The organism is Aeromonas sp. S15(2024) (genome assembly GCF_041402265.1).
Classification (GTDB): Bacteria; Pseudomonadota; Gammaproteobacteria; order Enterobacterales; family Aeromonadaceae; genus Aeromonas; species Aeromonas dhakensis.
Genome location: NZ_JBGLQY010000001.1, coordinates 228575 through 284064, shown reverse-complemented (window position 1 = coordinate 284064; position 55490 = coordinate 228575). Strand labels below are relative to the sequence as shown.

Here is a 55490-nt window from a genome sequence, read left to right as displayed (position 1 = left end):
GATGTCGCCATCATCGGTGCTGGTGGTGGTGGCCTGCGTGCCGCAATCGCCATAGCGGAAGCTCACCCGGAGCTGGAGATCGCCCTGATCTCCAAGGTCTACCCGATGCGCAGCCACACAGTGGCCGCAGAGGGCGGCGCCGCCGGTGTCGTCCGTGATGATGACTCCCTCGAAAACCACTTCAACGACACCGTCTCCGGTGGCGACTGGTTGTGTGAGCAGGACGTGGTCGACTACTTCGTCAACAACGCCACCAACGAGATGATCCAGCTGGAGCACTGGGGTTGCCCCTGGAGCCGCAAGCCGGACGGCAAGGCCAACGTGCGCCGCTTCGGCGGGATGAAGATCCCCCGCACCTGGTTCGCGGCAGACAAATCCGGTTTCCACATTCTGCACACCCTGTTCCAGACCTCCATCAAGTACCCGAGCATCAAGCGCTTCGACGAGCACTTCTGCATGGATCTCATCGTGGAAGATGGTCGCGTCCAGGGCGTACTGACCTTTGACATCCAGAACGGCATCACCCGCTTCATCCAGGCCAAATCCGTCATTCTGGCCACCGGTGGCGCCGGCCGTGTCTATCGCTACAACACCAACGGCGGCATCGTCACCGGTGACGGCATGGCGCTGGCCTACCGCCACGGCGTACCGCTGCGCGACATGGAGTTCGTCCAGTATCACCCGACCGGTCTGCCGGGCACCGGCATCCTGATGACCGAAGGTTGTCGTGGTGAGGGTGGCATCCTGCTCAACAAGGATGGCTACCGCTACCTGCAAGACTACGGCCTGGGCCCGGAAACCCCGGTCGGCCAGCCGAAGAACAAGCACATGGAGCTGGGTCCCCGTGACCGCCTCTCCCAGGCCTTCTGGCAGGAGCAGCAGAAAGGCCGCGTGATCCAGGGCCCGATGGGCGACGTGGTTCACCTCGACCTGCGCCACCTTGGCGAAAAGTACCTGAAGGAGCGTCTGCCGTTTATCTGCGAACTGGCCAAGGCCTACGTGGGTGTGGATCCGGTCAAGGAGCCGATCCCGGTACGTCCGACTGCCCACTACACCATGGGCGGCATCGAGACCAACGGCGCATGCGCCACCCGCCTGCCGGGCCTCTATGCCCTGGGCGAGTGTGCCTCCGTCGGTCTGCACGGCGCCAACCGTCTGGGTTCCAACTCCCTGTCCGAGATCGTGGTGTTCGGCAAGGTGGCCGGTGAGCACGCCGGTGAATTTGCCAAGACCCAGTCTCACGGCAACACCCAGGCGCTGGCCGCCAAGGCCGAGGCACTGATCAAGCAGCACCTCTCCCTGCTCGACATCGACGGCACCGAAAACCCGGCGGATATCCGCAACGAACTGGGCATGTCCATGGAAGCCGGGGTCGGTATCTACCGTACCGAAGAGCTGATGCAGGGCACCATCGACAAGATCAACGAGCTGAAAGCCCGTTACAAGAAGATCAAGATCAACGACAAGTCCTCCGTCTTCAACACCGATCTGCTGTACGCCATCGAGTTGGGCTACATGCTGGACGTGGCCGAAGCCATGGCGCACTCCGCCATCAACCGGAAAGAGTCCCGCGGTTCCCACCAGCGTCTGGACGGTTACGAGGAGCGCGATGACGTCAACTTCCTCAAGCACACTCTCTCCTTCTACAACGGCGAAGGGGCCCCGACCATCGACTATTCCGATGTGAAGATCACTAAATCCCAACCGGCCAAGCGCGTGTACGGTTCCGAGGGTGAGAAACAAGACGAGGCTAAGAAGAATGGCTGAGATGATCGAAATTGAAATCCTGCGCTACCGTCCCGAGCAGGATAACGAGCCCTGGATGCAGACCTTCCAGGTGCCCTACCTCAAAGAGATGTCCCTGCTGGATGCGCTGCAATACATCAAGGATCATCTGGACTCTACCCTGAGCTTCCGCTGGTCCTGCCGGATGGCGATCTGCGGCTCCTGCGGCATGATGGTCAACGGCATTCCGAAACTCGGTTGCAAGACCTTCCTGCGCGACTACCTGCCGGGCAAGATGACTATCGAGCCGCTCAACAACTTCCCGATCGAGCGCGATCTGGTGGTCGACATGTCCGACTTCATCGAGAAGCTGGAGAGCATCAAGCCCTACATCATCCCGTCTGAGCCGCGCAACCTGTGCGATGGCGAGTACACCCAGACCCCGGCTGACATGGCGAAGTATCACCAGTTCTCCATGTGCATCAACTGCGGTCTGTGCTACGCGGCCTGCCCGCAGTATGGCATCAACAAGAAGTTCACCGGTCCGGCGGCCCTGGCACTGGCCTACCGCTACAACGCCGACAACCGCGACAGCGCGTCCAAAGAGCGGATGAAGATCATCAGCCAGGACGAGGGCGTCTGGGGTTGCACCTTCGTGGGCTACTGCTCCGAAGTGTGCCCGAAAGGCGTGGATCCGGCGGCGGCCATCCAGCTTGGCAAGGTCGAGAGCGCCAAGGACTACATGATCGCCATGTTCAAGCCAGATTGAGAGCAGGAATGAGACCATGAACAACACCAATAGCAAACGTAAGCCTTACGTCCGCGAAATGAAGAAAGACTGGTGGCTGAAGAATGCCTTCTACACCGGTTACATGATCCGCGAAGGCACCAGCATCTTCGTCTCCATCTACGCCGTCGTGCTGATGTGGGGTCTGTTGCGGCTGGTACAGGGTCAGGAGGCGTTCAACGGCTGGCTGGAATCCCTGCAGAGCCCGATCGCCATCCTGTTCCATGTCATCGCCCTGGCAGCCTGCCTGTTCCACGCCAAGACCTGGTTCGCACTGGCCCCGAAAGCCATGCGCATCTTCCGTGGCGAAGACCTGGTGCCGGAGAAGCCGATCGTCATCGCCCAGTATGTGGCGCTGGCGGTGGTATCCCTGCTTGTCCTGATCATCGTGGCCTGAGGAGAAAACAATGAGACGTTCTGACGAGCCTGGTTATTGGTGTCTGTTTGGTACCGGGCTCTCATTCAGAAACGTTGGCCACGATCACTCAATCATGATTTGAGGAAAAAATATGAGACGTTCTGACGAGCCTATATATTGGGGTCTGTTTGGTGCCGGCGGCATGGTCGTTGCCATGCTGCTGCCGGTCATTGTCCTCATCACAGGTCTGCTGGTGCCCATGGGCATCATGGACGTGGAGACCATGAGCTACGAGCGCGTGCTGGAATTCGCCAGCTCCTGGTGGGGTGCCTGCATCCTGCTGGCCATCATCGCCCTGCCCATCTGGCACGGCATGCACCGCATCTACCACGGCCTGCATGACTTGGGGATCCACACCACCAAGCTGCACCACTATGTGTTCTATGGCTTCGCCTTCCTGGTGTCCGCCATCACCCTGGGTTTGCTGATGGTGCTGGTGTTCCAGTAAGCACATCCAGACTGCATGACAAACCGGGCCAAGTGCCCGGTTTTTTTATGACCATCTTCCGCGGCTCATCTCCATCCGGCAGCTGGCCTGCGCACTCGTTCGGCATCCTTCACCAGAGCCTCGGTGCCGGCTCACGACCGTTTTCCGCGTAGTAGAGCGACGGTAGAAACTGCGCCAGATAGCTGAATTCGCTGTAGCAGTGGCGCATCAGATTGAAGCCTATCTCGTCCGGCACCTCGTCAAGCGGATTGGTGCAGGCCTTGCCCAGCAGGAAGCGGCTGCGCAGCACACAGCCGTATGGGGTATCGCGCGCCAGGTGCAACATCTCGCCATCCAGCGGCGCCCCGTTCTCATCCAGCACTACCTCATCGCCAAAGCCGATACGGGCGCAGATGGCGGCAGAGAGAGCCTGTGTCTCCCGCGCCTCCTGCAGCGGCTGCGGGGCGAACACCTCTTCGGCGCTGTGGAACTTGAGGCGAGCCGCCACCGGCGGCAGCTCGGCAAGCCACTCCACCGCCGCTATGCTGGCTCCCACATAACGCTCACCTCTCTTCCAGTGATGATCCCAGCCCCGGTGTTCGACGTGGTCGTGGGGGTGCCACCACCGGATGTGCTGGGTCGTCTCGAAGAAGGTGAACCACCAATCCAGCATGCGCCCCTTGCAGCCGTGCAGATCGGTGCGGATGGCGACCGTCAGCAGGCCCTCGGTGCTGCGGGTCAGGCCCATTTCCAGGCGCAGCGGCTGCGGCCTTAGCAACTCATTGATGTCATTGACGCCCCAGGGGGCAAGCAAGGCGGAAGTATTCATGATGAGACTCCGATAAATTTAGGAAACGAAAGTCGTTTCCTAAATTACGCTATGCCTGTATGCTGAGTCTGTCAATGCTTTCCAGGAGCCCATCATGTCGCACCAAACCGATCAAGAGACACGCTCACGGGGCCGGCCGCTCACCCCGGAAGCGGATCTGCGTGGCGCCCTCTCCGAGGCAACGCTGACCTTGCTGCTCAAGGGAGGATACGGCGCCACGACCGTTGATGCGGTGGCCAAACAGGCGGGGGTCGCCAAGAAGACCCTCTACCGCTTTGCCGCCAACCGCGACGAACTGGTGGCGCAGGCGGTGCGCAGCTGGACCGATGCCTTTCAACCCGCATTCGAGCAGGATGCCACTCACCCAGGCGCCCTGGGGGAGATGCTGGAGCAGGGCTTGCAGGCCATTGCAGATCAGGTGCTGAGTGCTCAGGCGGTGGGCATGTTCCGGCTGCTGCAGCATGAGTTCACGGGGCGCGATACCCTGTTGATGGCCTATCAGGAGAACGGTATTGCGCGCGGCAGGGCGACGCTGGCGGCGTGGTTGCAGCGCCAGCAGCAACTGGGCTGGTTGCGCGAGCTTGATTCAGCCCAGACCAGCGATCTGCTGCTGGCGATGACCATGGCGGAGCCGCTGCGCCAGATGGCGCTCGGCTTGCTGGCGCCGGGCAGCGATATCCGCGCGCGCATCGCCGCCGCCGTTGCTCTGGTCCTGCCCGGCCTGGTACGAGGGTAAAGCCCCCTCGGCCAGGAGGCCGCGTCACGGCAAAGGGCGAGATGACATCAGAACGCGAAACCTGCCGAGAAGTTGCCGCCCCAGTCAGCGCCATCACAGCCATAAAAAACCGGGCATCAGGCCCGGTTTTTTATGGTCATCACTCCATCGGCGGCAAAAAACGGCGCATCACCTCGTCGCTGTAACCGCTGTCCTGAAACTCGATCAGCAACTGGTTGAGGCGGGTCACCAGCTCATAGGAGCGCGGCGAGCCCTTGCTCACCAGCAGATAGAAGCCCTTGCGGCTGGGCAGGGCGAGGTGGAGCAGGCCGCTCTCGCTCTGGTAGATGCCAAGGCCGATACCGCTCATCAGGGGTTCAATCTCGCTGGGCAAAAAGTCGCAGCGATCGCGCCCCAGCATGTCCAGCGCCTGCTGCAACTGCTTGAGCCGGCGCGGCTCCTGCGCCAGCCCGTAGGGGGCATAGTTGTAGCCGAGCACCCCGCACACCCGTGAGCGATTGACCGTCTGCAGATCGGGCGCCTCGGGGAAGCGCCGCTTGAGGTAGAAAAATCCGAGGTGGGTGTAGTAAAGCGGCACGCTGTAGAAAGCATATTCCGCCCGCTCCGGCTTGTAACTGGCATCCCAGGTCAGCTCGCACAAGCGGTTCTGGCGATAGTCGGCCAGCTCCTGCTGCACCCTTGCCCAGGGCAGATAGCGGATCTTGTAGGACAAACCGAGCCGCTTCAGGGCCTCGAGCACCTGGGTTGTGGCAGAGCCGGTGAGACGGCCGGTATCGGGCACGCCATCCTTGCGCTCCCAGTAGGTGAAGGGGGCCCACTCGTTGCCCTCCCCCAGGCAGATCTGCACCTCGGGCTGGGCCGCCTCCACCAGCCCGGTCAGGCCCCATCCCAGCAGCAACAACATGGCTCGCGTCATCGTCTCCCTCCTTCGCCTCCCTTGCAGCTTAGTGCAGACGGGGGTAATGCTCCCCGTCAGGGTGCCCCCTCCTGCCACAGGGCCAGCAGGGGCGCGGGGATGGCGCCGTAGCGCAAGGTCGGAGTCTGGTGCCAGTCGGCCAGCCGCTGCAGCGCCTTGGCCAGATCCTGCGCCAGGGTCCGGGTCACCCTGACCCCCGCCTCCAGATAGAGGCTCTTTATCTCGAAGATCCCCTGCTGGCGATGGGCCTTGGCGTCCATCCTGCCCACCAGCTTGCCGCGATGCAGCAGCGGCAGCACGAAGTAGCCGTACTGGCGCTTGGGCGCCGGGGTGTAGCACTCGATGCGATAGTCGAACTGGAACAGCTCGCTGGCCCGCTTGCGATCCCACACCAGTGGGTCAAACGGCGACAGCGCCGTGGTGTGGCTGGCCTTGAGGGTGCCAGCCTGGGCCCGGGCCAGCTCGTCCGCCAGCGAGGCGTGCACGAAGGCGCCGTGCTGCCCCCCCTCCACCCGCACCGGCAGCAGCTCCCCTTCGTCCGCCAGCTGATGGAGCAGGGCGTCGTATTTGCCGCGTCGCAACCGATAGTAGTCGGCCACCCAGCCGGTCTTGACCAGCCCCAGCGCCCGGCAACTGGCTCGCACCATGTCCCTTTGCGCCTGTTCCGGGCTCGGCAGATCCCGCGCGTCGCGCCACTCGGGCATCACCCGCTCGGCCAGATCGTAAACCCGCTGGAAGTTGCGCCGCTCGCGCACCATCAGCTGGCCTGCGGTGAACAGCACCTCCAGATGGCGCTTCTCCGGCTTCCAGTCCCACCAGCCATTGCCCTTGCCCCCCTTGCGTTCAAAATCGGCCGCCCGCACCGGGCCATGCTGGCGAATGCGCTCGATGATCTCGCCAATCTCCTGTTGATGGGTGGCAAGCCAGTTGGCCGAAAATTTCCAGCCCATGGCGGCGGGATCCAGCATGCGATGACGCAGCAGGCGGTAATCCTCCCGCGGCACGAAGCAGGCCTCGTGAGCCCAGTATTCGAAGATATCGCCATCGGCCAGCAACTGCTCCAGCCAGCCTGGTTCGTACTGCCCCAGCCGGCTGAACAGCACCAGGTAAGGGCTGCGGGCCACCACCGAGATGGTGTCTATCTGCAGCAGCGCCATGCGGCGGATGGTGGCCAGCAGATCGGCCGGTTTCGCCTTGCCGCGGCGCGGCGTCAGCAGCCCCTGGGCCGCCAGTTGCAGATGACGGGCATCCTGCAGTGAAAGATGGGGAATCGACATGACGAACCACTCCTTGGTGTCGGGATACGGGCGGCTTGCGGCGCCTGGGACTCAATGCAGGGAAACAGGCAAGAGGACCCGCCAATCAGGCCCTCAGCATGCCCAAGCCGCCACCAAATGAAAATGCCCCGTTCAGGGTTTGGTGATGACCGCCACATCCGCGTGAGGAAACTCGACCTGTGCCTGCCAGCGGGTCGCCAGGGTGCGAAAGGAGGCCTCGGCAAAGAAGACGATGTGGGTCGGATCGTGGCGGTAGCGCCACTGCCGGAAGCGCTCGTCCCCCAGCACCCGCTGGGTCTGCAGCACCAGCAGACCGCCGGGCTTGAGGCAGCCCCACAGCGTCTCCAGCACGGCGCGCGGCTCGGCGATGTGCTCGATCACCTCGGTGCTGGTGATGAAGTCATACTGCCGCGTCAGCAACTCGGGCTCGTCGGCATAGAACTTGTCGTAGCCCGCCATCTGGTAGCCCGCCTCCCGCCCCATGGCGATGAGCGCCGGGCCCGGGCCGCAGCCAAAATCGAGGCCGCTGGCTGGCGGGGGCAAGCGGCGCAGCACCTCGCCGAAGGCACGCAGCAAAAAGGCGCGATAGCGGGGGTCATCCACCTGGTTGTCGTGGCCGTCATAGACCGCCTTCTCGCGCGCGGGATCCAGGTGCTCGGCCGCATCCAGCCAGACCAGCTCGCAGGCCCGACAGCGATGGTAGAGCTTGCCGGCCACCGGCAGCTCATAGGCATCGGTGGCGCAGCAGAGCGGGCAGGATAAGGGGGTCATGGCATCTCCTCTCGAAAGCGGGGCGGTCAAACGTGGCCGCAGCTTGCCTGCCAGGCTGGCGGCTGACAAGGTTTTTGTCCGCACGCCCCGCAATCGGGTCACAGCTTTACCTCTCTTTTCAACCAGTTGCATCTATGTGAAACAGATTTTTTACCTCTTAAGGGTTTCTTAAGTTTGCCCCTTTAGTCTGGTGATAATCGACAAGAAGGAGCCATCCATGACCACAGACATTCAAGCCCCCTATCGGCTGACGCTGGCCGATACCCCGCAACAGGTCATGGCACTGCAGGGCTACATCCAGGCGGCCTACAGCCAGGAGTTCAACGCCCGCATTCCCCATTTTCTGCCCTGCCTGCTCGGCCTCTACCGAGCTGACGGCCTGCTGGTCGGCGCCTGCGGTCTCAAGCTGGCCGGCAGCGAGCGCCTCTATCTGGAACAGTATCTGGAACAACCCATCGAGGCCGCCATTGAAACCCGGCTCGGCGCCCCCGCCCGGCGAGATCGCATCGTCGAGGTGGGCAACCTCGCCTGCAGCGAGCCCGGCAACGCCCGCCTGATGTTTGCGGCGCTCTGCCGTCTGCTGTGCGACAACGATCTCGATTATGTTGTGTTCACCGGCACCGCCAAGCTGCGCAACAGCTTCCACCGCCTTCACCTCACCCCGGTGGAGCTGGCCCCCGCCCAGGCCGACAAGGTGGGTGACGACGCCAGCGCATGGGGCGCCTATTACCACTGCCAGCCCAAGGTGATGGTCGGCGACCTCGGCCTCGGACGGCAAGCGCTGGTACAGGGCAGCCTGCTGCTCTCCCTGCTGGCCCCCATGCCCTCCCTGTTCAACTGCCCGCATCGGAGCGCCTTATGATGCTGTTTGACCAAATCGCCTACTTCGCCCGCCAGACGCCCCACAGCCCGGCCCTCGCCAACAGCCAGCACAGCCTCAGCTACGAGGCGCTGTGGCAGCAGTTGCCAGCGCTGGCCGACCGCCTGCAGATGGCCGGGATCAGCCGACTGGCACTGCAGCTGGACAACGGCCTGCCCTGGGCGCTCATCGATCTCGCCTGCGCCATGGCCGGTATCGTGGTGATCCCGATCCCCCACTTCTTCAGCCTGGAGCAGCAGGAGTGGCTATTGGAGAGCAGCGGCGCCGACGCCCTGATCGGCCCTCACCATCCGGGCTGGCAGGCCAGCGATCCGCTGACGCTCGCGGTCGGCGAGCTGCCGTTGTGGCGCCGTACCCCTGCCCGGCTGCCGCCCCTGCCGGCCGGCACCGCCAAGATCACCTATACCTCCGGCACCACAGGCCAGCCCAAGGGGGTCTGCCTGTCGCTGGCCCAGATGATGGCGGTCTGCAGCTCGCTGGCCGAACGGGTCGCCCCGGCCAAGGTTGAAAAACACCTGACCCTGCTGCCGCTCACCACCCTGCTGGAAAACCTCACCGGTCTCTACGTGCCGCTGCTCACCGGTGCCTGCAGCCGCATTCCTTCGCTGGCAGAGCTCGGCTTTGCCGGCTCCAGCAAGCTGGACCCGGCCACCCTGGCACAGGCCCTGCTGCGCTGGCCCACCCACAGCCTGGTGCTGGTGCCCGAACTGCTGCGCCTGCTGCTGGCCCTGTGCAGCGCCAACCCGGCGCTGGCCGAACAGCTGGCCGCCCTGCGCTTCGTCGCGGTGGGGGGCGGCAAGGTCTCGCCCGAGCTCATCAGCCGGGCCCGCAAGCTGGGGCTGCCAGTCTACGAGGGGTACGGCCTGTCGGAGTGCGGCTCCGTCGTGGCGCTCAACGGCCCCGACGGACACAGCCTGGGCAGCGTCGGCCAGCCACTGCCCCACTGCCGGGTATCGATCGCCGCCGACGGCGAGATCCTGGTGGAGGGAGCCGCCATGCTCGGCTATCTGGGCAGCGATGAAGCGGTACCAGCGCTGGTCGCCACCGGCGATCTGGGCCATCTGGATGCCGAGGGTTACCTGCACATCACCGGGCGCAAGAAGAACGTCCAGATCACCGCCTTCGGCCGCAACTTCTCCCCCGAATGGGTCGAGGCGGAAGCCCAGCTCTGTCCGGCCATCGCCCGCATCGTGATCTTCGGCGACGGCCAGCCGGCCAACGTCGCCCTGATCCAGCCGCAGCCCGGCACCGACGCCCTGCTGGCCCAACAGATCGAGCAGCTCAACCATCGCCTGCCCGACTATGCCCGCATCCATCACTGGCTGCCGGTGGCGCTGGATCAACATCCGGAGCTGCTGACCGCCAACGGCCGCCCCCGTCGCGAACGGATTTATCACCACTTTTCCCGGCAGATCAGCCAATGCCTTACAGGAGAGACCTCATGAGCTTCTATCAGACTCTGCAACAAGCCACTGCCAGTGAGCGCGAGCATCTGTTCAACGCCCCCATCATAGAGGCATGCCGTAAGGGGGAGATCTCCCGCGACACCTATCTGCGTTTCCTCTCCCAGGCCTTCTATCACGTGCGCCACACGGTGCCGCTCTTGATGGCCACCGGCGGCAAGCTGGGCCAGGAGTATGAGTGGGTGCGCGGCGCCATCAAGGAGTACATCGACGAGGAGTACGGCCATCAGGAGTGGATCCTGAGCGACATCCGCGCCTGCGGCGGCGATGCCGAGGCGGTGCGCCACGGCCAGCCCGAGTTGCCCATCGAGCTGATGGTGGCCTTTCTCTATGACCAGGTGCAACGCGGCAACCCCATGAGCTTCTTCGGCATGGTACAGGTGCTGGAGGGCACCAGCGTCGCCATCGCCCTGACCGTGGCCGATCAGCTCAAGGCGGGTCTCGGCCTGCCGCCTCAGGCCATGAGCTACCTGAGCTCCCACGGCGCGCTGGATCAGGAGCACCTCAAGTTCTTCGAGTCCCTGATGAACCGGGTAGAAGCCCCGGCCGATCAGGCAGCCATCATTCACTCGGCCAGGGTGGTCTACCGCCTCTACGCCGACATGCTCTATCAACTGACGGAAAACCAGACATCATGAAGCTTGAAGGAAAACTCGTGCTGCTCACGGGCGCCAGCGGCGGGATCGGCGAAGCGCTGGCCCAGGAGCTGGCGGCCCAGGGGGCGCGCCTGTTGCTGCACGGACGCAGGGCCAGTGCGCTGGAGCGGCTTCGCAAGGAGCTGCCGCACCCGGAGCGCCACCAGACGATGATCGCCGATCTGGGCTCGCCCCAGGAGCGGGCCAAACTGCTGCAGCACCCGGCGCTGGACGAGGGGCTGGACGTGCTGATCAACAACGCCGGCTGCAACCAGTTTGCCTGGCTGGAGGATCAGAGCAGCGAGCAGGTCGAGCGCCAGCTGCTGCTCAACGTCGAGGCGCCGATCCAGCTCACCCGTATGCTGCTGCCCCGCCTGCGCAAGCCGGCGGTGATCATGAACATCGGCTCCAGCTTCGGCGCCATCGGCTATGCCGGCTACAGCGTCTACTGCGCCAGCAAGTTCGCCCTGCGCGGCTTTAGCGAGGCGCTCGGCCGCGAGCTGGAGGGGACTGGCATCCAGGTGCTGCACTTTGCCCCCCGAGCCACCCGTACCCGCCTCAACTCGGAGGCGGCCTACGAGATGAATGCCGAGCTCGGCACCCACACCGACAGCCCGCAGGACGTGGCCGAGGAGGCCGTCATCGCCCTGTGCAACGAAACCCGCCGCAGCTGGCTCGGCTGGCCGGAGAAGCTGTTCGTGCGCCTCAACGGCCTGCTGCCCGGCCTGGTCGACCGGGCGCTGGCCAGGCAAAAACCCATCATAGAGCGCTATGCCCGCCACCCGGCGCCCGCTGCCGGCACGTCGGGGCACGCCACCTCCGTCATGACAGAGAAGGAACGTTAAGATGAAGCACGCCACTTTCCGCCCCCGTTTCACCCACGGCGCCCTCCTGCTGCTCATGCTGGGCTCGGGGATGGCCCAGGCCGCCGACGCCCTGCCCGCCATCCAGCAGCAGTGGGCGGTCTGTCAGTATCAACAGACCGGCAAGGCCAAGGAGAGCTGCCTCGAACAGCTGAGCAGCGAGGCCGATCAGGCCAGCGCCAAGGAGGCCTTTCGCACCGATCTGCTGATCTGGTCGGCCATCGTCAAGAGCACCTGGGCCGGCGCCAAAGGCGGGCTGGGTGCGCTCGGTCTGGTCAAGGAGGCCAAGGCCAAGCTGGAGATCGCCCTCCGGCAGGACCCCAAGGCACTGGACGGCTCCGCCTACACCAGCCTGGGCTCGCTCTACTATCAGGTGCCGGGCTGGCCGGTGGGCTTTGGCGATGACGAGAAGGCCGAACAGCTGCTCAAGCAGGCGCTGGCCATCAACCCGACCGGCATCGACCCCAACTTCTTCTACGGCGACTTCCTGCTGGATCAGGGCCGCAAGGCCGAGGCCAAGAGCTATCTGGAGAAGGCGCTGAGCGCCCCGCCCCGGCCGGGTCGCGAGCTGGCGGATCAGGGGCGACGCATCGAGATCCGCGACCGCCTCGACAAGCTGTAAATCCGTTCGGGATCAGCGGGCTATTTAAACTCTGCCCACCAGCTTGCATACTGGTGGGCAGCGTCTTTTGAGGGGAATAACAATGCGGATCCTGTTGGTGGAAGATGATGTGATGCTGGGTGACGGCATGGTGGATGCCCTGCGCAGCAGCGGCTACACGGTGGACTGGCTGCAGCAGGGGCTGCCCGCCCTGTCGGTGCTCAAGAGCGAGGAGTTTGCCGCGCTCATTCTGGATCTCAACCTGCCAGATATCGACGGCATCAGCCTGCTGCGCAAGCTGCGCCGGGAAGGCCAGACGCTGCCGGTGCTGATCCTCACCGCCCGCGACGCCCTGGACGACCGGGTGCTGGGACTGGATGCGGGCTCCGACGACTACATGGTCAAGCCGTTCGCCCTGCAGGAGCTCAACGCCCGCCTGCGCGCCCTGGTGCGCCGCAGCAAGGGCCAGGCCCAGGCGGTGCTCGAGTACGGCGAGCTGCAGCTCTATCCCGAGTCCCAGCAGGTCACCTATCGGGGCGAGCCGGTCAAGCTCACCCCCCACGAATACAAGCTGCTGCAGGAGCTCATCACCCAGAGCGGCCGGGTACTGAGCAAGGATCAGCTGCAACAGAGCCTCTACGGCTGGGACGAAGGGGCCGAGAGCAACGCGGTGGAGGTGCACATCCACCACCTGCGCAAGAAGTTCTACAGCGACCTCATCCGCAATATCCGCGGGGTCGGCTACATCATTCCCCAGCTTGAGCAGGCCCAGCGCCGGGACGGCCGGGCATGACGCGTCCCCGCTCCATCCGCCGCTTTCTGCTCTCCGGCATCCTGGCGCTGGTCAGCGCCAGCCTGGCCGTCAGCGCCCTCATCGGCTATCTGGAAGCGAGCCACGAAATGGAGGAGCTGTTCGATGCAAGGCTCGCCCAGTCGGCCCGCATCACCAACCAGCTGCTCGGCCGCTATCTGGAACAAAACGGCGAGCTGCCCGCCAACGGCACCGTCTATCAGGAGTGGGAGCAGAGCAACCCGGAGCCGTGGCAGAAAGACAAGAGCTTCAACCTGCGGGGGGAAGACAGAGAGCTCACCCCCTTTGGTCACGAGTTCGAGCGCAACCTCTACTTCCAGCTGCTGAGCGAGCAGGGCGGCATACTGCTGCGCTCCCCCAGCGCCCCCGGCCAGCCCCTCGGCGCGCTGGCCCCCGGCTTCAACAGCGTCACCAAGGACAACCACGAGTGGCGCACCTTCACCCTCTACAACCAGGATGCGCAGACCTGGCTCATCGTGGCGGAGCGGGACGATGAGCGCAGCGAGCTGGCCAGCAAGATGGCCACCCTGACCATGCTGCCGCTGCTCATCACCCTGCCCTTCCTGCTTGGCCTGTTGTGGTGGCTCATCTCCCGCGGGCTGGCGCCGCTGCGCCAGCTGGCCCAGGCCATCGGTGAGCGCCACCCGGCCAACCTGAGCCCGCTCAACCTGAAGATCCGGGCTCAGGAGCTGACCCCGCTCACCAACGAGATCAACCGGCTGATGCACGCCCTTGCCGATACCATAGAGCGGGAGAAGCAGTTCACCAACGAGGCGGCCCACGAGCTGCGCACCCCGCTGGCGGTGCTGCGCATCCACAGCGAGAACGCGCTGGCCGCCGAGGATGCCGAGAGCCGTCAGCACTCCCTGCAGAAGATGCTGCTGGCGCTCGATCGCAGCGATCGGCTGCTGCGCCAGCTGCTGACCCAGGCCCGCATCGACAACCAGCAGGGGCTGGAGCTGAGCGAGCTCAACCTGAACCAGCTGCTGCAGGGCACCCTGGCCACCCTGGCCCCCATCGCCCTGAAAAAAGATCAGCAATTGTCGCTGGAGGGTACCGAGCAGCTGACGGTGATGGGGCAGGCCACCCTGCTGGAGCTGATGTTCAGCAACCTCATCGACAACGCACTGCGCTACACCCAGGCCCAGGGCGAGATCGTGGTCGAGGCGTGCCAGGAGGGGCACAGGGTCAGGGTCGACATTCGCGACAACGGCCCCGGCATTCCCACCGCCGCCCTGTCGCGCCTGTGCGAGCGCTTCTTTCGGGTCAATCCCCAGCAGGGGGACGGAGTCGGCCTCGGCATGGCCATCGTCTCGCGCATCGCCCAGCTGCACGGCGCCGATCTCGACATCCACAACCGGCCAGAAGGGGGGCTGGAGGTGAGCGTGCTGCTGCCCTCTCGCACCCCATCCCCGCCATGACCCGGAAACGACAACGCCTCCCATCGGAGGCGTTGTTCACACTGGTTGATTACGCAGAAGCAGCCAGGCTGCAGTCGGCAACTCAAGCAAGCAGCTTGTCCAAACCGGCCGTCACGGCCTCCATCCGGTGGCCACCGGAATGTTCTATGACATACCGCTTGCCCACCTGAGCAGAGGCATCCAGCCCGAAAATCCCGTGCTCAACCTTCTGGCTCAGCGGATCGCCACTGGTATTGATATGGGTTACGTTGGCTTGATCAAGCTTGTGGGCGAGGCGATCCCGTAGCCCAACATGCAACCCCATGCTGTTAAAGGCCGTAACCTTCAACCCGTGTTTGATACCGGCATATTGCGCCAGACCACCTCCCAGAGAGTGACCCTGTACCTCGACCTTGCCACCATGCTGCTGGGCAAACGCCTTGACCAGACGGTCTGCATCCTGAAACGCGCTGTCCTTGATCCCGAGTGCCGCACCGGCATCGCTCTTCAGCGTCCCCGGTCGTTTGGTTGGCTGAGTACCAACAAACGAGAGCACCACGGTATCGTCACGCTTGTAGACAGCGACCTTGAGCGCAGACCAGGCATCCCCAGCCAGGATGAAGGGGTCGTTTTCACCCTTTTTCGCAACAACATGAAGGGCCAGCGCACTCCCGCTACCACCGGTTCCATCTTCACGCCGCGCCAGGATAGAAGGCGGTATGTCCGCCAGCGTAGCGTGATGATAACCAGCCGGCATCTCCCGATAGCTGCTGGAACAACTGACTCTTGCCAGCTGGGCGGCATCCATGACGGCACGAGCCCCTTCGGCAGTGAGTGGTTCCTGCTCCGACTTGGCTACGAAGGCAGGCTTGAGCACCTCTTTGGCTGCACTCAACGCCTGCTGTGACCCTTGCTGCAGTCGCTCCGACACGCCCAGGGGCAAATGGGAAGCCCCTTTCATCACGGCACCAGCCAGTCCCAATGAAGAGGAGGCAACCAGACGGGCGGCCGACTCACCCAGATTTTTCACCCCGGCAGCGCCAGCGGTCACAACGCCACTGGCGACACTGCTGATGCCCCCAGTGATATTGGCCAAACCCTTGATGAGGGCGCCTGTCCAGTAACGAGCCTTGCCTTTGGCGCTCTGGGCATGAGAGTCATGACCACCCTGAATGGCAATGCCAATCTTGCGAGCCGGAGCACTGAGGGTCAGCCATTTGAGCGAGGTATTCAATACCTTGCCTGGCTGCACACGGGAACCGAACCCGAGGCTGGTATAGTGAGACGCCAGATTGTGGTGCACCTTGCTCTGACGAGACGAGGTCTGTACCTCGCCATGAGCATGAGAAGTAACTGTGGTGGTATGCAGGGGCTGCCCAATGTTTTGGATAGACATATTCTGTTCCTGATTAATACGAGCGGACACCCGTCAACATGGAATGATGACGCCGGACAACGGGGATGGACGCGAGGGACTCTCCTGCTGCGCGAGCACGCTCTGCAACTGCCCCAGCAACGTAACGCCGAGATCGAGAAATTCGCCCAGGGTCTGCATGAACAGAGCGCTATCAAGCATTTCGATGAGAGAAGAAAAAGTCAGCACCAGGTGGTTACTGCGACTGTCCAGGCTGATCTGGCTGCCCCCGGTGACAAGGCCAAACATGTTCAGTTCGAGGGCTGCCCGAGTCAGGGTCAACTGGCCGTTGGTATCTTCCGGTAGGCGCAACAACGGGATATAGAGGTAACACGCTTGCAGCTCATCGTTGTCTGGCACCTCGACCAGACACTCGCCATCCTGGCCGAACGGCACACGGCAGTGGCCATCACTTCCCAGGCTCAAGGCAACGCCCTGCTGCTCACCTGCGAGCGATAGCCATTCAGATACGGTTTGTTGGTAGGCTTTCACTATGCTCCACTCCATGCTCCATCCCTTGCGGGCGAATGGGCTCGCCCGCATCGAGGGTATGGTGCAAATGCTACCGCTGGCAGAGACAGTGTGATTTAGCTGTGAAACGCCGTTTTTTAGATCCGCGCCGAAATTGCTCTAGCGGCAGCTCGGCTGCACCGTGAAGGTGCGGCTCGAATCCACTGCGCCGAGATCCGCCAGCAGGCGGCGTCCCAGCAGCACCGGATAGATCATCTTGCTGCGATCCCGCAGGGTAAACCACTCCTCATAGACCTTGTCGCCCAGGCAGATGGACATGGTGACCGTGGGGCGCTGCTCCATGCCGCCGGCGCCACGCACCGTCACCATGTGCTCCACCGGCCGCTCCAGGGTCTGGCTCACCTGCCGGTCGGTATTGGCATCGGTCACCTGCAGGGTAAAGCGCACCCAGGGCTTGCCGTCACGCTTGAAGTGGCGCAGATCCCGCGCATCGAGCGAGGAGGTGAGCGCCCCGGTATCCAGCTTCATCTTCACCGCCACCCCGCTCGGCATGATGAGCCCCTTCTCAATCCAGCCATAGATGGTGGGCGCCGGCGCGGCGATGGCCGGCAGGGCGAACCCGGCCAGCAGCAGCGGTATCATTCGCAATCGGATCATGTCTACTCCTTGTCAGGACGGGGCCGACACAGGCCCGAGCCGCCCAGAGTGGGGATGGAAGGCGCCGCTGTCAACCGCAGAAAAACACGGCAGACCAGTGAGTGACGAGTGACCGGATGCGGTGCGTCAGCAGCCTGCGGTGACGGAGCAGAACAGAGTCATCAGAAGCTGACCTGGCAGGCAAGGAGGGAGGCAAGATTGGCGTTGGATGAAACCCGAGGCTGTGCTCAGGTTGTGACGCCAAAGGCTACCACAAGGCTTCGCGAATTATCAGTCTTGTTCCGGAGGGATTTTTGCCTACACTGTTGTAAACCGGAGGCCCTGAAAACCACCGGTTTTTTTGTGCCTGCCGAAAAGTTGCCACTGCAAAGTGACCTATCAAACAAGGCTCAATAAGGAATTCGTAATGCGTATCGAAGAAGACTTGAAGCTCGGTTTCAAGGATGTCCTGTTCCGCCCCAAGCGCTCTACTCTCAAGAGCCGTTCCCAAGTCAGCCTGACCCGCCAGTTCACCTTCAAGCATACCCAGACCCAATGGCAGGGCGTGCCCGTCATCGCCGCCAACATGGATACCGTCGGCAGCTTCGCCATGGCGCGTACCCTGGCCGGCTTCGAGATGATGACCGCAGTACACAAGCACTACAGCCTTGCGCAGTGGCAAACCTTCGTGAGCGAAACCGACCCGGCGCTGCTGGGCCATGTGATGGTCTCCACCGGCACCTCCGAGGATGACTTCAACAAGACCCGCCAGATCCTCGCCATGTCCGAGGCGCTGCGCTTCATCTGCGTGGACGTGGCAAACGGCTACTCCCAGCACTTCGTCGAATTCGTGCGCAAGATCCGCGAGGCCTGCCCCAACCACGTCATCCTGGCGGGCAACGTGGTGACCGGCGAGATGGTGGAGGAGCTGATCCTCTCCGGCGCCGACATCGTCAAGGTGGGCATAGGCCCGGGTTCGGTCTGTACCACCCGGGTCAAGACCGGCGTCGGCTACCCGCAGCTCTCCGCCATCATAGAGTGTGCCGATGCGGCCCACGGTCTGGGCGGCCAGATCGTCGGTGACGGCGGCTGCACCTGCCCGGGGGATGTGGCGAAGGCGTTTGGCGGCGGCGCCGACTTCGTGATGCTGGGCGGCATGCTGGCGGCCCACGAGGAGTGCGGTGGCGAGATCGTCGATGTAGATGGCGAACCCTTCATGAAGTTCTACGGCATGAGCTCGTCCAGCGCCATGGACAAGCACGCCGGCGGCGTCGCCGAGTACCGCGCCTCCGAGGGCAAGACGGTGCTGCTGCCCTACCGCGGCCCGGTGGAGAACACGGTGCGCGACATCCTGGGCGGCGTGCGTTCCACCTGCACTTATGTGGGTGCCAGCCAGCTGAAAGAACTCACCAAGCGCACCACCTTTATCCGGGTGCGCGAGCAAGAGAACAATGTCTACGGCAAGGAGTAACTCGCCGCAGCCACCGTCATGCGCTGACGGTTAGAAGCCAGCCAACCGGTGTGCTACCCTGCGCACCGGTTTTTTGCATCTGGAACCCCGCGACATGACAAGCCCGCTTCCCCCGTTTGACTGGGACATCTTCTGCTGCGTAGTGGACAACTTCGGTGACATCGGTGTCACCTGGCGGCTGGCCCGCCAGTTGAAACAGGAAGGAGCGCTCCCGGCGCAGGAGAGTGAGGTTCAGGTGCGGCTCTGGGTGGACGATCTGGCGAGCTTCGCCCGCATCTGCCCTGGGCTCGACCCGGCGCAGGAGAGCCAGTGGGTCGACGGCATCCATATCCAGCACTGGCACGAGACCCTGCCGGCGGACACCATCCCGGCCCGGGTGGTGATCGAGGCGTTCGCCTGTGAACTGCCCGCCCCCTTCGTCGCGCAGATGGCGAGCCAGCCCAGGCCCCCCTGCTGGCTCAACCTCGAATACCTCTCGGCCGAGAGCTGGGTCGAGGATTGCCATGGCCTCGCCTCCCCCCAGCGTCTCGAGAGCCAGAGCCTCGGCAGCCTGAGTCTCAACAAATACTTCTTCTTCCCAGGCTTCACCGCCAGAACCGGCGGCCTCTTGTGCGAGCGCGGTCTCATCGTCGAGCGCGAGCGCTGGCAACAGGATGAAGCGGGACTGAACGCCTACTGGGCGAGCCTGGGCCTGCCCCCCAAACAGGAGCTCGAGCTGCGGGTCAGCCTCTTTACCTACGAGAGCGCCGCCCTGACCAGCCTGGTCGAGAGCTGGTGCCAGGGCGCCACGCCCGTCACCCTGCTGCTGCCGCTCGGGCGCTCCCTCAACGACGTGCTCACCGGCGCCGGGCTGGCAGATGCCGTTCCCACGGCCCGGGCGGGGGATCTGCTGCGCGTGGGCAACCTCACCATCAAGCTGCTGCCGATGACCGATCAGGCCGGCTACGATCGGCTGCTGTGGAGCTGCGATCTCAACCTGGTGCGCGGCGAAGACTCCTTCGTGCGGGCCCAGTGGGCTGCCCACCCCTTCCTCTGGCATATCTACCCGCAGGAAGAGCAGGCGCACATGGTCAAGCTGGACGGCTTTCTCGACCACTATCTGGCAGAGCTGCCCACCGCCACCGGCCAGTGGCTGCGCGGTTTCAGCCATGCCCTCAATCAGGGGGAAAATACCCGCGAATGGTGGGCCCAATGGCCGGATCACGCCGCGATATGGCAGCAACATGGGCGACACTGGTCACATAAGCTGCTCCAGGACGGGGATCTCGTCACGAGGTTGGTGAAATTTTTAGAAAGCCGTATATAATCTGGCAGTTTTTATCCGTCCGTTTCACGAACAGGAATTTTTTACATGAAAACCGCACAGGAAATCCGCGCTGGTAACGTAGTCATGATCGGCACCGAGCCGATGGTGGTCCAGAAGGCTGAATTCAACAAATCCGGCCGTAACTCCGCCGTGGTCAAAATGAAGCTGAAAGGCCTGCTGAACGGCAGCGCCACCGAGACCGTCTTCAAGGCCGACGACAAGCTGGACGTTGTTCAGCTGGAACGTAAAGAGTGCACCTACTCCTACTACTCCGACCCGCTGTACGTATTCATGGATACCGAATACAACCAGTACGACGTCGAGAAAGACAACCTGGGTGACGCGCTGAACTACCTGGTAGACGGCATGGAAGATCTGTGTGAAGTGACTTTCTACAACGAGAAAGCCATCTCCGTAGAGCTGCCGACCACCATCGTGCGCGAAGTTGAGTACACCGAGCCGGCTGCCCGTGGCGACACCTCCGGTAAAGTGACCAAGCCTGCCCGTCTGAAGGGCACCACCTACGAGCTGGCCGTTGCCGCCTTCGTAGAGATCGGTGACAAGATCGAAATCGATACCCGCACCGGTGAGTTCAAGCGTCGCGTCAACTAAGTTGACCCCTTGGATCAGTGGTAAAAAAGCGAGCCGTCGGCTCGCTTTTTTTATGGGCGCATCGGCCCCCTGGCTGTATTCGCGGCGCAAACATGGCTAAATGGGGCATGCTGGCTTTTGCCATCCCTCGGAGCGCCCCATGACATCCCTGCACAAAGCGCTGTTGTTGCTGTTGACCCTGCTACTGCTGCTCCTCTCCGGCTGGCAACCCTATGACAGGGCGACCTGGCTGATGGAGGTCGCGCCCGTGCTCATCGCCATGCCGCTGCTTGTCCTGACGCACCGCTCTTTTCCGCTCACCAGCCTGCTCTATCTGTGCATCACCCTGCACGCCATGGTGCTGATGCTGGGCGGTGCCTACACCTATGCCCGCGTCCCGCTCGGGTTCGAACTGCAGCAGTGGCTCGAGCTCGGTCGCAACCCCTATGACAAGATTGGCCACTTCTTCCAGGGCTTCGTGCCCGCCCTGGTGTGCCGGGAGATCCTGCTGCGCGAAGGCTATGTGCAGGGCCGGCGCATGCTGGCGTTTCTGGTGGTCTGCGTGGTGCTCGCCATCAGCGCCACCTACGAGTTCATCGAGTGGGGGGCAGCCCTCGCGCTTGGCCAGGGGGCGGATGAGTTTCTCGGCACCCAGGGCGACCCCTGGGATACCCAGTCCGACATGTTCTTCGCCCTGATTGGCGCCGTCAGCGCCCTGCTGCTTCTTTCCCCCCTGCACGACCGCCAGCTGGCCGGGCTGGCAAGCCCTAAGCGGACGTCACGCTAGCACTGCCACTTCCCCCTTCAGAAAACCGGCCTGGTGCCGCTAACCCGAATAACCGGGGGAGCGCACTATGGCCAGACTGTTCTTATCACTGCTGTTACTGACCCTGCTGGCAAGCAACCCCTTGCAGGCCAGCGAGGGCACACCGCTCACGCCCCTCGACTACTGGCAGAACAGCGACTGGCAGGGGCTGCCCAACAGCACCCAGATCGACAAGCAGACGGTGCTGTTTGCCAAGCACGACAGCGACAGCTATGTGGGGCTCGCCATCCTCTTGCCCGACTGGCAGCGCAGCGGCCAGCTGTGGCAGCTGACCCGGGCCCTCGGCCGGCTCGGCTTCGACACCCTGCTGCTGCTCCCCTCGCCCCAGCAAACCGAACTGGACCCCGCCGCCGAGAAGAAACAGCAGGCCATCGACGACTTTCGCAAGCAGTTCGCCACCCGCATCAGCAAGCTGGGGGACGCCAAGCTGCAGGAGGGGGGCTTCAAGCTGATACTGGCGCAAGGCACCGGCGCCGCCTGGGCCACCAACCTCATCGCCAGCGAACAGCTGCCGGCCCCCGATGCGCTGGTGCTGCTCGACGGCTTCTTCCCCGACCAGCAGAGCAACCAGATCTTCGCCAAGGAGATCGCCCAGGCCACCATGCCGACCCTCGACCTCTATCAGGAGGATGGCGGACGTTGGCCGCTGCTGGCCGCCGAGGCGCGCAGAAGCGAGAGCCGCCGCAGCCACAAGCTCAACTACCGCCCCTACGCCCTGCTGGAGCTGGATGAAACGCCGACCCGGATCCAGGGCTGGCTCACCCACCTCGGCTGGCTCTGACCCCAAAAATGCCGCCTGTCTCACATCCGGCGCGATTGCCAAGGCCTTGAGGTGCAGCAAACTGGCCCTCGGTCGCCGATGTTTGGCATCATGGACGCCTCAACGGCAGGAGGCTTCATGCAGCAAATTGTGTTTCTCGACAGCGATACCCTGGATACCGGCATAACCCTGCGCCACCCCGACTTTCCCCACCACTGGCAGAGCTACCCGAGCACGGCCCCCGAGCAGGTGGTGGCGCGGCTCAAAGACGCCAGCATCGCCATCATCAACAAGGTGCGCATCGGCGCCGCCGAGCTGGCCCAGCTGCCGGAGCTCAGACTCATCGCGCTGGCGGCCACCGGCAGCGACAACGTGGATCTGGAGGCGTGCCGCGCCGCCAACGTCGGGGTATGCAACATCCGCAACTACTCGGGCCCTTCGGTGCCGGAGCACGCCATGGCGCTGATGCTGGCCCTGGCGCGCAACCTCTTCTGCTGGCGCCAGTCGCTGCTGGAGGGGCGCTGGCAACAAAGCGGCCAGTTCTGCTTCTTCGATCACCACATCACGGATCTGCACGGCAAGCGGCTCGGCATCATCGGCAAGGGTACCCTCGGTCAGGCCCTTGGCGAGCGGGCCAGGGGGATCGGCATGGAGGTGCGTTACGCCCAGAGCCAGGTCGGCGCCAGCCACGACGAGGATCGACTGCCGCTGGACGAGCTGTTGCAAAGCGCGGACGTCATCAGCCTGCACTGCCCGCTCACCCCCTATACCCGCAACCTCATCGGCGAGCGGGAGCTGGGGCTGATGAAGCCGGGTGCCCTGCTGATCAACGTCGGCCGCGGCGGTCTGGTGGACGAGGAGGCCCTGCTGCGAGCGCTGGCCAACGGTCGCCTCGGCGGCGCCGGTTTCGACGTGGCGAGCGTCGAGCCGCCGCCCCCCGACCACCCCTTGATGAAGGCGCTGCAGTACCCCCACTTCATCCTCACCCCTCACGTGGCCTGGGCCAGCGAGGAGTCGATGCAGCGCCTCGCCGATCAGCTCATCGACAACATCAACGCCTTCGCCGAGGGGCGCCGCCAGCACCGGCTGGTGTGAACCCTCTGGCGACCAAAACGAGAGAGGGGCCCATCGGCCCCTCTCTCAATGCTGGCGGCGATCAATCATCGTCGTGCCATCTGTGTTTCTTGTGCTTCTTGTGTTTCTTGTAGTGCCTGTGGTCATCGTCGTAGTAGCGATCGTTGCTCTTGTGGCCATCCCCGGTCTTGGCCCCGATGGCAGAGCCGCTGGCCCCGCCAACGCCGGCCCCGATCAGTTGACCCGTGCTGCCGCCCACGCTCTTGCCGATGGCGGCCCCGCCCAGCGCCCCGACGGCCCCGCCCAGCGCCGCTTCATTCTTGTTGCCCTTGTTGGCCGTGGCCGCGCCGCCGGCCGCTCCGCCCAGTGCAGCACCCACCAGGGCGCCGGTGTCACCGCCCAGCTCCTTGCCGATCATGGTGCCGGCCACGCCGCCCGCACCGCCGCCCAGGATGGTGTTGAGGGTCTCCGACGCCTGCGCCGCACCGCTGGCCAGCAGCAGTGAGCCCAACAGGGCCAGGGCACGCATGCCGTGCTTGTTCATCTCCATGGGGTACTCCTGTCAAACCTGATTAATTTCCCCGAACTATACGATTCCCGGCAAAGGGCGCCACTGTCGCAGCAGAGCGACACCGCCTCCCGCGCCGCCTTCGATGTCGGTCAATTAGCTCATAAGATATTGAATATAAATACGTAAATGACATCAGATGGAAATTGGACAGCGAACGGTGCTGGGGCCCACCGAGCGGCAGCGGTCGCTTAGCCGTTATCCATATGACAGGATCTGTCAGCATCTCCGTCCGGCCGGGGCCACTGCGTCAGCGACCAGCCGTCGCGCCCCAGCCGTTTGCTCCGGTAGAGGCACTCGTCGGCCCGCTCGAACAGCAGGGCCCCGTCCTCCGGGCAGTGGGCGCCGCCCACGCTCAGGGTCACCGCCTCGTGAAACTCGCGCCAGCGCTGGTTGCGCACCCTGGTCAGCAACCGGGTCAGCCCCGCCTCCAGCTCGCTGCGCGGCCAGGGCAGCAGGGCGGCAAATTCGTCCCCCCCGATCCTAAAGACACCGCCGCTGCCAAGCTCGGTCACCAGCAGCTCGGCCACCCGGCAGAGCACGCCATCCCCCACCACATGCCCCCAGCTGTCGTTGATGCGCTTGAAGTGATCCACGTCGAACAGCAGCAGCCAGTGGGGTGTCGCGCGCTCTTCCAGCTCGGCGCGACGCTGGGTGAAGGCCCGCCGGTTCATGATGCCGGTGAGGGGATCGTGCAGCAGCGCATCCTGCCCCTGCAGAAAACTCGCCCGCACCTGATCTATCTCGCTGAGGCTGTCGTGTACGAACCAGGTCTTCAGCCGGCCGGGTCTCCTGGCCTGGGTCGGATCCCGCACTATGCCGGTCAGCGAGCCCGCCACCAGCGCCTGCTCCTGATTGAACACCCGCACCAGAAAGTTGATGCTGCAAAACCAGATGGCAAACAACAGGAGCAGTGGCAGCGCCACCATCAGCAGGGCTTCTTCAAGGTCGTCATGAAACAGCCTTGGCGGCAGATAGATGTTGAGATCCCAGTCGATATCCTCCAGCTCACGGCGCAGATGGCTGCCGTGCCAGATCACCGCCAGCCCCTTGTCCGCACCCCCCGGCTCGGCCGCTGACGGCTGATAGAGCCCCATGTTGCTGCCCACCACCAGCTTTCCGTCCTCCCGCGCACTGATGTAGATGGCTGCCCGGTTGCTGCCCATGGCCCGCTGCAACGCCTGTTCGATGGTGTTGAAGGACATGTCGACCATCAGCAGGCCGAGCAGTTGATCGTCCAGCCCCTTTACCCGCTTGATGAGGGTCAGGATCGGCTTCTGGGTGTCGAACACCGGATAGGGGCCGAGCCAGACGAGATCTGCCCCCGGCATCGACAATGCCCGATACCAGGGCCGGCTGGCGGCACGATACTCGACCGGCTGCTGCCAGGCCGGGTAGCTGCTGAGGCGATCCGTCTGCGGGTGATAGAAGTAGATGTAGTGGCTGTCCCGTTTTATCTGGTGGGCGATGGCCCAGAGCGGGTTGTCGGCCGGCTCGCCGCGGGCGATGGCGGCCTTGTCCAGCGACGCCTCCAGCACGGCGATCTGACGCTGGTTGGCCAGCACCAGCTCGTGGATCAGGGCTGCTTCGAGGGAGGAGAGCATGTGACCGTAGCCGGTCACAGTCTTGTCGATGCTGCGCAGATAGCTGGCCATCGCCAGGGTGAGGGTGACCACCAGCACCAGGGCCCCCAGCAAGAGGGTAAACGAGGTCAACAGATAATAACGCCGACTAACCAACCACTGGATCATCAACACTCCGCAGCAAAAACTGGAATGCGAGAATTTTATGGTGCTCAAACGGAATTATTCATTGATTGATATCAGCCGGATTTCGGCTAAATGACAAAAAACACATAAACGTGACGCCGCTCTCCCGCGTCACGAAGAGGCATATCAACAAAAAGTAAAAACAGTGACCACTGTGCGTTGACGGCTAACCCGCAAGAGGGTGTTATAGTCTACAACTCGAGCAATCGGAGCCGGATGGCCTTGCCAAGGATCACCGAAGACGATTCCCCGTCAAACAAAGGAGATGTTATGAGCAGTCCGTTTATCGAACAGATCAAAGTACGTCGTACCATCTATGCCCTGGGTGACCAGGTTTCCCATACGCCGGAGCAGCTGACCGCCCTCATCCAGGACGCTATCAAGCACAGTCCCTCCTCGTTCAACTCCCAGAGCTCCCGCGCCGTCATCCTGTTTGGTGCCCAGCATCACAAACTGTGGGACATCGTCAAGGCTGAGCTGAAGAAGATAGTGCCGCCGGAAGCCTACGCCCAGAGCGAAGCCAAGGTGAATGGCAGCTTCCGCGCAGGTGTCGGCACAGTGCTCTTCTTCGAAGACACCGACGTCATCAAGGATCTGCAGCAAAAATTCGCCCTCTACGCCGACAACTTCCCCATCTGGTCGGAACATGCCACCGGCATCGCCCAGTTTGCGGTCTGGACCACCCTGGCCCAGGAGAAGATCGGCGCCTCCCTGCAGCACTACAACCCGCTCATCGACGAGGCGGTGCGCAAGGAGTGGAACCTGCCCGCCAGCTGGCTGCTGCGCGCCCAGATGCCCTTTGGCAGCATCCAGCAACCGGCCGGTGACAAGACCTTCATGGACGACGCCGTGCGTTTTCGCGTGTTCAAGTAATAGTCCCGTCGCCAGTCAGGCCCCCGCTCGCGGGGGCTTTTTGTTGTCAGGTGAGCAGCGTCAGCTGCAGACCCTCAGCCTCCACCACCACGCTCACCTGGCGCCAGTCCTGGATCAGGGCGCTGATGCCGGGACTGAGCCGCTGCCTGCCCCCCACCTGTACCACGCGGCAACCCGCCCGCAGGGCGCTGCTGATGCCGGCGGGCGCATCTTCAAACACCAGGCAATCGGCGGCGGCCAGCCCCAGGTGCTCTGCCGCCAACAGATAGGGTTCGGGATCCGGCTTGCCGTGTTCTACATCCTCGGCCCCCACCAGCAGAACGGGCAGCGGCAGACCGGCGCTGCGCAATCGATGCCTGGCCACCCGCTGACTGGCGGAGGTCACCACTGCCCAGCGCTCGACGGGCAGACTTGCCAGCAGGGGCCGGGCGCCGGCGAGGGCCTCGGCCTGGCCAGTGTGATGGATCTCGAGATCGTCGAGCAGGGCCACCTCCTGCGCCAGGTCGAGCTGCGGAGCCAGGGTGCGGATCACCTCCCGCGAGCGCACCCCGTGGCACATGGTCAACACGGGCTCGGGATCCAGCCGGTGGCGGCGACACCAGAGCCGCCACACCGTCTCCACCTCGCCGGTAGAGTGCACCAGGGTGCCATCCATGTCCAACAGCAGGGCGCGGGCCCGCAGCGTGAGCATGCTCATGAAACGGCTCCGGCCACGGCGGGTTCGGCCCCGGCCAGGATCTCGCCGAAGGCCCGCCGCTGGGCAGCCTGCTCATAACAGGCCAGCGCCTGCTCGGCATTGCTCGCCCAGACTTGCAGCGGACCCACCGCAAAGCCCTGCTGCAACAGGCTGGTCAGCAGCTCCCCCGTCTCCGGTGCAGCCAGCGGCTGGGCCAGCACCAGATCTCCCTTGATCAAAAACAGATAGCGTTCGGCAGGCATGAATGACTCCTTGTTAGCAAGCTGACGGGGCCGACAGGGCCCGCTTCAGGTCTATTAGAACAAGGCAGTTAGATAATTTATAATCACAAAATGGCCACTTTCGATAACCAAACAGAATGAAATTCGATTTGAGACAGTTGCAGGCCTTCGTGACCCTGGCGGAGACCGCCAACTACCGGGAGGCCGCCAACCGCCTGTTCATCACCCAGCCGGCGCTCACCAAGCAGATCCAGGGGCTGGAGCAGACCCTCGGCAGCACCCTGTTCAACCGGGGGCGTCACGGCGCCGAGCTGACCGCCATCGGCACCCAGCTGCTCACCCAGGCCAGGGCGCTGGTCGAGCATGGCAAGGGCTTTGAGCGCCACGCCCTGGCGCTGGCCAGCGGCATTGCCGGGCGACTCAAGATTGGTTTCGGGCTGTCGAGCTTTGCGCTGGCGCCGGCGCTGGTGGCCCGCTTCAAACAGCAGGCCCCCGATGTGATGGTGCACCTGCAGGACATGACCTCCGCCATCCAACAAGAGCGGCTGCTGTCGGGCCAGCTGCAGCTCGGCTTCATGCGCCGGCCCCAGGCCCCGCAGCTTAGGGAGCACAGGCTGCTGACCGACCGGCTGGTGCTAGCGGTGCCGACCCAGATGACGCAGCCGGATCCGGCCGCCTTCGACATCGAGCAAGCCTTGGCCAGCCAGCCATTGCTGCAGATGGTGGGGCACCGCTGCCCCGGCCTCAGCCAGCAGATCGCCAGCTTCCTCGGCGCCAACCGGCTGACTGGCATGGTGCAGGAGGCAGAAGATATCCAGACCCTGGTGGCGCTGGTGGCCGCCGGCATCGGCAACGCCATCCTGCCGCGCAGCGTCAGCTTCATCGCGGGCCGGGACGTCACCCTCTATCCCCTCTCCGGCCCCTGCTCCGAGTGGGAGATAAGCCTGGTGTGGAACCCCGACTTTGCCGACCCGATCCGCGATCGTTTCTTGCAACTGGTCGTCGACGCCCATCCCGAACCGCAGCCGGCCGGGCCACAGCGTTAACAGCAAGCAGAGTCATTAATAGAGAGCAGGGTCACAGGCAGGATAAAACGAGGAATATCAGGGGGATGGCAGGGCACTGCAGCTGACGCTGTGGCAACGATTCTTGCCCCCCTGCTTGGCCAGATAGAGCGCCATGTCGGCGGCGCTCAGCAGCTCCTCCTCCGAGACGCGGGCCTGCTGCGGCAGCAGGGTGGCGATGCCGACGCTGGCGCTGAGCCTAAGGGTGTCCGCCCCCTGGATCAGCAGCTCGCCGATGCCGAGACGAATGGCCTCCCCCATGCGGGCGGCGGCCTCGGCCCCGGTGTTGCCGAGGATCAGGGCAAACTCGTCGCCGCCGAAACGGCTCGGCAGATCGGTGGCTCGCTGGCAAAAGGTGCTCAGCAGCCGGCCCACCTGCTGCAAGAAGTCATCCCCCACCTGATGGCCGAAATGGTCGTTGCACAGCTTGAAGTTGTCCAGATCCAGCATGATGAAGGAGAGCGGGGTCTGTTCGCGCATGCTGCGCCGCCACTCGTTGTGCAAAAAGCTGTTGAACAGTCGTCGGTTGGCCAGCCCGGTCAGCGGATCGTGCAGGGAGAGGTAGGCCATATCCAGCTCCTGCAGCTTGCGCTCCGTGACGTTGATGTGGCTGATGGTATAGAACTCGACCTCGATACCCGGGATGGCGGAGACCCGCATCATGAACCAGCGCTGGGTGTCCGGGCTGTGACAGGGGTACTCCAGATGAAAGTGCTGCTGTTCATGGCGCAGCACCCGCCGGATCCCCTCCGCCGCCATCAGGGCCAGCGGCTCCACCGAGTTGTCGCACACCCGCAAGTAGTTGACCCCCAGCCAGTCATAGCCTGCCGGCATGCCATTCTGCTCGGCAAAGCGATTCCAGGCGAGGTTGGTGTAGTGGATGACGCCGTCCCGGTCGATCACCGAGATCTGCTCCTCCAGCGAATTGAGCAGCGCGGCCAGGTATTGCGCCCGATCGGAGAAGTGAAACAGTGAGCCCTGAAAATAGTCCGCCATGACCGCACTCCTCACCCAAAAACGACGTCCCCGGCATGGCCGCGACAACCGGAGCCATCCCGGCCCGCCCGCGTGTTGCCAATGACCGGGGCCACACCTGCCATGACCCGACCAGCAAGATAATGATAGATGATCAACGACTTGAGTCGGCCTCCGGGTCCGCTAGTGGCCACACCACTGCCGCTCGCAGGGGATGCCGTCGCCCTCGCCGTCCATCCTGGTATTGGGGCAGTTTTGCAAAAACCAGGTCGCCTCCTCGCAGGAGGTCATCTGGGAGCAGTACTGCCGACCGTCGCACTGGTGGACGAAGGTGGCGGCCTGCTGCAGGCTGTCCGAGGGGTCGACCTCTACCTGGCTGAACGAGGAAGTGGAGGTAGGTGAGACCGACTCGACCGAAAAACGGGAGTAGAGGGAGAAGATCCCGACCAGCACCAGCAGCGGGATGAGCTTGCCGCGCCAGTGGCTGCGGCGCCGGTAGGCGGGGCGAGGACGCGTGTGCTGCGGGGTAGGCCCGCTGCTCGCCGGGATGCGACTGCCCTCCGACATGCGGCGGCCCGCCGGCGTGGGTCGACTCTCATTGCCGTCTGCCAGCGACAGGGGGCGCTCGGGGAAAAACACCTGCTCGGCCCTGAGCTTGCCATCCTGGCCAGCCCCCACCAGGTAGGAGACCCGCTCTCCCGCCATGGGCGGCAGGCCGTCGCACCTCAGTGCCGAGATGTGCACGAACAGTTCGGCCCCTTTCGGGGCACCCTCCCCCTGCTCGGGCGCGATAAAACCAAAGCCGCGCGCTTCGTTCCAGCGCACGATCCGTCCCTGATAACGCATGTCCCCATCCTTGTGGCCATCGATGCTCGCTTCATGTTGCCCAAAATGGCTGCGGCCCGACAGGGGGCCGCAGACAAAATGTCAAAACAGTGAGCAAGCTCCGCCTGCCGCCGGGCTCAGGCCAGCTGGGCCACCTTGATGATCTCGGCGATGCGGCCGAGCAGGCGCAGCGAGGCATGGTGCTCGTTGGCATCCGCCGCTGCGCAGGCATCTTCCAGGATGGTGATGGCGTAATCCCGATCGTGACCCTCCCGCGTCGCCGCCTGAATGGCCCAGCTGGTGCTCACCCCACACAGATAGAGGTGCTCGATGCGATTGGCCCGCAGCGCCGGCTCCAGCGCCGTGCCGTAGAAGGGGCTGACCCTGGGCTTGGTCAGCACCAGATCGCCGGGTTGCACATCCAGGTCAGGGTGAAAGTCGGTGCCGGGGTCGGCCAGCGACAGCGCCCCGAACTGGTGGGCCCGGCCAAACATGGGGGAGCCCTTGGGCTGCAGCAGATAGTGCGGGTCAAAGCCCACCTTGATCTGCACCACCAGCCAACCGTGGGCGCGGGCATGGGCCAGCGCCTGGTTGGCGTGCGCGATGGCGTCCTGTTCCAGCACATGGGCCGCCGAGGCAGCGATGCGCCCGTCCGGGTGGGCGATGTCGTTGATGAAATCGATCACCAGCAATGCCTTGTTCATGGGCTCTCCTCCCTCATGATGGCGCCACGCGCCTTAAACCAGCCCCAGCGCATAGCGTAGCGCCATCTCCTTGAGCGGGCCCGCCTTGTCCGCCAGATTGAGGGCTAGGTTGCGGGCCAGTTTGAGGGGGCCTATCTCGTTGCTGAAGACGCCGTAGAAGAGATCCATCCCCGACTGCATCAGCAGGTTGTCCGGGCGGCGGCGCCGTTCATAACGGGTCGCCAGTTCGGGCTTGTGCCACTCGGCACCGGCACTGTGCAACAGATCCGCCCAGCAGGCCACATCCTTGAAGCCGAGATTGACCCCCTGCCCCGCCAGCGGGTTGATGGTGTGGGCGGCATCGCCCAGTAGCACAACCCGGCCGGCGTGGTAGTCGTTGGCGTGGCGGCGCATCAGCGGGAAACTCCCCTTGCCGGTGACAGTAAAGCCGCCGAGGCGAGCCGGGAAGTGGCGGCGCACCTCGGCGGCCAGCCCCTCGTTGCTCATGGCCGCCAGCGCCCGGATGCGGGCCGGACTGTCATACCAGACCAGGGAACCGTGCCGGCCCGACAGCGGCAGGAAGGCGCGCGGACCGCTCGGGGTGAACTGTTGCCAGGTGATGTCTTCCTGCTCGAAGTCGGTGTCGATGTTGATCAGCATGCAGTGCTGGCGGTATTCAAAACGCGACACCCCGATGCCGGCCAGCTGGCGGGTGCGGGATTCGGCGCCATCGCAGGCCAGCACCCAGCGGGCGGCCAGCTCGCTGCCATCATCCAGGGTCAGCACCGCCTCGTCCGCGCCCTGGCGCAGGCTGGTCACCGCCGCCGGGGTATGGGTCTGGATGTTGGGGAAATCTTCCATGCGTCTGAGCAGCGCCAGCTGCACCAGCCGGTTCTCGATGATGTAGCCGAGCTGGGGCAGGCCGAGGTCGGCGGCGTTGAAGCGGGTGGCGAAGCCGTCCAGCTCCCAGGTCTCCAGCCGGCGATAGGGGCACAGCCGCATCTGTTGCAGGTGCTGCCAGGCACCGGCCTGCTCCAGCAGGGCCACCGAGGCCTGACTGATGGCGGAGACCCGCAGATCCAGCGGCTGCTCGGGGGCGTACTGCTCCGGCAACCGGGTCTCGATGACCCGGATGGAGAGGCCCTGCGCCGCCAGCAGACAGGCGGTGGCGGCGCCGACCATGCCGGCCCCGACGATGGCGATATCACACTGTTCCATAACTTGATTCCTGCAAGGGGTGGGCCCGGGCAAGGGGAGAGCGCAGCCGGACCGAATGGTCACATGATAACGCAAGGGGCGCCGAGAAACAGTGAAGGCCGTGGAGAATTAGTGCGCCAAATCAAGGAGAAAGCCGATGCCTCTCGGGGCGGCTACGGCTGCGTTCCGGCCATGGCGGGCTGGATATTTGCTAGGCAGTCTCCGGATTGCGGAGTAAAATGCCCGGTCCTTTGACCATGCCGCATTCAAAACAAGTCAAGAGAAGCAATGAGCAAGAAACTTCACATTAAAACCTGGGGCTGCCAGATGAACGAGTACGACTCGTCCAAGATGGCCGACCTGTTGGATGCCAGCAATGGCTACACGCTGACCGAAGAGCCCGAAGAGGCAGACGTCTTGCTGCTCAACACCTGCTCCATCCGCGAAAAGGCGCAGGAGAAGGTGTTCCACCAGCTGGGACGCTGGAAAAAACTGAAAGCGAACAAGCCCGGTCTGGTGATCGGCGTGGGCGGCTGTGTCGCCTCCCAGGAGGGGGACAACATTCGCACCCGCGCCCCCTATGTGGACATAGTGTTCGGTCCGCAGACCCTGCATCGCCTGCCCACCATGATCAAGCAGGTCCAAGAGGGACGTGGCGCCCAGGTGGACGTCGCCTTTCCCGAAATCGAGAAGTTCGACAGCCTGCCCGAGCCGCGCGCCGAAGGGGCGACCGCCTTCGTCTCCATCATGGAAGGCTGCTCCAAATACTGCTCCTTCTGCGTGGTGCCCTACACCCGCGGCGAGGAGGTGAGCCGTCCGCTCGACGACGTGCTCTATGAAATTGCCCAGCTCGCCCAGCAGGGCGTGCGCGAAGTGAACCTGCTCGGCCAGAACGTCAACGCCTACCGGGGCCCGACCTTCGACGGCGGCATCTGCACCTTCGCCGAGCTGCTGCGACTGGTGGCAGCCATCGACGGCATCGACCGCATTCGCTACACCACCAGCCACCCCATCGAGTTCACCGACGACATCATCGAGGTCTACAAGGACACCCCGGAAGTGGTCAGCTTCCTGCACCTGCCGGTGCAGAGTGGCTCCGACCGCATCCTGACCATGATGAAGCGCCCGCACACCGTGCTGGAGTACAAGTCCAAGATCCGCCGCCTGCGCGCCGCCCGTCCCGACATCACCATCAGTTCCGACTTCATCGTCGGCTTCCCGAACGAGACGGACGAGGATTTCGAGGCCACCATGAAACTCATCGAGGATATCAACTTCGACATGAGCTTCAGCTTCATCTACAGCCCGCGCCCCGGTACTCCGGCCGCCGATCTGCCCGATGATGTCGACATGGAGGTGAAGAAAGCCCGCCTGAGCCGCCTGCAACACGTCATCAACAACCAGGCGATGCAGATTGGCCGCGCCATGCTGGGCTCCACCCAGCGCATCCTAGTGGAAGGGCCCTCCAAGCTCGACCCCATGCAGCTGTGCGGCCGCACCGAGAACAACCGGGTGGTCAACTTCGAAGGCCCGCACACCCTGATCGGCGGCTTTGCCGACGTGGAGATCACCGAGGTGCGCCCCAACTCCCTGCGCGGCAAATTCCTGCGCGGCGAGAACGAGATGAACCTGCGCATCGCCACCGCCCCGAGCGAAATCCTGGCCCGCCGCCCGGACAACGTACCGGACCAGCTGGGCGTGGCCGCCTTCACTCCCCACTAATCTGTTCACCCCATCCGGCCCCGGCCGGATGGGGTCGCGTCAAGACGAGGACACTTTGAGCCGACACATCTCGACCCTGAATCTGCATCTGGAACCCGCCGACAACCAGCGTCTCGCCAGTCTGTGCGGCCCGTTCGATGACAACATCAAACAGCTGGAGCGCCGCCTCGGCGTCGAGATCAGCTACCGCGACAACCACTTCCAGCTGCTGGGTAAACAGGCCCAGGTGGACGCGGCCGCCGTCATCATCAAGCACCTCTATGTGGAAACCCAGCCGCTCAAGGGCGGCAAGGTGACCGACATCACCCCCGACATGGTCCATCTGGCCATTCAGGAGTCGCGGGTGCTGGAGCAGGATGACGAGCCGGCGCCGAGCATCCCCTACGGCAAGGAGGTGACGGTCAAGACCAAACGTGGCCTCATCAAGCCGCGCAGCCCCAATCAGGCCCAGTACATCGCCAATATCGTGCGCCACGACATCTGCTTCGGCATAGGCCCTGCAGGAACAGGCAAGACCTATCTGGCGGTGGCGGCGGCGGTGGATGCGCTGGAGCGCCAGGAGATCCGCCGCATCCTGCTGACCCGGCCGGCGGTGGAAGCGGGCGAGAAGCTCGGCTTCCTGCCCGGTGATCTCTCCCAGAAGGTGGACCCCTATCTGCGCCCGCTCTACGACGCCCTGTTCGAGATGCTGGGCTTTGAGCGGGTGGAGAAGCTGATGGAGCGCAACATCATCGAGGTGGCGCCGCTCGCCTACATGCGTGGCCGTACTCTCAATGACGCCTTCATCATCCTGGACGAAGCCCAGAACACCACCACCGAGCAGATGAAGATGTTCCTGACCCGCATCGGCTTCAACTCCAAGGCGGTGGTGACCGGTGACATCACCCAGATAGACTTGCCCCGCAACCAGAAATCGGGCCTGCGCCACGCGCTGGAAGTGCTGCAGAATGTCGACGGCCTGTCATTCAACTTCTTCCAGTCCGCCGACGTGGTGCGCCACCCTGTGGTGGCCCGCATCGTGCAGGCCTACGAGGCGTTCGATGCCAAACAGGCGGCTGACAAAGTCGCCACCCACACCAGTAAAGAGAGTGCCCAATGAGCGTGACCCTGGATCTGCAACTAGCCAGTGCCAACAGCGACGGCCTGCCGAGCGAGGCCCAGCTGCAGGGCTGGCTCGACGGCACCATTCTCGGCTTCCAGCAGGAGGCCGAAGTGACGGTGCGCATCGTCGACGAGGCGGAGAGCAACGAGCTCAACCTCACCTATCGCGGCAAGGACAAGCCCACCAACGTGCTCTCCTTCCCGTTCGAGGCACCGCCCGGTCTGGAGCTGCCGCTGCTGGGCGATCTGGTGATCTGCCGCCAGGTGGTGGAGCACGAAGCCATCGAGCAGGGCAAGCCGCTGATGGCCCACTGGGCCCATATGGTTGTGCACGGCAGTCTCCATCTGCTAGGTTATGACCATATCGAGGATGACGAGGCCGAAGAGATGGAAGCGCTCGAGCGCGACATCATGCAGGAGCTCGGTTTCGCCGATCCTTATCTGAACGACGAAGAGTAAAGAACTGGAGGGTCATCGTCTTGAAACAGCCGATGCCCATCCTCATATAGCCACAACGATTTCAAGTGTGTTCATACGAGTAACCAAGAGAGAAAATGACCGACGATCACCCTAGTACCGGCTCGCCGAAGAAAACCTGGCTCGACAAACTCAGCCAACTCTTCCAGGGCGAGCCAAAAGACCGCAACGATTTGGTGGAAGTGATAGCCGACGCCGAAGAGCGCGATCTCATCGATCAGGACACCAAGGACATGATCGAGGGGGTGCTCGAAATTGCCGAGCTGCGCGTGCGCGACATCATGATCCCCCGCTCCCAGATGGTGACCATCGAGAAATCCCAGCCGGTGGACGAGATCCTGCCGGTGATCATCGAGTCGGGCCACTCCCGCTTCCCGGTGATCAACGAGGACAAGGATCACGTGGAGGGTATCTTGCTCGCCAAGGATCTGCTGCCGTTCGGGTTCGGCGGCCACCATGCCAGCGAACCGCTGCAACTGGAGAATATCCTGCGCCCCACGGTGATCGTGCCCGAGAGCAAGCGGGTCGACCGGCTGCTCAAGGAGTTTCGCGAAGAGCGCTACCACATGGCCATCGTGGTGGACGAGTTCGGCGGCGTCTCCGGTCTGGTGACCATCGAGGACATCCTTGAGCTCATCGTCGGCGAGATCGACGACGAATTCGACGACATCGAAGACGAGCCGGACGAGATCCGCCGCATCAGCAAACGGGTCTTCTCGGTGAGCGCCCTCACCGAGATCGAGGATTTCAACGACTTCTTCGGCACCCAGTTCAGCGATGAAGAGGTGGATACCGTCGGCGGTCTGGTGATGCACGCCTTCAGCCACCTGCCCAAGAAGGGCGAGGAGATCGAGCTGGACGGCTACCTGTTCAAGGTGATGCATGCCGACAAGCGTCGTCTGCAGCAGCTGCAGGTGAAGATCCCCGACAACCATGTCGCGGCCCAGTCCGAGGCCCAATAAGCCCTGGTTCGAGTCAACAGCGCCCCGCCCATCGGGGCGCTGTTCGTTTGAACGCCCCCCCCCCTGTTTCCCACCGGCTACCGGGCCCGTAATCACCCTTTTATCCCCTCGCTTCGGGCCATCGGCCGGGAGGCTCGCCGTTGACCGCCTTTACGGGTTAAGATACCGGCCATTCAACCCATAGCAGTCCAATCCGAGCCTCATCGCCCGTGAAATTACAGCCCGCAAAATCGAAACTTCTGACCAGCCTGTTTGCCATGGCCTCTGGCGCCATCGCCGTGCTGGCCTTCTCCCCCTTCAACTACTGGCCGCTGGTGATCCCGTCCCTGCTCGGCCTCTACGCCCTGCTGGACAAGGCCACCCCCAAGCAGGCGGCCTGGCGCGGCTTTGGCTACGCCATGGGGCTGTTTTTGCCGGGGCTGTGGTGGATCCACGTCAGCATGACCATGTTCGGCGGCATCGCCCTGCCGGTCGCCTTCGTGCTGCTGGCCGGGCTGTCGGCCTATCTGGCGCTCTATCCGACCCTGGCCTGCTGGCTGTTTGCCCGTTTCTTCCGCGAACGTCACTGGAGCCGCTGGCTGCTCGCCTTCCCGGCGCTCTGGCTGATGGCCGACTGGCTGCGCGGCTGGGTGATGACCGGCTTCCCCTGGCTCTGGTTTGGCTACAGCCAGATCGACGGGCCGCTCAAGGGCTTTGCCCCCATCCTCGGCGTACAGGGCATCACCCTCGCGCTGTTGCTGACCGCCTCCGCCCTCTGGCTGCTCTGGCAGAGCCGCAAGCCGGCCTGGCTGCTGGTGCCGGTGGCTCTGGTGGGCGCCGCCCAGGGGCTGATGCAGCTCAACTGGGTGACCCGCGGTGAACCGGTCAAGGTGGCGCTGGTGCAGGGCAATATCGAGCAGTCCCTCAAGTGGGATCCGGAGGCCCTGGTGCCGACGGTGCGCAAGTATCAGGATCTCAGCCGCGAGAACCAGGATGCCGACATCATCGTCTGGCCGGAATCCGCCATCCCGGCCATCGAGAAGGAGATGGGCAACTACCTGGAGAGCCTGGACAAGGCGATGAAGGTGAACGATACCGGCCTGCTGGCGGGGATCATCCATTACGATCTCGAGCAGCAGCGCTTCTTCAATACCGTGCTCGGCATGGGGGTGCAGGATGCGGAGGGCAAGGAGTCCTACTACTACCAGCACAAGAACCGCTACTACAAATATCACCTGCTGCCCATCGGCGAGTTCGTGCCGTTTGAAGATCTGCTGCGCCCCATCGCTCCCTTCTTCAACCTGCCCATGTCCTCCTTCAGCCGTGGGGACGAGGTACAGCCGAACCTGATCGCCAAGGGGCTCAAGTTTGCCGCCGCCATCTGCTACGAGATCATCTTCCCGGACGAGGTGCGCCGCAACGTACAGCCGGACACCGACTTCCTGCTGACCGTCTCCAACGACGCCTGGTTCGGCACCAGCATCGGCCCCTGGCAGCACATGGAGATCGCCCGCATGCGCGCCCTCGAACTGGCCCGCCCGCTGCTGCGCGACACCAACACCGGCATCACCATCGTCACCGATATCGACGGCAGCATCATCGCCCAGATCCCGCAGTTCGAGGCTGGCGTGCTGCGCACCGAGGTGCGTCCCGCCCACGGCGTGACTCCCTATCTGCGCTTTGGCAGCTGGCCCATGTACGGTCTGGCCGCCGCCCTGCTGGCACTGGCCCTGTGGCTGCGTCCCCGCGCCCACCCCTGGGCGCGCAAGGGCTGACCCAGTCGTACAACCCGATAAATGAGAGAGGCGCCCTTGGGCGCCTCTCTTCTGTTCAGTCTGATACCCGCTCAGAACCTGTCCAGGCTCTGCAACGAGAGGTCGTCAGCAAGGTAAAGAGCAGCGCAGGAACCGGAGCGTATAGATATACGTGAGAACTCTCGGTTACAAACAAGCGAGCAGTACATGAGCCTTGATCACGGCCTCGCAGTAAGAGTGTGGACAGGTTCTCAGGGCGAGAGCGGCTCACGGTGATACTCATCGGCCCCGCACTCGGGGCAGGTGCCAAGCTGTTCCGGGTGCAGCACGGTATGGCGCCACTCGCAGTGATCGCACACCAATACCCCGAGCCCCACCCAGTCGCCGGCGCGGTAGACCCCCTTGTGCTCCAGCTCGTCCGCCAGCTCCTGCCACTCCACCTGGGTGCGGTCGGTCACGTCCGCCAGCCAGGACCAGGCGGTGTCTTTGAGCGCCAGCATGAAGGCGGACTCCTCCACCTGCTCATCCTTGCGCCCCTCGTCATAGTTGCCCAGATCCCGCTTCACATACTCGGCGATCAGCGCCAGCTCGTCCTGGGTCAGATCCCCGGCCGCCTCCAGATAGGCCTGTACCTTGGCGATCATCCGGTTGAGGCGCTCCCCCTGGAACTGTTCTGTCTCTTGCCACTGCTTCTGCAGTTCGGCAATGAAGGCTTCGTACCCTTTTTGACGTTTGTCCATGGCCGTTACTCCTCTACTGAACCCTGATCGAGCCCGGCTTAAGGCCCGAGGGACGCTGGCGGTTGTTGCCGCCGCAGGATATGGGTATTCTATTGCGATTTCCCAGCTGATTTATCTATCCATTTCACAGATCCGGATGTCACCAATGCAAGAGCAATACGTTCCCCAATCCATAGAACCAGCAGTGCAAAAGCACTGGGATGCCAAGAAAACCTTCAAGGCGGTGGAGAAAGTAGACAAGGAAAAGTTCTACTGCCTCTCCATGTTCCCCTATCCGTCTGGTCGTCTACACATGGGGCACGTTCGCAACTACACCATAGGTGATGTGATCTCCCGTTATCAACGCCTCAATGGCAAGAACGTGCTGCAACCCATCGGTTGGGACGCCTTCGGCCTGCCGGCAGAAAATGCCGCCATCAAGAACAACACGGCGCCGGCGCCCTGGACCTACGAAAACATCGAATACATGAAGAACCAGCTGAAGATGCTGGGTCTGGGTTATGACTGGGATCGCGAGCTGGCCACCTGCAAGCCGGACTACTACCGCTGGGAGCAGTGGTTCTTCACCAAGCTCTACGAGAAGGGTCTGGTCTACAAGAAGACCTCCTCCGTCAACTGGTGCCCGAACGACATGACGGTGCTGGCCAACGAGCAAGTTGTCGACAACTGCTGCTGGCGCTGTGACACCCCGGTGGAGCAGAAAGAGATCCCCCAGTGGTTCATCAAGATCACCGACTACGCCGAAGAGCTGCTGAACGACATCGACAACCTGGAAGGTTGGCCTGAGATGGTCAAGACCATGCAGCGCAACTGGATTGGCCGCTCCGAAGGGGTCAACATCAGCTTCGCCATCGACGGTCAAACTGAGCATCTCGAGGTCTACACCACCCGTCCGGACACCTTCATGGGCGTGACCTATGTGGGCATCGCCGCCGGTCACCCGCTGGCGCTGCAGGCTGCCGAAAGCAATCCGGAGCTGGCCGCCTTTATCGAAGAGTGCAAGAACACCAAGGTGGCCGAAGCCGAGCTCGCCACCATGGAGAAGAAGGGCATGGCCACCGGCCTCTACGCCATTCACCCACTGGATGGCCGCAAGGTGCCGATCTGGGTCGCCAACTTCGTGCTGATGAACTACGGCACCGGCGCCGTGATGGCAGTACCGGGTCACGACCTGCGTGACCACGAATTCGCCACCAAGTACGGCCTCGAGATCAAGCCGGTCATCAAGCAGGCCGACGGTGAAGCGCCGAACGTGATCGAAGCCGCCTACGCCGAGAAGGGCGTGCTGTTCAACTCTGGCGAGTTCGACGGCCTCGACTTCCAGGGTGCTTTCGATGCCATCGCCAACAAGCTGGAAGCCCTGGGCCACGGCAAGCGCACCGTCAACTACCGTCTGCGCGACTGGGGTGTCTCCCGTCAGCGCTACTGGGGCGCCCCCATCCCCATGCTGACCCTGGCTGACGGCACAGTGGTGCCGACTCCGGAAGATCAGCTGCCGGTACTGCTGCCGGAAGACGTGGTGATGGATGGCATCCAGAGCCCGATCAAGGCCGACGCCGAGTGGGCCAAGACCACCTACAACGGCCAGGAAGCGTTCCGCGAGACCGATACCTTCGACACCTTTATGGAGTCCTCCTGGTACTACGCCCGCTACTGCTCCCCGGACTACGACAAGGGCATGCTGGATCCGGCTGCTGCCAACCACTGGCTGCCGGTGGATCAGTACATCGGCGGCATCGAACACGCCTGTATGCACCTGCTCTACGCCCGCTTCTTCCACAAGCTGCTGCGTGACGCTGGCCTCGTGAACAGCGACGAGCCGTTCAAGCGCCTGCTCTGCCAGGGCATGGTGCTGGCTGACGCCTTCTACTACAAGGACGAGAAGGGCGGCAACGTCTGGGTCAGCCCGCTCGACGTCAAGGTTGAGCGCGACGACAAGGGCCGCATCACCAAGGCGGTCGACCTCGAAGGCCGTGAAGTGATGCACTCCGGCATGACCAAGATGTCCAAGTCCAAGAACAACGGCATCGACCCGCAGCTGATGGTGGAGCGTTACGGCGCCGATACCGTCCGTCTGTTCATGATGTTCGCCTCCCCAGCCGAGATGACCCTGGAGTGGTCCGACTCCGGCGTAGAGGGTGCCCAGCGCTTCCTGCGCCGCCTGTGGCGCATCACCTTCGAGCACGTCTCCGGTGGCGCCGTTGCCGCACTGGATCTGGCCGCCCTCACCAGCGACCAGAAAGCCGTGCGCCGCGAGCTGCACAAGACCATCGCCAAGGTGAGCGACGACGTGGGTCGCCGTCAGACCTTCAACACCGCCATCGCCGCCATCATGGAGCTGATGAACAACCTGGCCAAGCTGGGCAGCGATGCTCAGGATCGCGCCCTGATGCAGGAAGCGCTGGAAGCTGTGGTGGTCATGCTCTACCCCATCACCCCGCACATCGGCTTCGAGCTGTGGAAGATGCTGGGCAAGGGCGACGACATCGATCACGCGGCATGGCCGGTGGCCGACGAGGCCGCCATGGTCGAGACCGAGAAGCTGGTAGTGGTGCAGATCAACGGCAAGATGCGCGGCAAGTTGACCGTGCCGGCCGAGATAAGCCAGGCCGACGTCGAGAAGCTGGCCATGGCCGATGCCTCCGTGCAGAAGTTCACCGACGGTCTGACCGTGCGCAAGGTGATCTACGTGCCGGGCAAGCTGCTCAACATCGTAGCCAACTGATGCCATATCGCTTACTGGCAACCGGGTACCGGTTCGGGTCGACGCAACTGCGTCGCCAACGGAGCGGTTGCCAAGCGGTCACAGCAAACGGATGATAACGGCGGGCCCTGCGCCCGCCGCTCTTCACTTCATGCAAAGAGGATTTTCTATGGGCACCACCCTCACCCGCTGGATGGCCATCCTGCTGACCGGTCTGCTGCTGCAGGCTTGCGGCTTCCAGATGCGCGGCACCGCCATCCCGCCCGAGTTGATGACCATGAAGGTGGTCGGTGACAACAAGAGCGACTTCTACCGGCTGGTCACCACCCGCCTCAAGGCCGCTGGCGTCGAACTCGCCGACAAGGAGGGCATTCCGGTGCTGACCCTGTCCGGCGTCGGCAGCACCAGTCAGGTCGCCTCCGTCGACTCCATCGGCCAGGCCCGTGAGTACGTGCTGGGCTACAACACCCAGTTCACCGTCTCCATGCCGGGCAAACCGACCCAGGTCTTCCCCATCGCCTTCAACCGCAGCTTCCTGAACAAGCCGGACGCGGCGCTCGCCTCCTCCCGCGAGCAGGAGCAGCTCGGCAAGGAGATGCAGGAGCAGGCCGCCAACCTGGTGATCCGCCAGCTCAGTCAGGTCAAATTCTGATGCGCCCATCCTGACGAGAGTGTGTTGATGAGAGTCTATCCCGAGCAGTTTGCGGATCATCTCAAGGCAGGGCTCAAGCCCTGCTATCTCATTTTTGGGGACGAGCCCTTGCTCAAGCTGGAAGCGATCGATGCCGTGCGCCAGGTGGCGCGCAAACAGGGCTTCGATGAGCGTCACAGCTTCGTGGTGGAACAGGGGCTGGACTGGAATCAGGTATACGATGCCTGCCAGGCCATGAGCCTGTTCTCGGCCCGCCAGATCATCGAGCTGGAGCTGCCGGCCAAGGTCGACAAGGAGTTGGCCGCTCGTATCAGCGAGATCGGTAAACAGCTGCACCCCGACCTGCTGCTGGTCCTGAGCGGCAATCGCCTCAACCAGACCCAGATGAAGGCAGCCTGGTTCGACAAGCTGAGCCAGAGCGGCACCTATGTGCCGGTCAACCACCCCGAGCCCCGCTTCTTCCCGCGCTGGATGAGCGCCCGCTTCCAGCGCTTCGGCCTCAAGGCGCTGCCGGATGCGGTCAACTTCATGTGCCACTCCTACGAGGGCAACCTGCTGGCCGCCAGCCAGGAGATAGAGAAGCTGACCCTGCTCTCGCCGCCCCAGCCCATCAGCGTCGCCTATCTGCAGGAGACCATTATCCGCCACGCCCACTTCACCCCGTTCCAGCTCATCGACACCCTGCTGGAAGGGAAGGTGAACCGGGCCCAGCGCATCCTGCTGGCCCTGCGCGCCGAAGGCACCGAGCCCGGCATGCTGGCCTGGTCTCTTTGTCGCGAGCTGGAGCAGCTGACCGAACTGGCGCTGGCGGCCCGCGCCGGTCAGCCCCTGGTGGAGCATTTCAGCCGCCTGCGCATCTGGCAGAGCCGCCAGCAGCTTATTCAGCAGGCGCTGACCCGGCTGCCCTTCGCCAAGCTGCAGCAGTTGTGGCAGCTGATGGCCCGCCTCGACGACGCCCAGCGTCGCTTTGATACCGAGCAGGCCTGGCTGATGCTGCAGACCATCGCCCTCGGTTTTCGCGATGGCACCCCCTTGCCGCTGGCGGGATCTGACGCATGAGCCAGCCCGTCGACATCCCGGCCATCACCGGAGGGGAGCCCATGCTGCAGCCGCCCATCGGCATCCTGGGGGGGACCTTCGATCCCATCCACATCGGCCATCTGCGCCCGGCCATCGAGGCCCGCGACGCCATTGGTCTGGCCGAAGTACGCCTGTTGCCGAACCATATCCCGCCCCACCGCGCCAATCCCTTCTGCTCGAGCGAGCAGCGTCTGGCCATGGTTGCGCTGGCAGCGGCGGAAAACCCGGGCTTCGTGGTGGATGAGCGGGAACTCAAGCGCGATACCCCCTCCTGGACCATCCACACGCTGATCGAGCTGAGGGGCGAGCTGCCGGACACCCCGCTCTGCTTTCTGATGGGGATGGACTCCCTGCTGAGCCTGCCAAGCTGGCATCGCTGGCAGGAGCTGCTCGACTACGCCCACCTGGTGGTGAGCACCCGTCCCGGCTGGCAGCCGGATTACCCGGCCGAAGTGGCCGCGCTGCTGACCCGCCACCAGGCCCGCGAAGTGGCGGAGCTGCACCGGCTGCGCCACGGCCGCATCTGGCTGGCGGACAACCTGCCCATCGAGCTGTCGGCCACCCGGCTCAGAGAGTGCTTGGCGGCGGGGGCGGATCCCCGCTATCTGTTGCCGCCATCGGTGGCGGAGTACATCCGCCAGCAGGGGCTCTATCGACCAGTCTGAACCCGGTTTGCCGGGGTGGTTGTCCGGCGCGGATCGCGCACTATAGTGATCAACAGGGGGCCGTTTTCCGAGCGGGCACGGCCCCTGTTCCACTCCCCTTCACCGGACTGGGAAACGGGAGTGACCATGATATAATCCGCCGCCCTCACGCCGTGAAAGCGCGCCGGAATACAGGAGAGACTCATTGCAAGGCCAAGAACTGCATGCCTTTATCGTCGACAAGATCGATGACATGAAAGGCCGCGACATCATCACCCTCGATGTGCGCGGCAAATCCAGCATCACCGACACCATGATCATCTGCTCCGGCAACTCCAGCCGCCACGTCAGCGCCATCGCCCACCATCTGGCCAGCGAAGCTCGCCATGCCGGGCTCGATCTGCTGAGCATGGAAGGCCAGCTCACCGGCGAGTGGGTGCTGGTGGATCTGGGCTCCGTCATCGTGCACGTGATGCAGGATGAGCATCGCGATTTCTATCAGCTGGAAAAACTCTGGAGCAACACCGCTCAGGTGAATGCGCAATAAACGAGCACAAGTGTAACGACCGATGAAAATCCAGTTGATTGCGGTGGGCACCAAGATGCCCGCCTGGGTAGAGCATGGCTTCGAAGAGTATCGCCGCCGTTTCCCCAAAGACATGCCATTCGAACTTGTCGAGATCGGCGCCGGAAAACGTGGTAAAAATGCCGACATTCCCCGCATTCTGCAAAAAGAGGGGGAAGCCATGCTGGCTGCCGCCGGCCGCTCGCGCATCGTGACCCTGGACATCCCCGGCAAACCCTGGACTACCGAGCAGCTGGCCGTGCAACTGGAAGCCTGGAAGCTCGATGGCCGCGACGTGGCCCTGCTGGTGGGTGGCCCGGAAGGGCTCTCCCCCGAGTGCAAGGCTGCCGCCGAGCAGAGCTGGTCGCTGTCGCCGCTGACCCTGCCCCATCCGCTGGTGCGGGTGCTGGTGGCCGAGAGCCTCTATCGCGCCTGGAGCATCACAACCAATCATCCGTATCACAGAGAGTGAACCATGCGCTATTCCAGCATCACCCTCATATACCCGTATCACAGAGAGTGAGCCATGCACTTTCCAAGCATTCCCCTCTCAAACCCGAATCACAGAGCGTGAGCATGCACATCTGCCCCCCGTTTCTCACCTGCTCGACAGTCATAAGGTAGCGGCATGCTGAAGACTCGCATCGAAATGCGCGACCACAGCGCCGAGGGTCGCCTCTTCTTCCGACGAACCCTGGTCGCCTACGTTGGCATGATAGTGCTGATGCTGGTGCTGCTGGGCAATCTCTACTACCTGCAAGTAGAGTCTTACGACACCTACCAGACCCGTTCCAACGACAACCGCATCCGGGTGGTGCCGGTGGCGCCGCCGCGCGGCCTCATCTATGACACCAACGGCGTGCTGCTGGCGGAAAACCGCCCGGTCTACAGCCTCGAGATCGTGCCGGAAGAGACCAAGGATCTGGAGAAGACAGCCGACGAGCTGATCGCCCTGCTGAAGCTGCCGGAGGGGACCAAGGAGAAGTTCCTGGCCGAGGTGAAGCGCCAGCGCCGCTTCAAGCCGGTCGCCCTGTACGAGAAGCTGACCGAGTATCAGGTTGCTCTCTTCTCGGTCAACCAGCACAACTACCCGGGTGCCAGCATCGAGGCCTACCTCAAGCGCTACTACCCGTTTGGCGACACCCTGACCCATGCGCTGGGTTACGTGGCCAAGATCAACACCCGCGACGTGGAGCGCCTCGACAAGGAGGACAAGCTCGCCAACTATGCCGCCACCAAGGACATCGGCAAGCAGGGGGTGGAGAAGTACTACGAGGATCAACTGCACGGCGTGGCGGGCTACCAGGAGGTCGAGGTGAACAACCGCGGCCGGGTGGTGCGCACCCTCAAGTTCCAGCCGCCCGAGCCCGGCAAGGACATCTACCTCAACATCGACATCCGCCTGCAGCTCAAGGCCCAGCAACTGCTGGCCGGCCGCCGCGGCGCCATCGTGATGATGGATCCCAATACCGGTGCCCTCCTGGCCATGGAGTCGAGCCCGAGCTATGACCCCAACCTGTTCGTGACCGGCATCTCCAGCGCCAACTACTCGGCGCTGCTCAACGATCCGGCCCGGCCGCTGGTGAACCGCACCACCCAGGGCATCTATGCCCCCGCCTCCACCGTCAAGCCCATGATGGCGGTGATGGGGCTCAACGAGGGTGCCATCACCCCCAACTACCGCTACTTCGGCGGCCCCAGCTTCTCCATCCCGGGCACCACCAAGAAGTTTCGCGACTGGCGCCGCTGGGGCCACGGCTGGCTCGACGTCTATCGCGCCATCGAGGTGTCGGCGGATACCTACTTCTACGATCTCGCCTACCGGGTCGGCATCGACAAGATCAACAGCTACATGACCAGGTTCGGCTTCGGTCAGTACAGCGGTGTCGACATCTACGAAGAGACCAAGGGGGTCATGCCGTCCCGCGACTGGAAGATGGCCCGCTGGCGCCAGCCCTGGTATCAGGGTGACACCATCTCCATCGGCATCGGCCAGGGCTACTGGAGCGCCACCCCGATCCAGCTGGCCAAGGCCATCAGCATCCTGACTCAGAACGGCCACGACGTGACGCCGCACCTGCTCAAGAGCACCGCCTCCATCGATGGCGTGGTCAACGCCCCCATCAACCCGAACATGGCCATCCAAACCAAGAGCGACAGCTACTGGCAGGTGGCCAAGGACGGCATGTGGCGGGTCATCAACGGCCACGAGGGGACCGGTCGGCGCGCCTTTGCCAACACCCCCTACAAGGCGGCGGGCAAGTCCGGTACCGCCCAGGTGGTAGGCCTCAAGGAGAACCAGGTCTACAACGCGGCCACCACCAAGGTGGAGCATCGCGACAACGCCCTGTTCGTCTCGTTTGCCCCGTTCGAAGCACCCAAGGCGGTGGTCGCCCTGGTGCTGGAGAACGCAGGGGGCGGCAGCGCCATGGCGGCGCCCGTCGCCCGCAACATGCTGGATGCCTATCTGCTGCCGCCGGAGCCCCAGCTGCCGCCGGCACCGGTCAAGAAGCCCCAATCCGAAGAGGTTGCCTCTCATGAGTAACTCCGCTCGCCAGCAGAGCATCTGGTACAAGCTGCACATCGACTTGCCGCTGCTGCTCGGCCTGCTGACCCTGATGTCCCTCTCCATGGTGGTGCTCTACTCCGCCTCCGGTCAGGATGTCGACTCCATCGTGCGCCAGCTGGTGCGCGGCGGACTGGCGTTCGCCCTGATGATCGGCATGGCCCAGCTGCCGCCCTCCCTCTATGCCCGCTGGTCGGTGCCCCTGTTCGCAGTGGTGGTGCTGCTGCTCATCGCGGTGGACGTGTTCGGCCACATCGGCAAGGGGGCCCAGCGCTGGCTGGACCTCGGCTTCATGAAGTTCCAGCCCTCCGAGGTGATGAAGCTCTCCATGCCCATCATGGTGGCCGCCTGGCTCAGCCGCCATTCGCTGCCGCCCAAGTTCAGCCACCTGGTGCTGAGCCTCATCATGGTGCTGCTGCCCACTCTGCTGATCGCGGCCCAACCCGACCTTGGCACCTCCATCCTGGTAGCCGCCTCCGGCTTCTTCGTGATCTTTCTGGCGGGGATCAGCTGGTGGCTCATCGGCCTCGCGGTGCTGCTCATCTGCGCCTTCATGCCGGTGCTCTGGTTCTTCCTGATGCACGACTACCAGCGCCAGCGGGTGCTGATGCTGCTGGACCCTGAGAAGGATCCGCTCGGCCGTGGCTACCACATCATCCAGTCCAAGATCGCCATCGGCTCCGGCGGCGTGTTCGGCAAGGGCTGGCTGCAGGGGACCCAGTCCCAGCTGGAGTTTTTACCCGAGCGCCACACCGACTTTATCTTCGCGGTGTTCAGCGAGGAGTTTGGCCTGGTGGGGGTCGCCCTCCTGCTGGTGATCTACCTCTACATCATCAGCCGCTGCCTGTTTATCTCCATGCAGGCCCAGAACAGCTTCGAACGCCTGCTGGGCGGAGCTCTGACGCTGACCTTCTTCGTCTACGTGTTCGTCAACATGGGGATGGTGAGCGGCATTCTGCCGGTGGTGGGGGTCCCCCTGCCGCTGGTGAGCTACGGCGGCACCTCCATGGTGACCCTGATGGCCGGCTTCGGCATCCTGATGTCCATTCAGACCCACAGAAGGCTGCTGGCCTGATGCGACTGGCCGGTGTGCTGCTCTCGCTCGTTGCCCAGGCCGCAGCGGCGGCCGTCGAGCCCCCCGGGCTCGCCCGGCTCGCCGAGCAGCAACAGGTGCCGCTGGCCGAGTTGCAGGCCGCCACCGCCCAGGCCAGCCTGCGCCAGGAGGTGCTCGACACCATCAGCCGCCCCTGGGAGGCCAAACCCTGGCATCGCTACCGGCCGCTGTTCATCACCCCGGAGCGGATCCGGGACGGGGTCGGCTTCTGGCAACGCCACGCCGCCACCCTGGCGCGGGCCGAGCAGACCTATCAGGTGCCGGCCTCCCTCATCGTCGCCATCATCGGCATCGAGACCTTCTACGGCCGCCAGATGGGCCGTCATCCGGTGCTCGACAGCCTCTACACCCTGGGCTTCCACTACCCCGAGCGGGCCGACTTCTTCGCCAAGGAGTTTGCCCAGCTGGTGCTGCTTGCCCGGGAAGAGAAGTGGCCGCTCACCCTTCTCAAGGGCTCCTATGCCGGCGCCATGGGGATGGGTCAGTTCATGCCCTCCAGCTATCGCCACTACACGGTCGACTTCGACGGCGACGGCAAGCGCGATCTGTTCGCCAATCCGGTGGATGCCATCGGCAGCGTCGCCAACTATTTTGCCAAGCATCAGTGGCGCTGGGGGGAGTCGGCAGTCGAACCCGCCTTGATCGGACTGGCGCCAGTGGGTACCCTGCTGGGGCCTGCCCCCGAGCTGACCCAGACCTGGGCCGAGCTGGCCGCCGCGGGCATTGAACTCGCCACCCCGCTGGCACCCGACACGCCGGTGAAACTGCTGGCATTGGAACAGGCCGATGGACCGGAATACTGGGTCGCGCGCCACAATTTTTACGTGATCACCCGCTATAACCGCAGCCCGCTCTATGCGATGGCGGTGCATCAACTCAGTCAAGCAATCCAGGACGCGTATGCATTACAGCCACAAACTTCTCCCGCTCAGCCTGACCTTGTTGCTGGCCGCCTGTAGCAGCCAGCCGGAACAGCTTCCCCCGCCTCCCGAACCGGTCCAGCCGGAAAAAACCCAGGTCATCGAGATCCCGCAGGCCACCGGCGCCATCCCGCGTCCCGAGCCCCTGAGCGCTAGCGGCAACCGTGACTACTGGATAGGCAAGCAGAAGAACGAGGTATGGCGCGACATCAAGCACTACAGCGAAGAGGGGACAGCCAGCTGGCTCTCCCAGGATCTGGACGGCCAGAAGACCGCCAACGGCGACGTGCAGGACAGCAAGCTGTTCAGCGCCGCCCACCGCAACCTGCCGCTGCCAAGCTATGTGCGGGTCACCAACCTGGACAACGGGCAGGAGACCATAGTGCGGGTCAACGATCGCGGCCCCTTCGGCAGCGATCGGCTGATCGACCTCTCCCATGCCGCCGCCAAGCAGCTGGGGATGGTGGAAGGGGGCGAGGCGCGGGTACGGCTCGAGCTCATCAACGACACCCCGGATCAGATGGTGCTCATGGCCCCCATGAAGCCCATCGAGATGACGCCGACCACCCCGGCCGCCACGGCCCCCGTCGCTCAGGACGGCTTCGTCGGCCAACCCACCGAGCTGGCCATGGCCACGCCGGCGGCAGAAGAGCCGGCCTCCGTCAAGGCGCCGGTCACCAAACCTGCCAAACCGGCAGCGGCCAAGACGGCGGCGCCCGCCAGCAGCGGCGAGGGCAAGATGATCCAGGTGCTGGCCAGCGGCTCGCAGGCACGGGCGGAGGCGATGGGCAAGGTGATGACCCAGCGTCACGGCCTGCCCTATCGGGTGGACGCCCATGGTGCCATCTTCCGGGTGCTGATCGGCCCCGTGCCTGCCGACCAGCAGGCCGCCACCCTGGAGAAAGTGCGCCAGGGGGGGCTGGAGCAAGCCTTCATCGTCCCCTGAGCGTCTCAGGCTCAAGCTGACCGAACCGCCCTCTGTGGCCCGCCATCACGTCGTTTCCCGGCGTGATGGCGGCAACGGAGGGAGAAAAAACCAGACCAGATGGCACGTCGGGCTTTGACCGACGGTCGCTTCTGGTATAGTGAAGCCCGCATTTTTAACTTGGGTTACCCCAACCAGGCACCAGGAATTTCAAGATGTCCAAATTTGCCCGTTCAGTTATTCTGGCCTCCCTGATAAGCGCCACCGCCCAGGCCAACACGCCTGTACCGACCCCGACGCCGAACGCCAACCCCGTGGTGGTTCCCGCCGCGCCGGAGATCTCCGCCAAGGCCCACATCCTGATCGACTACTACTCCGGTCAGGTACTGGCCGAGCAGAACGCCGAAGAGCGTCTGCCGCCCGCCAGTCTGACCAAGATGATGACCTCCTACATCATCGGCCAGGAGCTGCTGAAGGGGAACATCAAGCGCACCGACATGGTGACCATCAGCCAGAACGCCTGGTCCAAGAACTACTCCGACTCCTCCAAGATGTTCATCGAGGTGGGCAAGCAGGTCTCCGTTGATGACCTCAACAAGGGCATCATCATCCAGTCCGGCAACGACGCCTGCGTCGCCATGGCCGAATTCCTGGCGGGCAGCACCGACTCCTTCGCCAGCCTGATGAACAGCTGGGCCGCCAAGCTCGGCATGAACGACAGCCACTTCATGAACCCGCACGGTCTGGATGCGGAAGGTCACTACAGTACCGCTCACGACATGGCGCGCCTGGGCCAGGCCCTGATCCGCGACCTGCCGGAGGAGTACAAGATCTACGCCCAGAAATCCTTCGTGTTCAACGGCATCACCCAGCACAACCGCAATCGCCTGCTGTGGGATCAATCTCTGCAGGTTGACGGCATCAAGACCGGCCACGTCAGCCAGGTCGGCTACAACCTGGTCTCCTCCGCCACCAACAACGAAGGCATGCGCCTGATCGCCGTGGTGCTGGGCGCCAGCAGCGAAGCCTCCCGCGCCGCCGAGAGCAAGAAGTTGCTCACCTACGGTTTCCGCTTCTTCCAGAGCCTGACCCCCTACAAGGCCGGCACCGAGCTGGTGACCCAGAAGATCTGGATGGGCGACAAGCCGGAAGTGAAACTGGGCGTCGACAAGGACGTCTCCGTGCTGGTCACCCGTGGCCAGGGCAACAACCTCAAGGCGGACTTCCAGCTCGAAAGCGAACTGAAGGCACCGCTGGCCAAGGGTCAGCGCGTCGGCACCGTGTTCCTCAAGCAAGGGGACAAGGAGATCAAGCAGGTACCGCTGGTCGCCCTGGAAGAGGTGCAAGAGGGTGGCCTGATGAGCCGTCTGTGGGACTACCTGGTGATGCTGGTTTCCAGCTGGTTCAAGTAATCCGCACGCAGGATCCCGACCAAACAGCGGCGCCAACAGGCGCCGCTGCTGTCTTTTTGGGGTCGGGCCAGTCAATAACCCTGTAAACTGCAGGTTCCGCCGACTGACGATTTGTGGTAAAAAGCAGCACCTCCATCCCTTGTCTGCCGGTCCGGCCTTGATCCCGGCCCGGGCAATGCCCATATACACTGAGCAGTGCCCCGCACAGACGGGGGCATGGCGGCCCCGAGGGGCCAACGGCCATTAGCCACAAGCAAGAAAGTCGTCTCGCGACGACCGCAAAAGGTGAGTAAATGAATACCAAGTTTGATGAACTGCTGGAGTTCCCCTGCAAGTTCCCGTTCAAGGTGCTCGGCGTTGCCGACCCGGCCCTGCCGGACATGGTGGTGGAAGTGCTGCAGCAGCACGCCCCCGGCACCTACAGCCCGACCGTCCAGCCCAGCTCCAAGGGCAACTACCACTCGGTCCGGGTCACTGTGACTGCCCAGAGCAAGGAACATATCGAAGCCATGTATACCGCCCTCGGCAACATAGAACTGGTTCGCTACGTCCTGTAAGTCGCCTCTTTCGCCCCGCCACCGGGGCGACTGATTATTTGCCGCCGGCGACCAGCGCCGTGCCGGCCGACCCAAGCGCCTGTCAGTGAGGAAAGATGTCACCCCAAACTCCCGCCGAGTCATCACAGTCCACCAGCCAGCTGCTGGTGAGACAGCTGGGCCGTCGTCCCTACCAGCCGGTATGGGATGCCATGAAGGCCTTCACCGACAGCCGCACCCCCGACACCCCGGACGAGTTCTGGGTGGTGGAGCATGACCCCGTCTACACCCAGGGGCAGGCCGGCAAGGCCGAACATCTGCTCGCCCCCGGCGACATCCCGGTGGTGCAGAGCGATCGCGGCGGTCAGGTGACCTATCACGGCCCGGGCCAGCTGGTGCTCTACGTGCTGGTGGACGTGCGCCGCAGCAAGCTGACGGTACGCGAGCTGGTGACCTGCCTGGAGACCGCCATCATCAATACCCTGGCCAACAGCGACATCAGCGCCTATGCCAAGGCCGATGCCCCCGGGGTCTACGTGAAGAACGAGCTCGGCATGGAGGCCAAACTGGCCTCCCTTGGCCTGCGCATTCGCAAGGGGTGCTCGTTCCACGGGCTGGCCCTCAACATTAACATGGACATGACCCCCTTCCTGCGCATCAACCCGTGCGGCTATGCGGGCATGGCCATGACCCAGACCAGCGCCCTGGGCGGCCCGCAGAGCGTGGCCGAGGCGCAATCCATCCTGGTGGCCGAACTGGCCCGCCTGATTGGTTATCAAACAATAACAAACACCGAGAGTGAATCATGAGCAAACCCGTTCGTATGGAGCCGGGCGTCAAGCTGCGCGATGGCGACAAGATGGCCCTGATCCCGGTGAAATTCATGCCGGATCCCAACGAGGAAGTGCTGCGCAAGCCTGACTGGATGCGGATCAAGCTGCCACCGTCGAGCCAGAAGATCGAGCACATCAAGAGCACCCTGCGCAAGAACAAGCTGCACTCGGTGTGTGAAGAGGCCTCCTGCCCCAACCTGGCGGAGTGCTTCAACCACGGCACCGCCACCTTCATGATCATGGGCGCCATCTGTACCCGTCGCTGCCCCTTCTGCGACGTGGCCCACGGCCGCCCGCTGGCACTCGACCCGGAAGAGCCGAAGAAGCTGGCACTGACCATCAAGGAGATGGGGCTGAAATACGTGGTGATCACCTCGGTGGACCGCGACGATCTGCGCGACGGCGGTGCCCAGCACTTCGCCGACTGCATCAAGCAGATCCGCGAGCACAGCCCGCAGACCCGCATCGAGATCCTGACCCCGGACTTCCGCGGCCGGATGGAGCAGGCCCTCGAGGTGTTCCGCGAGACCCCGCCTGACGTCTTCAACCACAACCTGGAAACCGCCCCGCGCATGTACCGGGTCGCCCGCCCGGGTGCCGACTACAAGTGGTCGCTGGAGCTGCTGCGCCGCATCAAGGAGATGCACCCCCATGTGCCGACCAAATCCGGCGTCATGATGGGTCTGGGCGAAACCAATGAAGAGATAGTCCAGGTGCTCAAGGACCTGCGCGAGCACGGCGTCAACATGCTGACCCTGGGTCAGTACCTGCAGCCGAGCCGCCACCACCTGCCGGTGAAGCGCTACGTGCCGCCCGCAGAGTTCGACGAGCTCAAGGACGTGGCCATGGAGCTCGGCTTCAGCCACGCCGCCTGCGGTCCCTTCGTGCGATCCTCCTACCACGCGGATCTGCAGGCCAAGGGGGAAGAGGTCAAATAAGCCTCTGCCCGCCGACAGCAAAAGAGCGCCTTATGGCGCTCTTTTTTATGCAAGTCGCAAAGCACATCCTGCTGGTTGGCGCCCCCGAAACGGGCATGTCGAGGGGCCTTGGTCGCTGTTATGATGTGGCGCCGTTATCGTCAACCGCCAGGATATGCCATGTCTCAAACCCGCCTCTTCATCGTGCACGGTTATACCGCCTCCCCCGACTCTCACTGGTTTCCCTGGCTCAAGGCCGAACTCGAGGCCCGGGATGTCCGGGTCGAGGTGCTGGCCATGCCTGACCCCCACCACCCAAAGCCCGCCACCTGGGATGCGGCCATGGACAGCCTGGTGCGGGATCACGACGAGCGCACCTTTCTGCTCGGCCACAGCCTCGGCTGCATCACCATACTGCGCCAGCTCGACCGGCTGCCCGCCGGCAGCCAGGTGGGGGGGATCCTGCTGGTCTCGGGTTTCGATCAGCCGCTGCACACCCTGCCGGAGCTGGATCCCTTCATGACCCCGGACTATGACCCGGCCCGCATCATGGCGCTGGCCCCCCGCCGGGTGGTGGTCGCCTCCCGGGATGATGCCATCGTGCCCTATCCCTACAGCCAGCACCTGAGCGAGCGGCTGGCTGCGCCGCTCTACAGCCTGGAGCATGGCGGCCACTTCCTCGACCGGGACGGCTTTCTGACCCTGCCGCTGGTGCGCGACCGGCTACTCGCCATGCTGGCGGAGGGCTGAGGCAGACAACAACGGCCACCAGGGTGGCCGTTGTTGTTTTCGACCCGGCTAGAACGACATGCCGGAGAAGGACATGAAGCCGAGCGACATCAGCCCGGCCACGATGAAGGTGATGCCAATCCCCCTCAACCCCTCTGGCACATCCGCATACTTCATCTTCTGGCGCAGGCCGGCGATGGCGACGATGGCCAGCAGCCAGCCCAGGCCTGAGCCCGCCCCGTAAACCACAGACTCCAGAAAGTCGTAATCCCGCTGCGCCATGAACATCACCCCGCCGAAAATGGCGCAGTGCACCGTCAGCAGCGGCAGATAGATGCCGAGCGCGTGATGAAGCGCCGGAAAGTGCTTGTCCAGCACCATCTCCATCACCTGCACCAGCGCTGCCAGCACCCCGATGTAGACGATGAAATCGAGAAAGCTCAGATCAAACTCGCCGAGAAAGGTGCTCTCCGGGCGCAGGATATGGCGGTAGATCAGGTTGTTGAGGGGGATGGCGATCACCATGACCACCAGCACCGTCAGGCCAAGGCCGAAGGCGGTGTTGATGTTCTTGGAAACGGCCAGGAAGGTGCACATGCCAAGGAAGAAGGCCAGCGCCAGGTTTTCCACAAAGATCGATTGAATGAAGAGGTTTACGTAATAGTCCATCGGGTCGGCTCACAACGTGTACGAACGGGAGCGCCTCCCTGCGCGCAAACGGGCACGAAGGCGGGGCAAGAGGCGCCGGATCGGAGCCTGGCCCACAGGCAGCACTCTGTGACTGGGATCAGGATCGGATCGAACGGGCGCGTGGCGTGCAGCCGGCCTCTAGTCGCTGTGGCAGAACCGAAATTGCAGATGGTGGCAGCATCGCAGCCGCCGATGCAGATAGCCGAAGTGGTCGGCCAGCTGCCTGAGGTAGATGAGGGGCAGGAAGAACAGCAGGCCGCAGAGCAGGCCGAGGATCTCGTGCTGGAACCAGGCCAGCAGCATCTGGTAGAGCTCGGCATGAGCGGCCCCTTCCAGTCGCCGCCCCTGCTCGAAGCCGAGGCGCCACTGGGAGGTTGGCGGCAGGCTGGCGCTGTCGAGCAGCCCCCGCTGGGCCGGCTCGTGCAGCTGCATCGAGCCCTCCTGCCCTCCCTTTGCCGGCCCCGGGGTTGCAACGACCCCTGCCGCGGCAGAGGCGGCAAGCCAGAGA

At 63.6% G+C, this 55490-nt stretch carries 58 protein-coding genes (1 of these 58 cut by a window edge); 40 read left to right on the top strand and 18 right to left on the bottom strand.

From position 1 onward, the window contains the following. The 4 genes from frdA to frdD form a co-directional block, all read left to right on the top strand. Nucleotides 1-1767, top strand: the 3' portion of a protein-coding gene (frdA, locus tag ACB033_RS01355) for a fumarate reductase (quinol) flavoprotein subunit (RefSeq protein ID WP_005298339.1). 18 nt of this gene lie to the left of the window's left edge; the window shows 1767 of its 1785 coding nt (coding positions 19-1785); the start codon falls outside the window, past its left edge; it ends in the stop codon at nt 1765-1767. Continuing rightward, nucleotides 1760-2494 (top strand): succinate dehydrogenase/fumarate reductase iron-sulfur subunit, encoded by a 735-nt coding sequence (locus ACB033_RS01350; RefSeq protein WP_005298338.1) that lies wholly within the window; start codon nt 1760-1762, stop codon nt 2492-2494. The genes frdA and ACB033_RS01350 overlap by 8 nt, the downstream gene beginning before the upstream one ends. Nucleotides 2495-2510: 16 nt before the next feature. Continuing rightward, the gene (locus ACB033_RS01345) at nt 2511-2909 is read left to right on the top strand and encodes a fumarate reductase subunit C (protein WP_005298336.1); all 399 of its coding nucleotides are present in this window, start codon (nt 2511-2513) and stop codon (nt 2907-2909) included. Between the two features lie 112 nt (nt 2910-3021). Beyond that, nucleotides 3022-3378: a fumarate reductase subunit FrdD gene (frdD, locus tag ACB033_RS01340; protein ID WP_005298330.1), complete on the top strand. Its 357-nt coding sequence runs from the start codon at nt 3022-3024 to the stop codon at nt 3376-3378. A 109-nt stretch (nt 3379-3487) separates the two neighbouring features. Here the strand turns inward: frdD and ACB033_RS01335 are convergent, their stop codons facing one another. Then, nucleotides 3488-4186 (bottom strand): DAPG hydrolase family protein, encoded by a 699-nt coding sequence (locus ACB033_RS01335; protein WP_139725041.1) that lies wholly within the window; start codon nt 4184-4186, stop codon nt 3488-3490. A 94-nt stretch (nt 4187-4280) separates the two neighbouring features. Between ACB033_RS01335 and ACB033_RS01330 the strand changes: the two genes are divergently transcribed. Further along, nucleotides 4281-4922 carry a TetR/AcrR family transcriptional regulator gene (locus tag ACB033_RS01330; RefSeq protein WP_371140290.1) on the top strand — a complete coding sequence of 214 codons (642 nt, stop codon included), beginning with the start codon at nt 4281-4283 and terminating at the stop codon, nt 4920-4922. Between the two features lie 139 nt (nt 4923-5061). Here the strand turns inward: ACB033_RS01330 and ACB033_RS01325 are convergent, their stop codons facing one another. From ACB033_RS01325 to ACB033_RS01315, 3 genes are all read right to left on the bottom strand, one after another. After that, a complete protein-coding gene (locus ACB033_RS01325) occupies nt 5062-5838 on the bottom strand; it encodes an ABC transporter substrate-binding protein (RefSeq protein WP_017787967.1) in 777 nt (258 codons plus the stop codon). Nucleotides 5839-5894: 56 nt separating this feature from the next. After that, on the bottom strand, nt 5895-7115 hold the full coding sequence (locus tag ACB033_RS01320) for a winged helix-turn-helix domain-containing protein (protein WP_371140289.1): 1221 nt from the start codon (nt 7113-7115) through the stop codon (nt 5895-5897). Nucleotides 7116-7247: 132 nt separating this feature from the next. Further along, the gene (locus tag ACB033_RS01315; RefSeq protein WP_371140288.1) at nt 7248-7886 is read right to left on the bottom strand and encodes a class I SAM-dependent methyltransferase; all 639 of its coding nucleotides are present in this window, start codon (nt 7884-7886) and stop codon (nt 7248-7250) included. A gap of 217 nt (nt 7887-8103) precedes the next feature. Between ACB033_RS01315 and ACB033_RS01310 the strand changes: the two genes are divergently transcribed. The 7 genes from ACB033_RS01310 to ACB033_RS01280 all read left to right on the top strand — a co-directional run bounded on the left by ACB033_RS01310 (nt 8104) and on the right by ACB033_RS01280 (nt 14560). Then, nucleotides 8104-8748: a thermostable hemolysin gene (locus tag ACB033_RS01310; RefSeq protein WP_252410866.1), complete on the top strand. Its 645-nt coding sequence runs from the start codon at nt 8104-8106 to the stop codon at nt 8746-8748. Further along, nucleotides 8745-10211: an AMP-dependent synthetase/ligase gene (locus ACB033_RS01305; protein WP_139431990.1), complete on the top strand. Its 1467-nt coding sequence runs from the start codon at nt 8745-8747 to the stop codon at nt 10209-10211. The genes ACB033_RS01310 and ACB033_RS01305 overlap by 4 nt, the downstream gene beginning before the upstream one ends. Continuing rightward, nucleotides 10208-10867 (top strand): TenA family transcriptional regulator, encoded by a 660-nt coding sequence (locus tag ACB033_RS01300; protein WP_139725038.1) that lies wholly within the window; start codon nt 10208-10210, stop codon nt 10865-10867. Before ACB033_RS01305 ends, ACB033_RS01300 begins: the two co-directional genes overlap by 4 nt. Next, nucleotides 10864-11709: an SDR family oxidoreductase gene (locus tag ACB033_RS01295; protein WP_139431984.1), complete on the top strand. Its 846-nt coding sequence runs from the start codon at nt 10864-10866 to the stop codon at nt 11707-11709. Before ACB033_RS01300 ends, ACB033_RS01295 begins: the two co-directional genes overlap by 4 nt. Nucleotide 11710: 1 nt before the next feature. After that, a complete protein-coding gene (locus tag ACB033_RS01290) occupies nt 11711-12349 on the top strand; it encodes a tetratricopeptide repeat protein (RefSeq protein ID WP_139431983.1) in 639 nt (212 codons plus the stop codon). 82 nt (nt 12350-12431) lie between these two features. After that, complete coding sequence (locus tag ACB033_RS01285) at nt 12432-13121, top strand: response regulator (RefSeq protein ID WP_005298307.1); 690 nt, start codon at nt 12432-12434, stop codon at nt 13119-13121. Further along, on the top strand, nt 13118-14560 hold the full coding sequence (locus ACB033_RS01280; RefSeq protein ID WP_139725037.1) for an ATP-binding protein: 1443 nt from the start codon (nt 13118-13120) through the stop codon (nt 14558-14560). Before ACB033_RS01285 ends, ACB033_RS01280 begins: the two co-directional genes overlap by 4 nt. A gap of 82 nt (nt 14561-14642) precedes the next feature. Here ACB033_RS01280 and ACB033_RS01275 read toward each other — a convergent pair whose 3' ends face one another. From ACB033_RS01275 to ACB033_RS01265, 3 genes are all read right to left on the bottom strand, one after another. After that, nucleotides 14643-15965: a phospholipase gene (locus tag ACB033_RS01275; protein WP_371140287.1), complete on the bottom strand. Its 1323-nt coding sequence runs from the start codon at nt 15963-15965 to the stop codon at nt 14643-14645. Between the two features lie 3 nt (nt 15966-15968). Then, nucleotides 15969-16460 carry a CesT family type III secretion system chaperone gene (locus ACB033_RS01270; RefSeq protein ID WP_017781585.1) on the bottom strand — a complete coding sequence of 164 codons (492 nt, stop codon included), beginning with the start codon at nt 16458-16460 and terminating at the stop codon, nt 15969-15971. A 123-nt stretch (nt 16461-16583) separates the two neighbouring features. After that, nucleotides 16584-17081: an ATP-dependent zinc protease gene (locus tag ACB033_RS01265; protein WP_117402548.1), complete on the bottom strand. Its 498-nt coding sequence runs from the start codon at nt 17079-17081 to the stop codon at nt 16584-16586. Nucleotides 17082-17487: 406 nt separating this feature from the next. On the opposite strand from ACB033_RS01265, the gene ACB033_RS01260 reads away from it, so the two are divergent. From ACB033_RS01260 to ACB033_RS01235, 6 genes are all read left to right on the top strand, one after another. Beyond that, nucleotides 17488-18531 carry a GMP reductase gene (locus ACB033_RS01260; protein WP_017764973.1) on the top strand — a complete coding sequence of 348 codons (1044 nt, stop codon included), beginning with the start codon at nt 17488-17490 and terminating at the stop codon, nt 18529-18531. Nucleotides 18532-18625: 94 nt separating this feature from the next. Beyond that, nucleotides 18626-19837 (top strand): elongation factor P maturation arginine rhamnosyltransferase EarP, encoded by a 1212-nt coding sequence (earP, locus tag ACB033_RS01255; RefSeq protein ID WP_139725036.1) that lies wholly within the window; start codon nt 18626-18628, stop codon nt 19835-19837. A gap of 45 nt (nt 19838-19882) precedes the next feature. Beyond that, nucleotides 19883-20449, top strand: a complete 567-nt coding sequence (gene efp / locus ACB033_RS01250) for an elongation factor P (RefSeq protein ID WP_005298294.1) — start codon at nt 19883-19885, stop codon at nt 20447-20449. Nucleotides 20450-20588: 139 nt separating this feature from the next. Further along, nucleotides 20589-21215: a DUF2238 domain-containing protein gene (locus ACB033_RS01245; RefSeq protein WP_139725035.1), complete on the top strand. Its 627-nt coding sequence runs from the start codon at nt 20589-20591 to the stop codon at nt 21213-21215. A gap of 67 nt (nt 21216-21282) precedes the next feature. Then, nucleotides 21283-22035: a DUF3530 family protein gene (locus ACB033_RS01240; RefSeq protein ID WP_139725034.1), complete on the top strand. Its 753-nt coding sequence runs from the start codon at nt 21283-21285 to the stop codon at nt 22033-22035. 117 nt (nt 22036-22152) lie between these two features. Then, nucleotides 22153-23109: a D-2-hydroxyacid dehydrogenase gene (locus ACB033_RS01235; RefSeq protein ID WP_017780553.1), complete on the top strand. Its 957-nt coding sequence runs from the start codon at nt 22153-22155 to the stop codon at nt 23107-23109. A gap of 61 nt (nt 23110-23170) precedes the next feature. On the opposite strand, the gene ACB033_RS01230 is transcribed toward ACB033_RS01235, so the two are convergent. Beyond that, nucleotides 23171-23638, bottom strand: coding sequence for a YMGG-like glycine zipper-containing protein (locus ACB033_RS01230; RefSeq protein ID WP_005298287.1), 468 nt, complete (start codon nt 23636-23638; stop codon nt 23171-23173). Between the two features lie 209 nt (nt 23639-23847). After that, nucleotides 23848-25407, bottom strand: a complete 1560-nt coding sequence (locus tag ACB033_RS01225; protein WP_139725033.1) for a diguanylate cyclase domain-containing protein — start codon at nt 25405-25407, stop codon at nt 23848-23850. Between the two features lie 288 nt (nt 25408-25695). Between ACB033_RS01225 and ACB033_RS01220 the strand changes: the two genes are divergently transcribed. Continuing rightward, complete coding sequence (locus ACB033_RS01220) at nt 25696-26298, top strand: nitroreductase family protein (RefSeq protein ID WP_017780555.1); 603 nt, start codon at nt 25696-25698, stop codon at nt 26296-26298. Nucleotides 26299-26344: 46 nt separating this feature from the next. Here ACB033_RS01220 and ACB033_RS01215 read toward each other — a convergent pair whose 3' ends face one another. Continuing rightward, on the bottom strand, nt 26345-26995 hold the full coding sequence (locus ACB033_RS01215; RefSeq protein ID WP_139725032.1) for an HAD-IA family hydrolase: 651 nt from the start codon (nt 26993-26995) through the stop codon (nt 26345-26347). Then, entirely contained in the window at nt 26992-27237 is a 246-nt protein-coding gene (locus ACB033_RS01210) for a hypothetical protein (RefSeq protein ID WP_017764966.1), read from the bottom strand. The genes ACB033_RS01215 and ACB033_RS01210 overlap by 4 nt, the downstream gene beginning before the upstream one ends. A gap of 116 nt (nt 27238-27353) precedes the next feature. On the opposite strand from ACB033_RS01210, the gene ACB033_RS01205 reads away from it, so the two are divergent. After that, entirely contained in the window at nt 27354-28262 is a 909-nt protein-coding gene (locus ACB033_RS01205) for a LysR family transcriptional regulator (protein ID WP_139725031.1), read from the top strand. Nucleotides 28263-28319: 57 nt separating this feature from the next. Here the strand turns inward: ACB033_RS01205 and ACB033_RS01200 are convergent, their stop codons facing one another. The 4 genes from ACB033_RS01200 to ACB033_RS01185 all read right to left on the bottom strand — a co-directional run bounded on the left by ACB033_RS01200 (nt 28320) and on the right by ACB033_RS01185 (nt 31981). Next, nucleotides 28320-29276 carry a sensor domain-containing diguanylate cyclase gene (locus ACB033_RS01200; protein WP_005298271.1) on the bottom strand — a complete coding sequence of 319 codons (957 nt, stop codon included), beginning with the start codon at nt 29274-29276 and terminating at the stop codon, nt 28320-28322. A gap of 162 nt (nt 29277-29438) precedes the next feature. Continuing rightward, nucleotides 29439-30101 carry an excalibur calcium-binding domain-containing protein gene (locus ACB033_RS01195; RefSeq protein WP_139725030.1) on the bottom strand — a complete coding sequence of 221 codons (663 nt, stop codon included), beginning with the start codon at nt 30099-30101 and terminating at the stop codon, nt 29439-29441. Nucleotides 30102-30217: 116 nt separating this feature from the next. Next, nucleotides 30218-30784 carry a cysteine hydrolase family protein gene (locus ACB033_RS01190; protein ID WP_010633157.1) on the bottom strand — a complete coding sequence of 189 codons (567 nt, stop codon included), beginning with the start codon at nt 30782-30784 and terminating at the stop codon, nt 30218-30220. 33 nt (nt 30785-30817) lie between these two features. Next, nucleotides 30818-31981, bottom strand: coding sequence for an FAD-dependent monooxygenase (locus tag ACB033_RS01185; RefSeq protein ID WP_139725029.1), 1164 nt, complete (start codon nt 31979-31981; stop codon nt 30818-30820). Between the two features lie 267 nt (nt 31982-32248). Between ACB033_RS01185 and miaB the strand changes: the two genes are divergently transcribed. The 5 genes from miaB (at nt 32249) to lnt (ending at nt 37976) form a co-directional block, all read left to right on the top strand. Next, complete coding sequence (gene miaB, locus ACB033_RS01180; protein ID WP_005298264.1) at nt 32249-33682, top strand: tRNA (N6-isopentenyl adenosine(37)-C2)-methylthiotransferase MiaB; 1434 nt, start codon at nt 32249-32251, stop codon at nt 33680-33682. A 55-nt stretch (nt 33683-33737) separates the two neighbouring features. Continuing rightward, the gene (locus ACB033_RS01175; protein ID WP_139725028.1) at nt 33738-34781 is read left to right on the top strand and encodes a PhoH family protein; all 1044 of its coding nucleotides are present in this window, start codon (nt 33738-33740) and stop codon (nt 34779-34781) included. Then, the gene (gene ybeY, locus ACB033_RS01170) at nt 34778-35242 is read left to right on the top strand and encodes an rRNA maturation RNase YbeY (RefSeq protein WP_017781573.1); all 465 of its coding nucleotides are present in this window, start codon (nt 34778-34780) and stop codon (nt 35240-35242) included. Before ACB033_RS01175 ends, ybeY begins: the two co-directional genes overlap by 4 nt. Nucleotides 35243-35337: 95 nt before the next feature. Continuing rightward, entirely contained in the window at nt 35338-36222 is an 885-nt protein-coding gene (corC, locus tag ACB033_RS01165; RefSeq protein WP_005298259.1) for a CNNM family magnesium/cobalt transport protein CorC, read from the top strand. 257 nt (nt 36223-36479) lie between these two features. Beyond that, nucleotides 36480-37976, top strand: a complete 1497-nt coding sequence (lnt, locus tag ACB033_RS01160; RefSeq protein WP_371140350.1) for an apolipoprotein N-acyltransferase — start codon at nt 36480-36482, stop codon at nt 37974-37976. 230 nt (nt 37977-38206) lie between these two features. Here the strand turns inward: lnt and ACB033_RS01155 are convergent, their stop codons facing one another. Then, nucleotides 38207-38695, bottom strand: coding sequence for a zinc ribbon-containing protein (locus ACB033_RS01155; RefSeq protein WP_005298255.1), 489 nt, complete (start codon nt 38693-38695; stop codon nt 38207-38209). Nucleotides 38696-38840: 145 nt separating this feature from the next. Here ACB033_RS01155 and leuS point away from each other — a divergent pair, with 145 nt between their 5' ends. The 15 genes from leuS (at nt 38841) to ACB033_RS01080 (ending at nt 54313) form a co-directional block, all read left to right on the top strand. Then, complete coding sequence (gene leuS, locus ACB033_RS01150) at nt 38841-41420, top strand: leucine--tRNA ligase (protein WP_139725026.1); 2580 nt, start codon at nt 38841-38843, stop codon at nt 41418-41420. A gap of 148 nt (nt 41421-41568) precedes the next feature. Next, nucleotides 41569-42051: an LPS assembly lipoprotein LptE gene (lptE, locus tag ACB033_RS01145; RefSeq protein WP_005298250.1), complete on the top strand. Its 483-nt coding sequence runs from the start codon at nt 41569-41571 to the stop codon at nt 42049-42051. Between the two features lie 27 nt (nt 42052-42078). Then, a complete protein-coding gene (gene holA / locus ACB033_RS01140) occupies nt 42079-43110 on the top strand; it encodes a DNA polymerase III subunit delta (protein WP_010633151.1) in 1032 nt (343 codons plus the stop codon). A 41-nt stretch (nt 43111-43151) separates the two neighbouring features. Next, the gene (gene nadD / locus ACB033_RS01135; protein ID WP_139725081.1) at nt 43152-43796 is read left to right on the top strand and encodes a nicotinate-nucleotide adenylyltransferase; all 645 of its coding nucleotides are present in this window, start codon (nt 43152-43154) and stop codon (nt 43794-43796) included. A gap of 184 nt (nt 43797-43980) precedes the next feature. Next, nucleotides 43981-44322: a ribosome silencing factor gene (rsfS, locus tag ACB033_RS01130; RefSeq protein ID WP_139725025.1), complete on the top strand. Its 342-nt coding sequence runs from the start codon at nt 43981-43983 to the stop codon at nt 44320-44322. 22 nt (nt 44323-44344) lie between these two features. Continuing rightward, nucleotides 44345-44812, top strand: a complete 468-nt coding sequence (gene rlmH, locus ACB033_RS01125; RefSeq protein WP_005298242.1) for a 23S rRNA (pseudouridine(1915)-N(3))-methyltransferase RlmH — start codon at nt 44345-44347, stop codon at nt 44810-44812. A 156-nt stretch (nt 44813-44968) separates the two neighbouring features. Continuing rightward, complete coding sequence (gene mrdA / locus ACB033_RS01120) at nt 44969-46885, top strand: penicillin-binding protein 2 (protein ID WP_017783697.1); 1917 nt, start codon at nt 44969-44971, stop codon at nt 46883-46885. Next, nucleotides 46878-47981, top strand: a complete 1104-nt coding sequence (gene rodA / locus ACB033_RS01115) for a rod shape-determining protein RodA (protein ID WP_005298235.1) — start codon at nt 46878-46880, stop codon at nt 47979-47981. The genes mrdA and rodA overlap by 8 nt, the downstream gene beginning before the upstream one ends. Further along, nucleotides 47981-48979, top strand: coding sequence for a lytic murein transglycosylase B (gene mltB / locus ACB033_RS01110; RefSeq protein ID WP_371140286.1), 999 nt, complete (start codon nt 47981-47983; stop codon nt 48977-48979). The genes rodA and mltB overlap by 1 nt, the downstream gene beginning before the upstream one ends. Next, nucleotides 48921-49886 carry a septal ring lytic transglycosylase RlpA family protein gene (locus ACB033_RS01105; protein ID WP_139725023.1) on the top strand — a complete coding sequence of 322 codons (966 nt, stop codon included), beginning with the start codon at nt 48921-48923 and terminating at the stop codon, nt 49884-49886. The genes mltB and ACB033_RS01105 overlap by 59 nt, the downstream gene beginning before the upstream one ends. A gap of 194 nt (nt 49887-50080) precedes the next feature. Next, complete coding sequence (locus ACB033_RS01100; RefSeq protein WP_005298230.1) at nt 50081-51277, top strand: D-alanyl-D-alanine carboxypeptidase family protein; 1197 nt, start codon at nt 50081-50083, stop codon at nt 51275-51277. A 293-nt stretch (nt 51278-51570) separates the two neighbouring features. Next, nucleotides 51571-51834, top strand: a complete 264-nt coding sequence (ybeD, locus tag ACB033_RS01095; RefSeq protein WP_005298227.1) for a DUF493 family protein YbeD — start codon at nt 51571-51573, stop codon at nt 51832-51834. A gap of 95 nt (nt 51835-51929) precedes the next feature. Next, the gene (gene lipB / locus ACB033_RS01090) at nt 51930-52622 is read left to right on the top strand and encodes a lipoyl(octanoyl) transferase LipB (RefSeq protein ID WP_010633147.1); all 693 of its coding nucleotides are present in this window, start codon (nt 51930-51932) and stop codon (nt 52620-52622) included. Continuing rightward, nucleotides 52619-53584, top strand: coding sequence for a lipoyl synthase (gene lipA / locus ACB033_RS01085; RefSeq protein ID WP_005298218.1), 966 nt, complete (start codon nt 52619-52621; stop codon nt 53582-53584). Before lipB ends, lipA begins: the two co-directional genes overlap by 4 nt. A gap of 159 nt (nt 53585-53743) precedes the next feature. Then, nucleotides 53744-54313 carry an alpha/beta hydrolase gene (locus ACB033_RS01080; protein WP_065016800.1) on the top strand — a complete coding sequence of 190 codons (570 nt, stop codon included), beginning with the start codon at nt 53744-53746 and terminating at the stop codon, nt 54311-54313. 48 nt (nt 54314-54361) lie between these two features. On the opposite strand, the gene nqrE is transcribed toward ACB033_RS01080, so the two are convergent. Together nqrE and ACB033_RS01070 are read right to left on the bottom strand one after the other, a co-directional pair. After that, nucleotides 54362-54961: an NADH:ubiquinone reductase (Na(+)-transporting) subunit E gene (gene nqrE / locus ACB033_RS01075; protein ID WP_139725022.1), complete on the bottom strand. Its 600-nt coding sequence runs from the start codon at nt 54959-54961 to the stop codon at nt 54362-54364. A 159-nt stretch (nt 54962-55120) separates the two neighbouring features. Next, entirely contained in the window at nt 55121-55414 is a 294-nt protein-coding gene (locus ACB033_RS01070; RefSeq protein WP_026141461.1) for a hypothetical protein, read from the bottom strand. Nucleotides 55415-55490 lie beyond the last annotated feature (76 nt).

Coding starts and splice junctions, on each gene's coding strand:
- ACB033_RS01350 (WP_005298338.1), top strand. CDS start 1,760: ATGGCTGAGATGATCGAAATTGAAATCCTGCGCTACCGTCCCGAGCAG.
- ACB033_RS01345 (WP_005298336.1), top strand. CDS start 2,511: ATGAACAACACCAATAGCAAACGTAAGCCTTACGTCCGCGAAATGAAG.
- frdD (WP_005298330.1), top strand. CDS start 3,022: ATGAGACGTTCTGACGAGCCTATATATTGGGGTCTGTTTGGTGCCGGC.
- ACB033_RS01335 (WP_139725041.1), bottom strand. CDS start 4,186: ATGAATACTTCCGCCTTGCTTGCCCCCTGGGGCGTCAATGACATCAAT.
- ACB033_RS01330 (WP_371140290.1), top strand. CDS start 4,281: ATGTCGCACCAAACCGATCAAGAGACACGCTCACGGGGCCGGCCGCTC.
- ACB033_RS01325 (WP_017787967.1), bottom strand. CDS start 5,838: ATGACGCGAGCCATGTTGTTGCTGCTGGGATGGGGCCTGACCGGGCTG.
- ACB033_RS01320 (WP_371140289.1), bottom strand. CDS start 7,115: ATGTCGATTCCCCATCTTTCACTGCAGGATGCCCGTCATCTGCAACTG.
- ACB033_RS01315 (WP_371140288.1), bottom strand. CDS start 7,886: ATGACCCCCTTATCCTGCCCGCTCTGCTGCGCCACCGATGCCTATGAG.
- ACB033_RS01310 (WP_252410866.1), top strand. CDS start 8,104: ATGACCACAGACATTCAAGCCCCCTATCGGCTGACGCTGGCCGATACC.
- ACB033_RS01305 (WP_139431990.1), top strand. CDS start 8,745: ATGATGCTGTTTGACCAAATCGCCTACTTCGCCCGCCAGACGCCCCAC.
- ACB033_RS01300 (WP_139725038.1), top strand. CDS start 10,208: ATGAGCTTCTATCAGACTCTGCAACAAGCCACTGCCAGTGAGCGCGAG.
- ACB033_RS01295 (WP_139431984.1), top strand. CDS start 10,864: ATGAAGCTTGAAGGAAAACTCGTGCTGCTCACGGGCGCCAGCGGCGGG.
- ACB033_RS01290 (WP_139431983.1), top strand. CDS start 11,711: ATGAAGCACGCCACTTTCCGCCCCCGTTTCACCCACGGCGCCCTCCTG.
- ACB033_RS01285 (WP_005298307.1), top strand. CDS start 12,432: ATGCGGATCCTGTTGGTGGAAGATGATGTGATGCTGGGTGACGGCATG.
- ACB033_RS01280 (WP_139725037.1), top strand. CDS start 13,118: ATGACGCGTCCCCGCTCCATCCGCCGCTTTCTGCTCTCCGGCATCCTG.
- ACB033_RS01270 (WP_017781585.1), bottom strand. CDS start 16,460: ATGGAGTGGAGCATAGTGAAAGCCTACCAACAAACCGTATCTGAATGG.
- ACB033_RS01265 (WP_117402548.1), bottom strand. CDS start 17,081: ATGATCCGATTGCGAATGATACCGCTGCTGCTGGCCGGGTTCGCCCTG.
- ACB033_RS01260 (WP_017764973.1), top strand. CDS start 17,488: ATGCGTATCGAAGAAGACTTGAAGCTCGGTTTCAAGGATGTCCTGTTC.
- earP (WP_139725036.1), top strand. CDS start 18,626: ATGACAAGCCCGCTTCCCCCGTTTGACTGGGACATCTTCTGCTGCGTA.
- efp (WP_005298294.1), top strand. CDS start 19,883: ATGAAAACCGCACAGGAAATCCGCGCTGGTAACGTAGTCATGATCGGC.
- ACB033_RS01245 (WP_139725035.1), top strand. CDS start 20,589: ATGACATCCCTGCACAAAGCGCTGTTGTTGCTGTTGACCCTGCTACTG.
- ACB033_RS01240 (WP_139725034.1), top strand. CDS start 21,283: ATGGCCAGACTGTTCTTATCACTGCTGTTACTGACCCTGCTGGCAAGC.
- ACB033_RS01235 (WP_017780553.1), top strand. CDS start 22,153: ATGCAGCAAATTGTGTTTCTCGACAGCGATACCCTGGATACCGGCATA.
- ACB033_RS01230 (WP_005298287.1), bottom strand. CDS start 23,638: ATGGAGATGAACAAGCACGGCATGCGTGCCCTGGCCCTGTTGGGCTCA.
- ACB033_RS01225 (WP_139725033.1), bottom strand. CDS start 25,407: ATGATCCAGTGGTTGGTTAGTCGGCGTTATTATCTGTTGACCTCGTTT.
- ACB033_RS01220 (WP_017780555.1), top strand. CDS start 25,696: ATGAGCAGTCCGTTTATCGAACAGATCAAAGTACGTCGTACCATCTAT.
- ACB033_RS01215 (WP_139725032.1), bottom strand. CDS start 26,995: ATGAGCATGCTCACGCTGCGGGCCCGCGCCCTGCTGTTGGACATGGAT.
- ACB033_RS01210 (WP_017764966.1), bottom strand. CDS start 27,237: ATGCCTGCCGAACGCTATCTGTTTTTGATCAAGGGAGATCTGGTGCTG.
- ACB033_RS01205 (WP_139725031.1), top strand. CDS start 27,354: ATGAAATTCGATTTGAGACAGTTGCAGGCCTTCGTGACCCTGGCGGAG.
- ACB033_RS01200 (WP_005298271.1), bottom strand. CDS start 29,276: ATGGCGGACTATTTTCAGGGCTCACTGTTTCACTTCTCCGATCGGGCG.
- ACB033_RS01195 (WP_139725030.1), bottom strand. CDS start 30,101: ATGCGTTATCAGGGACGGATCGTGCGCTGGAACGAAGCGCGCGGCTTT.
- ACB033_RS01190 (WP_010633157.1), bottom strand. CDS start 30,784: ATGAACAAGGCATTGCTGGTGATCGATTTCATCAACGACATCGCCCAC.
- ACB033_RS01185 (WP_139725029.1), bottom strand. CDS start 31,981: ATGGAACAGTGTGATATCGCCATCGTCGGGGCCGGCATGGTCGGCGCC.
- miaB (WP_005298264.1), top strand. CDS start 32,249: ATGAGCAAGAAACTTCACATTAAAACCTGGGGCTGCCAGATGAACGAG.
- ybeY (WP_017781573.1), top strand. CDS start 34,778: ATGAGCGTGACCCTGGATCTGCAACTAGCCAGTGCCAACAGCGACGGC.
- corC (WP_005298259.1), top strand. CDS start 35,338: ATGACCGACGATCACCCTAGTACCGGCTCGCCGAAGAAAACCTGGCTC.
- lnt (WP_371140350.1), top strand. CDS start 36,480: ATGGCCTCTGGCGCCATCGCCGTGCTGGCCTTCTCCCCCTTCAACTAC.
- ACB033_RS01155 (WP_005298255.1), bottom strand. CDS start 38,695: ATGGACAAACGTCAAAAAGGGTACGAAGCCTTCATTGCCGAACTGCAG.
- leuS (WP_139725026.1), top strand. CDS start 38,841: ATGCAAGAGCAATACGTTCCCCAATCCATAGAACCAGCAGTGCAAAAG.
- lptE (WP_005298250.1), top strand. CDS start 41,569: ATGGGCACCACCCTCACCCGCTGGATGGCCATCCTGCTGACCGGTCTG.
- holA (WP_010633151.1), top strand. CDS start 42,079: ATGAGAGTCTATCCCGAGCAGTTTGCGGATCATCTCAAGGCAGGGCTC.
- nadD (WP_139725081.1), top strand. CDS start 43,152: ATGCTGCAGCCGCCCATCGGCATCCTGGGGGGGACCTTCGATCCCATC.
- rlmH (WP_005298242.1), top strand. CDS start 44,345: ATGAAAATCCAGTTGATTGCGGTGGGCACCAAGATGCCCGCCTGGGTA.
- mrdA (WP_017783697.1), top strand. CDS start 44,969: ATGCTGAAGACTCGCATCGAAATGCGCGACCACAGCGCCGAGGGTCGC.
- rodA (WP_005298235.1), top strand. CDS start 46,878: ATGAGTAACTCCGCTCGCCAGCAGAGCATCTGGTACAAGCTGCACATC.
- mltB (WP_371140286.1), top strand. CDS start 47,981: ATGCGACTGGCCGGTGTGCTGCTCTCGCTCGTTGCCCAGGCCGCAGCG.
- ACB033_RS01105 (WP_139725023.1), top strand. CDS start 48,921: ATGCATTACAGCCACAAACTTCTCCCGCTCAGCCTGACCTTGTTGCTG.
- ACB033_RS01100 (WP_005298230.1), top strand. CDS start 50,081: ATGTCCAAATTTGCCCGTTCAGTTATTCTGGCCTCCCTGATAAGCGCC.
- ybeD (WP_005298227.1), top strand. CDS start 51,571: ATGAATACCAAGTTTGATGAACTGCTGGAGTTCCCCTGCAAGTTCCCG.
- lipB (WP_010633147.1), top strand. CDS start 51,930: ATGTCACCCCAAACTCCCGCCGAGTCATCACAGTCCACCAGCCAGCTG.
- lipA (WP_005298218.1), top strand. CDS start 52,619: ATGAGCAAACCCGTTCGTATGGAGCCGGGCGTCAAGCTGCGCGATGGC.
- ACB033_RS01080 (WP_065016800.1), top strand. CDS start 53,744: ATGTCTCAAACCCGCCTCTTCATCGTGCACGGTTATACCGCCTCCCCC.
- nqrE (WP_139725022.1), bottom strand. CDS start 54,961: ATGGACTATTACGTAAACCTCTTCATTCAATCGATCTTTGTGGAAAAC.
- ACB033_RS01070 (WP_026141461.1), bottom strand. CDS start 55,414: ATGCAGCTGCACGAGCCGGCCCAGCGGGGGCTGCTCGACAGCGCCAGC.